Annotated in this window: 40 protein-coding genes (1 of these 40 running past the window's edge); 16 read left to right on the forward strand and 24 right to left on the reverse strand. The window is 47.7% G+C overall.

The genetic code is table 11. From position 1 onward, the window contains the following. Positions 1 to 15 precede the first annotated feature (15 nt). Positions 16 to 1,503 carry a lipopolysaccharide biosynthesis protein gene (locus KE626_RS15800; RefSeq protein ID WP_211973890.1) on the reverse strand — a complete coding sequence of 496 codons (1,488 nt, stop codon included), beginning with the start codon at positions 1,501 to 1,503 and terminating at the stop codon, positions 16 to 18. An 89-nt stretch (positions 1,504 to 1,592) separates the two neighbouring features. On the opposite strand from KE626_RS15800, the gene KE626_RS15805 reads away from it, so the two are divergent. Continuing rightward, the gene (locus KE626_RS15805; RefSeq protein ID WP_211973891.1) at positions 1,593 to 2,531 is read left to right on the forward strand and encodes a magnesium transporter CorA family protein; all 939 of its coding nucleotides are present in this window, start codon (positions 1,593 to 1,595) and stop codon (positions 2,529 to 2,531) included. Positions 2,532 to 2,549: 18 nt separating this feature from the next. Continuing rightward, positions 2,550 to 3,002: an NUDIX domain-containing protein gene (locus tag KE626_RS15810; RefSeq protein WP_211973892.1), complete on the forward strand. Its 453-nt coding sequence runs from the start codon at positions 2,550 to 2,552 to the stop codon at positions 3,000 to 3,002. A gap of 214 nt (positions 3,003 to 3,216) precedes the next feature. Here the strand turns inward: KE626_RS15810 and KE626_RS15815 are convergent, their stop codons facing one another. Next, positions 3,217 to 4,023, reverse strand: a complete 807-nt coding sequence (locus tag KE626_RS15815; protein WP_211973893.1) for a queuosine precursor transporter — start codon at positions 4,021 to 4,023, stop codon at positions 3,217 to 3,219. A gap of 37 nt (positions 4,024 to 4,060) precedes the next feature. Between KE626_RS15815 and KE626_RS34880 the strand changes: the two genes are divergently transcribed. Both KE626_RS34880 and KE626_RS15820 read left to right on the forward strand, forming a co-directional pair. After that, on the forward strand, positions 4,061 to 4,192 hold the full coding sequence (locus KE626_RS34880; RefSeq protein ID WP_283093158.1) for a hypothetical protein: 132 nt from the start codon (positions 4,061 to 4,063) through the stop codon (positions 4,190 to 4,192). A 175-nt stretch (positions 4,193 to 4,367) separates the two neighbouring features. Further along, positions 4,368 to 6,857: a YfhO family protein gene (locus KE626_RS15820; RefSeq protein WP_211973894.1), complete on the forward strand. Its 2,490-nt coding sequence runs from the start codon at positions 4,368 to 4,370 to the stop codon at positions 6,855 to 6,857. A 237-nt stretch (positions 6,858 to 7,094) separates the two neighbouring features. On the opposite strand, the gene KE626_RS15825 is transcribed toward KE626_RS15820, so the two are convergent. The 6 genes from KE626_RS15825 to KE626_RS15850 all read right to left on the reverse strand — a co-directional run bounded on the left by KE626_RS15825 (position 7,095) and on the right by KE626_RS15850 (position 12,510). Continuing rightward, positions 7,095 to 7,850: a glycosyltransferase family 2 protein gene (locus KE626_RS15825; protein WP_211973895.1), complete on the reverse strand. Its 756-nt coding sequence runs from the start codon at positions 7,848 to 7,850 to the stop codon at positions 7,095 to 7,097. 8 nt (positions 7,851 to 7,858) lie between these two features. After that, a complete protein-coding gene (locus tag KE626_RS35070) occupies positions 7,859 to 9,100 on the reverse strand; it encodes a glycosyltransferase (protein ID WP_211973896.1) in 1,242 nt (413 codons plus the stop codon). 3 nt (positions 9,101 to 9,103) lie between these two features. Then, on the reverse strand, positions 9,104 to 10,102 hold the full coding sequence (locus tag KE626_RS15835) for a polysaccharide deacetylase family protein (protein WP_211973897.1): 999 nt from the start codon (positions 10,100 to 10,102) through the stop codon (positions 9,104 to 9,106). Positions 10,103 to 10,126: 24 nt separating this feature from the next. Next, positions 10,127 to 10,819 carry a methyltransferase domain-containing protein gene (locus tag KE626_RS15840; protein ID WP_211973898.1) on the reverse strand — a complete coding sequence of 231 codons (693 nt, stop codon included), beginning with the start codon at positions 10,817 to 10,819 and terminating at the stop codon, positions 10,127 to 10,129. Then, on the reverse strand, positions 10,812 to 11,771 hold the full coding sequence (locus KE626_RS15845) for a hypothetical protein (protein ID WP_211973899.1): 960 nt from the start codon (positions 11,769 to 11,771) through the stop codon (positions 10,812 to 10,814). The genes KE626_RS15840 and KE626_RS15845 overlap by 8 nt, the downstream gene beginning before the upstream one ends. 67 nt (positions 11,772 to 11,838) lie before the next feature. Beyond that, on the reverse strand, positions 11,839 to 12,510 hold the full coding sequence (locus KE626_RS15850; protein WP_211973900.1) for a C40 family peptidase: 672 nt from the start codon (positions 12,508 to 12,510) through the stop codon (positions 11,839 to 11,841). A gap of 356 nt (positions 12,511 to 12,866) precedes the next feature. Here KE626_RS15850 and dnaE point away from each other — a divergent pair, with 356 nt between their 5' ends. From dnaE to KE626_RS15875, 5 genes are all read left to right on the forward strand, one after another. Continuing rightward, positions 12,867 to 16,511 carry a DNA polymerase III subunit alpha gene (dnaE, locus tag KE626_RS15855; RefSeq protein WP_211973901.1) on the forward strand — a complete coding sequence of 1,215 codons (3,645 nt, stop codon included), beginning with the start codon at positions 12,867 to 12,869 and terminating at the stop codon, positions 16,509 to 16,511. A gap of 107 nt (positions 16,512 to 16,618) precedes the next feature. After that, entirely contained in the window at positions 16,619 to 16,936 is a 318-nt protein-coding gene (trxA, locus tag KE626_RS15860; RefSeq protein WP_211973902.1) for a thioredoxin, read from the forward strand. Between the two features lie 292 nt (positions 16,937 to 17,228). Then, positions 17,229 to 19,373, forward strand: coding sequence for a M43 family zinc metalloprotease (locus tag KE626_RS15865; protein ID WP_211973903.1), 2,145 nt, complete (start codon positions 17,229 to 17,231; stop codon positions 19,371 to 19,373). Beyond that, on the forward strand, positions 19,370 to 20,551 hold the full coding sequence (mqnE, locus tag KE626_RS15870; protein ID WP_211973904.1) for an aminofutalosine synthase MqnE: 1,182 nt from the start codon (positions 19,370 to 19,372) through the stop codon (positions 20,549 to 20,551). Before KE626_RS15865 ends, mqnE begins: the two co-directional genes overlap by 4 nt. Before the next feature lie 12 nt (positions 20,552 to 20,563). Further along, complete coding sequence (locus tag KE626_RS15875) at positions 20,564 to 21,091, forward strand: DUF192 domain-containing protein (RefSeq protein ID WP_211973905.1); 528 nt, start codon at positions 20,564 to 20,566, stop codon at positions 21,089 to 21,091. Positions 21,092 to 21,188: 97 nt separating this feature from the next. On the opposite strand, the gene KE626_RS15880 is transcribed toward KE626_RS15875, so the two are convergent. The 3 genes from KE626_RS15880 to KE626_RS15890 form a co-directional block, all read right to left on the reverse strand. Beyond that, positions 21,189 to 21,572: a GreA/GreB family elongation factor gene (locus tag KE626_RS15880; protein WP_211973906.1), complete on the reverse strand. Its 384-nt coding sequence runs from the start codon at positions 21,570 to 21,572 to the stop codon at positions 21,189 to 21,191. A gap of 64 nt (positions 21,573 to 21,636) precedes the next feature. Further along, the gene (locus tag KE626_RS15885; protein ID WP_211973907.1) at positions 21,637 to 23,202 is read right to left on the reverse strand and encodes an FMN-binding glutamate synthase family protein; all 1,566 of its coding nucleotides are present in this window, start codon (positions 23,200 to 23,202) and stop codon (positions 21,637 to 21,639) included. A 271-nt stretch (positions 23,203 to 23,473) separates the two neighbouring features. Further along, the gene (locus tag KE626_RS15890) at positions 23,474 to 25,768 is read right to left on the reverse strand and encodes a PVC-type heme-binding CxxCH protein (RefSeq protein WP_211973908.1); all 2,295 of its coding nucleotides are present in this window, start codon (positions 25,766 to 25,768) and stop codon (positions 23,474 to 23,476) included. A 150-nt stretch (positions 25,769 to 25,918) separates the two neighbouring features. Between KE626_RS15890 and KE626_RS15895 the strand changes: the two genes are divergently transcribed. Continuing rightward, on the forward strand, positions 25,919 to 27,181 hold the full coding sequence (locus KE626_RS15895) for a NupC/NupG family nucleoside CNT transporter (RefSeq protein ID WP_211973909.1): 1,263 nt from the start codon (positions 25,919 to 25,921) through the stop codon (positions 27,179 to 27,181). Between the two features lie 256 nt (positions 27,182 to 27,437). Here the strand turns inward: KE626_RS15895 and KE626_RS15900 are convergent, their stop codons facing one another. Both KE626_RS15900 and smc read right to left on the reverse strand, forming a co-directional pair. Then, a complete protein-coding gene (locus KE626_RS15900; protein WP_211973910.1) occupies positions 27,438 to 27,833 on the reverse strand; it encodes a DUF4259 domain-containing protein in 396 nt (131 codons plus the stop codon). A 77-nt stretch (positions 27,834 to 27,910) separates the two neighbouring features. Then, the gene (smc, locus tag KE626_RS15905) at positions 27,911 to 31,441 is read right to left on the reverse strand and encodes a chromosome segregation protein SMC (protein WP_211973911.1); all 3,531 of its coding nucleotides are present in this window, start codon (positions 31,439 to 31,441) and stop codon (positions 27,911 to 27,913) included. 407 nt (positions 31,442 to 31,848) lie between these two features. Here smc and KE626_RS15910 point away from each other — a divergent pair, with 407 nt between their 5' ends. After that, entirely contained in the window at positions 31,849 to 34,077 is a 2,229-nt protein-coding gene (locus KE626_RS15910; RefSeq protein ID WP_211973912.1) for an FUSC family protein, read from the forward strand. A gap of 81 nt (positions 34,078 to 34,158) precedes the next feature. On the opposite strand, the gene KE626_RS15915 is transcribed toward KE626_RS15910, so the two are convergent. Together KE626_RS15915 and bshC are read right to left on the reverse strand one after the other, a co-directional pair. Then, positions 34,159 to 36,528, reverse strand: coding sequence for an ABC transporter permease (locus KE626_RS15915; RefSeq protein WP_211973913.1), 2,370 nt, complete (start codon positions 36,526 to 36,528; stop codon positions 34,159 to 34,161). A 204-nt stretch (positions 36,529 to 36,732) separates the two neighbouring features. Beyond that, positions 36,733 to 38,328 carry a bacillithiol biosynthesis cysteine-adding enzyme BshC gene (bshC, locus tag KE626_RS15920; RefSeq protein ID WP_211973914.1) on the reverse strand — a complete coding sequence of 532 codons (1,596 nt, stop codon included), beginning with the start codon at positions 38,326 to 38,328 and terminating at the stop codon, positions 36,733 to 36,735. A gap of 210 nt (positions 38,329 to 38,538) precedes the next feature. Here bshC and KE626_RS15925 point away from each other — a divergent pair, with 210 nt between their 5' ends. Next, positions 38,539 to 39,540 carry a glycosyltransferase family 4 protein gene (locus tag KE626_RS15925; RefSeq protein ID WP_211973915.1) on the forward strand — a complete coding sequence of 334 codons (1,002 nt, stop codon included), beginning with the start codon at positions 38,539 to 38,541 and terminating at the stop codon, positions 39,538 to 39,540. 276 nt (positions 39,541 to 39,816) lie between these two features. Here the strand turns inward: KE626_RS15925 and KE626_RS15930 are convergent, their stop codons facing one another. The 3 genes from KE626_RS15930 to KE626_RS15940 are packed head-to-tail and all read right to left on the reverse strand — an operon-like array spanning position 39,817 to position 44,029. Further along, entirely contained in the window at positions 39,817 to 41,286 is a 1,470-nt protein-coding gene (locus KE626_RS15930) for a glycoside hydrolase family 130 protein (protein ID WP_211973916.1), read from the reverse strand. A gap of 13 nt (positions 41,287 to 41,299) precedes the next feature. Continuing rightward, positions 41,300 to 42,571, reverse strand: a complete 1,272-nt coding sequence (locus KE626_RS15935; protein WP_211973917.1) for a glucose-1-phosphate adenylyltransferase — start codon at positions 42,569 to 42,571, stop codon at positions 41,300 to 41,302. 42 nt (positions 42,572 to 42,613) lie between these two features. After that, positions 42,614 to 44,029: a glycogen synthase gene (locus tag KE626_RS15940; protein WP_211973918.1), complete on the reverse strand. Its 1,416-nt coding sequence runs from the start codon at positions 44,027 to 44,029 to the stop codon at positions 42,614 to 42,616. A gap of 334 nt (positions 44,030 to 44,363) precedes the next feature. Here KE626_RS15940 and KE626_RS15945 point away from each other — a divergent pair, with 334 nt between their 5' ends. Then, complete coding sequence (locus KE626_RS15945) at positions 44,364 to 45,257, forward strand: DUF72 domain-containing protein (RefSeq protein WP_211973919.1); 894 nt, start codon at positions 44,364 to 44,366, stop codon at positions 45,255 to 45,257. A gap of 86 nt (positions 45,258 to 45,343) precedes the next feature. Next, positions 45,344 to 48,271 carry an FAD-binding and (Fe-S)-binding domain-containing protein gene (locus KE626_RS15950; RefSeq protein WP_211973920.1) on the forward strand — a complete coding sequence of 976 codons (2,928 nt, stop codon included), beginning with the start codon at positions 45,344 to 45,346 and terminating at the stop codon, positions 48,269 to 48,271. Positions 48,272 to 48,500: 229 nt separating this feature from the next. On the opposite strand, the gene KE626_RS15955 is transcribed toward KE626_RS15950, so the two are convergent. From KE626_RS15955 to KE626_RS15975, 5 genes are read right to left on the reverse strand one after another with little or no spacing between them, the layout of a single operon-like run. Next, positions 48,501 to 48,854, reverse strand: coding sequence for a TetR family transcriptional regulator C-terminal domain-containing protein (locus tag KE626_RS15955; RefSeq protein ID WP_211973921.1), 354 nt, complete (start codon positions 48,852 to 48,854; stop codon positions 48,501 to 48,503). A 20-nt stretch (positions 48,855 to 48,874) separates the two neighbouring features. After that, positions 48,875 to 49,252, reverse strand: a complete 378-nt coding sequence (locus KE626_RS15960) for a class I SAM-dependent methyltransferase (RefSeq protein WP_211973922.1) — start codon at positions 49,250 to 49,252, stop codon at positions 48,875 to 48,877. Positions 49,253 to 49,268: 16 nt separating this feature from the next. After that, positions 49,269 to 52,442, reverse strand: coding sequence for an efflux RND transporter permease subunit (locus KE626_RS15965; RefSeq protein WP_211973923.1), 3,174 nt, complete (start codon positions 52,440 to 52,442; stop codon positions 49,269 to 49,271). Positions 52,443 to 52,462: 20 nt separating this feature from the next. Next, a complete protein-coding gene (locus KE626_RS15970; protein WP_211973924.1) occupies positions 52,463 to 53,608 on the reverse strand; it encodes an efflux RND transporter periplasmic adaptor subunit in 1,146 nt (381 codons plus the stop codon). Between the two features lie 44 nt (positions 53,609 to 53,652). Next, a complete protein-coding gene (locus KE626_RS15975; protein WP_211973925.1) occupies positions 53,653 to 54,999 on the reverse strand; it encodes a TolC family protein in 1,347 nt (448 codons plus the stop codon). Positions 55,000 to 55,173: 174 nt separating this feature from the next. Here KE626_RS15975 and KE626_RS15980 point away from each other — a divergent pair, with 174 nt between their 5' ends. Both KE626_RS15980 and KE626_RS15985 read left to right on the forward strand, forming a co-directional pair. Next, complete coding sequence (locus KE626_RS15980) at positions 55,174 to 55,884, forward strand: TMEM175 family protein (RefSeq protein ID WP_211973926.1); 711 nt, start codon at positions 55,174 to 55,176, stop codon at positions 55,882 to 55,884. A gap of 11 nt (positions 55,885 to 55,895) precedes the next feature. After that, positions 55,896 to 56,924: a hypothetical protein gene (locus KE626_RS15985; protein WP_211973927.1), complete on the forward strand. Its 1,029-nt coding sequence runs from the start codon at positions 55,896 to 55,898 to the stop codon at positions 56,922 to 56,924. A 200-nt stretch (positions 56,925 to 57,124) separates the two neighbouring features. Here KE626_RS15985 and KE626_RS15990 read toward each other — a convergent pair whose 3' ends face one another. Further along, on the reverse strand, positions 57,125 to 57,671 hold the 3' portion of the coding sequence (locus KE626_RS15990; protein WP_211973928.1) for a terpene synthase family protein. The gene runs 428 nt beyond the window's last position; 547 of the gene's 975 nt are visible here — the last part of the coding sequence; the start codon falls outside the window, past its right edge; it ends in the stop codon at positions 57,125 to 57,127.

The following is a 57,671-nucleotide window of genomic DNA, read 5'->3' on the forward strand; positions in this document are numbered from 1 at the left end:
TTTATTTATAACAGGCTATTTTCTTCCTCTTAACTTATTAATCGTCGTATATACCGTACTGTTAATATCGTCCGACACCCTGAACACCAGTATCAGCGAAACAAATATCGCAGCGAACAACGCACCTCTGACAGCAATATCAAAGATCGGGTGTATCATAAACGGCAGCCACATAGTGCCGAAATAAGCTACCAGCGCCACTCCTATCGCCTTCACCGTATCCCGTGTAAATGGCTGTAAGCCAAACTTTATCCAGATAAACAGGTACCGGAGTAAATTAAACACGAAGATGGAAATCAACTCCGCATAACCAGACCCTATCATTCCATAGTCATGGATCAGGAAGTAGTTCAACGGGAAAGATAATGCCAGCAACACAACAGAACTATATAAATCATAACGCCAGAAACGCGAAGTAGCCAGCACCTGGCTGTTCAACCCCGTTCCCATATCGATCACCCTCGCTAAACCCAGGTATAATAACACATATTTTCCCTGGCTGTAACCCTCCGGCAACAACCGGAAAAAACTATCAATGTTCAGCCAGATGATCAGAAAAATAAACAACCCGTAAACTAACTGCAGCAACGACGACTTCGTATACACCTCATCTATCTTCTTCATATCCCGTTCCTTCCAGGCCTGTGCCAGTACCGGCAAACCAATGGCGGAAATGCTGCGCTGCGGAATCAATATCAGCATGGACACATAGGTAACAACCACAAGATAGGCTACATCCCCGAGCCCTTTGGTACTGGCCAGGATAAGCGGCGCTATATTCTTCGCCAGCAACGAAAACAAGGTGGCGCCCAGCAGTGACAAGGAGTACGTAGCCATCCTCCCGGACAACCGGCGCGTAACCCGGCTCACTCTAAACGTAAAGTGCAGGTAGTGATGCTTACGCAGGTATACCAGCAACGCCACCAACAGCACCCCATATAAAAGAGAAAACAACCAGAAGAAAGTATCGAGACTGATCCATTTAAAATAATAGATCACCATTAATAGGGTAGTGAGTAAACGCAGTAACACCTCCTTCAGAAAATTAGGGAATACCGACAGATGCCGGGAACCGCTGTAACTCTCCAGAACGCCGAACAACGCAAATAAGAAAACATTAGGATATAAGAGGTAGAAATAATCGATAAACAAGCGTGAGTTCTCAATATAGGCATTGATTATCATACCCTTAAAAAAGAAAGTACCCGTCACAAACAAGGCAAACCCCACTACCGTAGCCAGCAGCGCCCAGGTTAACATATCGTTATCTTTATCCTTCAGGTGGCCGGAATAATAAGGGAAAAACCGGCTGATGGTAGGCACCGAACTCAGGGTACAGATGGGCACCATGATCATGGCAATTTCCGGTAACAGGCGGGTCAGCGCAAACTGCTCATCCCCGAATATATGGGGAAACAGGAAAACAATATTAATACCTCCTACCGCAAACCCCAGGTAAATCAGTATTGTTGAATTAATGCTCTGTTGCTTTATTACGCCCATTTATATATAAATAAAATTATCTATCCCTTGATGTGCAATATTACACCAAATGCAAACAGGATTCAACATTTTAACTACCTTTGCGCCCGATGATCCAGTATTTCACAAATATAGATTCCAAAACTGTAGAAATAAAACAGCCGGATAACGGTGTCTGGGTAAATATTACCCCTCCCCTTAAACAGGCTGAATTTGAACAGTTATCCGAGGAATTGGGCGTTCCCCTCGACTTCCTCACGGATTCCCTGGATATTGACGAAAAGGCAAGGTATGAGCTGGAAGACAATGTAAAACTCATTGTACTGAAAACGCCTACCGAAAACAATTCGATCAACGAAAGTGAAGCCTTCTATATCACGATCCCGATTGTGATAATCCTGACCCACCACCAGATCATTACCGTGAATTCCTTTGATAACACCGCTATCAAAAAGTTCCTGAATACTTTTCATAACCGCTCTCCCGAAAAAAGGAATATGATGGTGCTGAAAATATTCGAGAAGGTAGTCATCAACTTCCTGGATTACCTGAAAGAAATCAACCAGCGCAGAAATATGCTGGAAGCCAAGCTCTACGACTCCAACCGGAACGAAGAGCTGTTGGGTATTATGCGGATCCAGAAAAGCCTGGTATATTTTGTAACCGCCCTGCGCAGTAACGAACTCCTGCTCATGAAGCTGGAACGTACCAATTTCCTCGGACTCAATGAAGATGAAAAGGAATTCCTGCAGGATCTGATCGTAGATACCTCGCAGGCGCTGGAAATGGCCAACGTATATACCAATATCCTCAGCAGTACCATGGATGCCTTTGCCAGCATCATTTCCAATAACCTCAACGTGGTGATGAAGCGGCTTACCTCTATCACCATCATCCTTACCTTTCCCATGCTGGTGGCCAGCATCTATGGCATGAACGTAGATATTCCCTATCAGCATACCATGCACGCTTTTTATATACCGGTCATTCTTTCCATCGCCATTTCTGTGGTGATCAGCTGGTATTTTATGAAGAAGAAATGGTTCTAACCCTATCAACACAATAATATGCAAACTGGATTTAACGTAAGAGTATACGGTATCATGATCAACGACCAGCAACAGGTGCTGGTAAGCGATGAGTATATCCGTGGGGGTTATTATACCAAATTCCCCGGCGGCGGACTTGAATTCGGGGAAGGTACCCTGGAATGTATTGTAAGAGAATGGCAGGAAGAACTGGGACAGGATGTAAAAGTAGTGGAGCATATCTATACCACCGACTTCTTCCAGATCTCCGCTTTTGACAACGAAACACAGATTATTTCCATCTACTACCTCGTTACACCTGCCTCTCCTTTCACTGCCAACGTAGGCGCTACCCCGTTTGATTTTACCATACCCGAAGGCGCAGAAGAAGTAGAGCGGGCCCGCTGGATAGACTGGAACGAATTTTCAGCCGAAGCGGTTACTTTACCGATCGATAAAGTCGTAGCAGATATCATCAAAGATAAATATTAGGAGCGGAGAGGGAGCGCCTTCGGCGCTTGTCTTTGGGCAGGATTTAGATGATTAAGATGATTATTGTGATTTTATTTCTTTTTTTGAAAGATGATTTCTTTCATGTGAAGCATTCAGCAACAGGATAAAGATATAGATCAGAAAAAGGTGAAATCATAATAATCATCTAAATCCTGCCCAAAGACAAGCGCCGAAGGCGCTCAATAGTCGCGCTTTACTCATTCGTCACCGGTTCTTCGAACGGATGCTCTTTCCCCATGGCAGCAGCCTTCATTTTCTTAGCGGTATCATGTCCCAGGTAACGGTCTACCCGGTGTTCCAGTAAATAGATCAACGGCGTGAGCACTACTGCCAATACAAATTTATAGCTGTAGTTCACCATACAGATAGCCAGCACCCGCTGCCAGCTCCAGTTATTACCCAATTTAAACGCAATGTACAATACAATAAAACTGTCGACCAGCTGCGATACCACGGTAGATCCCGTAGCCCTCAGCCATACATGCTTTTCACCGGTGCGTTTCTTAATCCGGTGAAATACGGTCACATCTACAATCTGGCTCACCAGGAAAGCCGTTAAGCTACCCAGGATGATCCACATGCCCTGCCCGAATATGCTGGTGAAAGCCGTTTGCATATCAGGTACGCCATCTGCGGCCTTGCTGCCTATCCACCATCCGTCTGCCGGCACGCTCATGGCTACCAGGAACATAATAAAGGCATAGGAAATCAGCGCCACCGCTATATACGAAATACGACGCACCGCTTTGGGACCGAAGTATTCATTCACAATATCCGTCATCACAAACTCAAGCGGCCATAACAATACCCCTGCCGTAAGCGTGTAAGACAACCCGCTTTCTCCAAACAGGGAAAAGGTATGTACCGGCAGCCCCAGTAATTTTTCGAGGGAAAACAACTTACCGCCTATGCATTCTGCAATCAGCGCGTTGGCCACAAAAAAACTGGTGAAGATCACAAACAGTTTTGTGGGCTTATCGTTTAAAAGATTCCTGATCATTTAATAATTAACTATAAGTTGAAATATAAAAATGGCAATGTTGAGTAAATATAACCAGGGCGGTAAAGATGACCATTGTATTTTTTTTAACAACAGCAACACACCCGTCAGCACACAAACCAACCCATTCAAAGGGAAAGCAATCCCCACACCCAATACCAGCACATGATTGACCACCGTATCCAATGAATGGTCATATACCGTAATACGCAGGATTTCACTGATGAGAAAGCACAGATTGCATATAAATGCAAATTTTAAGAGGAACCGGATCCAGCGCATATTGAAATTTCGGATAAATTACAGTTATTTTTGTTTCTTTAAAACTAAATCCAAAATATCCGATGAAGCAAAACTGGCTAAAAGCCATTCTTCCGCATCTTGCAGCAATAGGTATCTTCCTGCTGCTCGCAGTGATGTATTGTTCTCCCGTCCTGGAAGGCAAAGTTGTTAACCAGGCCGACATGAAGAATGTGGAGGGAATGGCGAAAGAGGCAAAGGACTATTACGAAGCAACCGGTGAACGTCCCCTATGGACCAACAGCATGTTCTCGGGCATGCCCTCCTATGTGATATATACCGGTCCGGGTACCAATAAAATGGGGTATATGAACTGGGTTATCACCCTGAAAACCCCCTTCCCTATTAATATGTTGTTCCTGGCCATGATGAGCATGTACCTGCTCTTATGCATCCTCGACTTTAAATACTGGATCCGCGTAATGGGCGCCATCGCCTTTGCCTTTTGCTCGTACAACGTGATCATCATCGATGTGGGCCACGTCACCAAAATGTTCGACATCGCCCTGATGCCTGCTGTACTGGCCGGTATCATCCTTACCTACCGTGGTAAACTGCTGACCGGCGCCGCCTTAACCGCATTGGCTACCGGGATGCTCATCTACAATAACCACCTGCAAATCATCTATTATACACTGATTATGGTGGCCTGCCTGGCTGTTGGCGCTTTTGTTCATGCCCTTCGGGAGAAACAACTGCCACAGTTCTTTAAAGCCTCCGGTCTGCTGGCCATCGCCGGCGCCCTTGCCGTACTCACGTCTATGGACAGCCTGCTGATGCTCCGCGAGTATACCGACTATACCATGCGCGGCAGCAAATCTGAGCTGACCCTGGATCAGGGCGATGTGGCGCAAAAGAAATCAACAGGTCTCGATATCGAATACGCATACGACTGGAGCTATGGCAAAGCAGAATCAGGCACACTCCTGATCCCAGGCTATGCAGGTAATTCCTCCGGCCAGAAACTAAGCACCACTTCCCACTTTGCAGAGCAAATGCAAAGTCTCGGCGTACCCGCGGCACAGGTAGAACAGTTCCTCGATCAGCAGAAACTTCCATTATACTATGGCGCACAGTCAAAAGGCACTTCGGGCCCGGTATATGTGGGCGCTATTATCTGCTTCCTTTTCGTATTATCATTACTGTTAGTAAAGAGCTGGCACAAATGGTGGCTGATTGCCGTAACCGTTGTTGGATTTATACTGGCATGGGGAAAGAACCTGGCTTTCATCAACGACTTCCTGTTCTATCACCTCCCCTTATATAATAAGTTCCGCGCGCCGGCACAGGCGCTGGTACTGCCTTCCCTCACCTTTGTAGTACTCGGATGCTGGGGCCTGCAGGAAGTAGCCGATGGCAAACATACCAAAGCGGAACTGCTGAAAAAACTGAAACAAGCCCTGCTGATCACCGGAGGCGCCATCATCGGCTTTATCCTGATCACCAACTTCTTTGTAGGCTTCAGCAGCGCCAGCGATGCCAATATGATCTCCTATTTTGCACAGGCCATGGGTGGCGAAGAAAACGCCAAACTCCTGATCCGCGCACTGGAAAAAGACCGCAGCAGCTTATTGCTGAAAGACAGCTTCCGCTCCGCGATATTCATCGCCATCGCCGCCGCCGCCATCTGGGCATTCCTGGAAAACAAAATGAAATGGCAGGTAGCTGCATTGGTGATCACCGCAGCGGTAGCGATCGACTTGCTGCAGGTAGACAGAAACTACCTCAACAGCGAGAGCTTCGTGGATGACATGAGCTATATGCAGGCGATGCAGCCCTCTCCGGCCGATCAACAGATCAAACAGGATCCTGATCCGTATTACCGCGTATTCAATCTTACCACCGCGCCGTTCGACGATGCCTCTCCTTCCTATTTCCACAAAAACATCGGCGGTTACAGCCCTGCCAAATTGTGGATCTACCAGGATCTCATCACCCACCAGATCTCCAAACAAAATATGCACGTGCTGAATATGCTCAACACGAAATATTTTATTGTTCCTGATCAAAAAAGCGGACAACCTATTGCACAACGTAACCCGGATGCTTATGGCAACGCATGGTTTGTAAAAGATATCATCTGGGCGCCCGATGCCAATACGGAAATGAAAACGCTGGACTACCTGAATACCCGCGACTCTGCTGTGATCGACAAACGTTTCACACAACAGCTGGGCAATTTCAAAACACACGCCGATAGCGCTGCCGTGATCAAACTCACCAAATACGGGCCCAATAAACTGGAATACACCACGCACAACACACAGGATGGCTTCGGCGTATTCTCTGAAATATACTACCCTGCCGGCTGGAAAGCATTCATCGACGGGCAGCCAGCAGACATCATCCGTACCGACTATGCGCTGCGCGGATTGAAAATTCCTGCAGGCGACCACAAAGTTGAAATGCGGTTTGAACCGACTACCGTCTTCACCGGTTTGAAGATTGCAGGCATCTCTTCTACCCTGTTATTATTACTGGTGGTAGTGATTTTCGGATGGGCATTTTATAAGGAGTTAGCTGGTAGCCGTTAGCTATTAGCAAAATGCAGCGGAGGGGAGCGCCTTCGGCGCTTGTCTTCGCCCAGGATTAATATGATTGTGATGATTAAACTGATTATATTTCTTTTTTGAAAGATGATTACCTTCTGCTGAAAGCATTAGCCAGCAGGATAAAGATATCAATTTGAAAAAGCTAAAATCAGTATAATCATCACAATCATACTAATCCTGGGCAAAGACAAGCGCCGAAGGCGCTCCCCTCCGCTTTACTCAATATCGTTTCGAAAAAATATACCGCAACCCGATAAACAAATGATGCGCAAAATTGGGAATATGCCCATAGTACCGGCTCAATATCTTATACCGCTCTTTCCACGCCAGCTGCTGATGTTGCTTGGAGGTGCCTCCTACCCTGAACCGGGCCACCACCTGCCGGCTATTACAGATATTACGGGATGCTTTCAGGGTACGGATCATCCAGTCTATATCTGCACAAACCTTATATTGCAAATCGTACAACGGGCTCAGACTGCGACGGATAATATACGCCTGATGCGATACCACCATACCATGTTTTAAGCTCTTCCAGGTAAGCTGATCCGGCACTTTATGCGGAGTTTGTTCGGAACGTAACCCTATGTCCACGCCATTTTCATCCATAAACATAGCTTCGCCGTAATATACATCGGCATCGGCGCATGCCGCCAACATTTTACTGACCACCTCCTTATCTGCCAGTACATCGTCCGCATTCAGGAACAACAGGTATTCGCCTGTTGCCAGTTGCATTCCTTTGTTCATGGCATCATACAAGCCTTTGTCCTTTTCAGAGATCACGGTGGCAATACGCGAACGGTACTTTTCAATCACTTCCATGGTATTGTCCCTGGAAGCGCCATCCACAATAATGTATTCAATATGCGGATATGTTTGCGCCAGCACACTCTGGATAGTGCTTTCAATAAATTTGCCGGCGTTGAAACATACCGTGATAATGCTCAATACCGGAAACGAGGGTTTGTTCATTTAATTATTTATAGTGGTTCCTTTACCACGGATTGAAACAATTCATAGTATTGCCGGGCTACTACCTGCATGCCAAAATGCTGTTCTATATAGGTTCTGGCTGTTTTCCCAAATTGCCGGCAGGCAGCCGGATCGTTTAACAACGATAATGTAAGTGAAGCAAACTGTTGCTGGTTGCCCGGGGAAATCACATACCCCGTTTCTCCATGCTTTACAATTTCCCGGCAGCCACCTACATCAAAAGTAATGCAGGCCGTTTCACAACTGCCTGCTTCTATTAATACATTCGGCAAATTATCTGCCTTAGTAGGATAAAAGAAAATATCGCCGGCGCTGTAACACTGCATCATCTTCATGGTGTCGCTCACATAGCCGGTATACACGCACTGCAGGTGTTTGAAGGTACCCGGCAGCCGGTCCTTTCCTATCATCAGCAAATGCACGGGGCGGTCCAGCTGTTCATCCAGCAAATGCAGGATCTTCAGCAGTTCTGCGCCGCCTTTAAACTCAGAATTAAAGAGGCGTTCAGATACAAAGGTGATCACCTGCGCATCTGCCGGCAAGCCCAATGCCTGCCTCGAGGCCGCTTTATCCTGTGGCCGGAAATAATCCGTGTCAATAGGGTTGGGAATATGAAACAGTGGTTCTTCTCTTGTCAACGGACTTTCCAGGGTCATATTGTACAGCCATTCCGATGGTGATACAATATGCAGATCGCTGGCTGCATACAGCCGCTGCTTTCTTTTCATCAGGTAATTTCCATTGGGCAGGCCCATCGCGGGCGAATGTTTATGCTCCGATTTGCCCGCTCTGCCGGCTTTCCAGCTGTTGTCGCCAAAGGTATGCGCTGCGTTGCCGGTCAACGCCCACATATCATGCAGCGTCCATACAATAGGGGCTACAGCAGACAACCGCGGCAATAACGACGCATCAAAATAACCGCCGTGAATATTATGAAGACTAATCACATCGGGCTGAAACGCACGCGCCGCACGCATAATAGCCGGTGATGAAAATGGAAAATAGAGATATTGTAATCCTACCCGGTTGCTGAGCACATTGAGTCCCCTTTCTATCACATTACGCACCATCCCCGGACGGGTAGGCGTTGCCGCCGCCGATGCTGTATGCGTACCCACCAGGAAATGATTCTCTGTATGGTAATACGCCGCCAGCCCTTCCGCTATCCGTTGCGCAGCAATTGCCGCACCTCCGCTGTTCTCATATTTATTGATAAAAAGTATCTTCACCCGCTAGTATTTAAAGAACTGTTGCATATGGCTGCGAAATTCATCAAGAGGCCAGTCACGCACCAGGATACGGGGCAACGCAAAAGGATTGCTCCAGGAATGCACCTGCCCGTGGTAATTGGCGCATACCAGCTGTAACCCCAGCGCCTTACACACTTTTATACTGTCTGCATTGTAATAGCGTTTAGTACCCAGGAATTTACGACCGCCAAAAGGATAGGAAAAATGTACCTGGGGTGCGCTCAGCACGCCTTCCAGGATTTCTTTCGACATCCCTATTTCAGTATACTGCTCTTCGTACGACAGCATGCCCACTGCGGGATGCCGATGCGTATGACAACCAATCGCCGCATAGTCAGTATTTCCCATGGCCCTTAGCTCCTCCCAGGTCATCAACCGGTGCGAAGGCCGGCCTGTGGCGGTTTTCCCCGACCATTCATACAACTGCGCCATCGCCGATTCAATCACGGCCGGCTTACAGAAACGCAGCACCTGCTGTAACGCGTAGTATGTTTCCCGTATAGCCGTGAGCGTGCCCGTGGCATATTGCCAGGTTTGCCCGTCAATATTGATCGTTAAAGTCGGCGGCAGGTTACCGTCTGTCAGCAGCACACGTTCCAGGTCGTCCCACCACAATTCATACGACGTATTGATCTTTGAAGTAGTAATATAGAATAATGCCGGTACCTCATGCCGGGTCAGCAAAGGCAGGGCTTCGTGATAATTATCTGCATAGCCATCGTCAAATGTTACAAACACGGAACGCTCCGGAAATGCCTTTTTATTTTTTACGTGGTATAAAAAACGATCCGCATCCAATACATTGTAGTCGCTGGCCAGGTGGCCCATTTGTGCATTGAAGTTAGCAGGGGTAACAGACAGCTCTTGCGGATCCTGCTGCAGGGTGGTAACCCGGTGATAGAGTAAAACAACTGCCGGACGCTGCACCTTGTTGGCGACGTAGTGCAACACAGAAAATATTTTTTTACTTGCGTTTCCCATCAGATAATACTACATTTTACCACGTTACGCCTTTCTGGCACGCACGGCAATGATAATCGGATACACCGGATCATGATAATTCAATTCTTCCGGCAACAGTTCTTCCGCCGAAATCCCCTGCAGGATGGCCGTACAGGTGAGCACATTACCGTAAGAAATGATCTCAATATTTTCTTTCCCAAAAATTTCACCAAAAACTTTTTCGGCCGACTGAACAGTAAATCTCCAATAATCGCCCCAGCGCTGCTGATCATAAGCCGATATCTGCGTAGCACCGGCCAGCGTAGCCAGCAGCACGCCACCGGGTTTTAACAGGTGATGGGCGCCTTCAATGGCTGTTTTAAAATCGTAGATAAAGTTAAAGGTCTGTGTACAGATAAAACAATCAATTTTATCAGCAGGCAACGAAGCTTTATTTGTCAGATCTCCTACAATGGTCACATGGGCCCCGGGTTGCACATGCAATACCTCAAAACTGCTTACCTGTGCGCCATATTTTTTCGAATAACTGCTCTCTGCTATTTCCAGCACATGACCCCGTACATCGGCACGATAGGTATCCAGGAAAGCAGCAATATAATGCCGGTCAACCGGCGTGCCCCTGTCCCATCCAAAGGTAGTGGAAACGGGTTGCAGCTTTCTCAGGTTATTCCAGGAAACCGGTGAAATCACTTCCCGCTTCATTTTTCTGAATATATTCCGAACAAGTTTAAGCATGGCCAGTTATTTTTCTCCAGTATTTTTTGAGCCTGTTTTTTATTTTCGCTTGTATGGTCATTCCCGCATTTGCCCGGAGGAATTTCGCAAACACCCTTTCCATCGGCAGATTATTCTCTACCGGGATATCTTCTACCGGAACGGGTTGCTGGTATATTTCTGTATACAACCAATCTTCTTCCTTGAAATGATGGGTAGCCGCGGCCACGTTACCGTCATGTCTTACCAATGATTTCACCGGGTAAAGGGTGAGCATATCGTATAGATAAGCAGTAGCCCGCCAGCGAATAGCCCATGAACTTACTTTTCCGTGCTTATGCTGATGCAGCATCCGGAAAAAAGGATAAGCACCCCAGAAATCAAATGCTGCTTTTAAACCTTTGGCTTTAATCTGTTCGATTACTTTATCAGTATCCCGTTCAAACTTGCTCCAGGCACGGCTCCACGTTCCCCAGCCCAGGCTGCCCGGGTCATGCACCAAAAAGGTTGAGGGCTTGTAATTTGCCGGTATGGTAAACGGATACAGATAACCATGCACCGCCAATACCTTTTCAGCATGCTCATACCGGTGAAGGCCATCGTTCATATATTGCAGAAAGAAAGGAGACACCGTAAGATCATCTTCCAATACAATTACTTTTCCATGTTTACTGATCACTTCCGTAACACCATCAATCACCGATGTGGCCAAACCTTTGTTCTGCTCTGCTTCCAGCACAATCACCCGGCCACACCAGGGCTCCCGGTGTACAATTTCCCGCACCTGTTTCACCAGCTGCAACTGCTCAGTAGAAGCGCCGGCTTTAGGCCCGTCACAATAAACATACAGGGTACTCTCCTTCGCTTCCTTATTCCTGCTCAGATGCTGTAACGTGCTAAGCGTCAGAACCGGCCTGTTGTAAACAAATAGTACGATAGGAGCAAATTCCATGATGTGAAAAGTCCTGCGCAAGGCAGGTATTAAGTTAAAAGGGTAAAAATCGGATAAAATTAACAATAAAACAAATGTGTAGAAGCGGCTATAACCTGCCCCCTCCGGCAAAATACCGCTTCCAGTAAGGCTCTTTAAGATCGCTGATCATTACGCCTGCGCTGGTGGAGGCATGTACAAACTTGTCGTTCTCCAGGTAAATCCCTACGTGAGAAATACGTTTATGATGAATGCGGAAAAATACCAGGTCCCCTTCATGCAGATCTTTCACCGGCAATCTTTTTACCTGTGTATAAAGATCGGTGGAGTTACCGGAAAGTCCCAGCTGGAATACAGCATTCATCAGGGTATTCACGAATCCTGAGCAATCAATTCCATCTCTTGTTTTACCACCCAGGCGATAGGGCGTGCCCCACCACTCATCAATAAAACTATACAGCTTCTGATTCAATACATCTTCCACCGCAACATCGAGCAGTTGCGCGTATTTAAACTGCCAGCTTTGCGCATTCTCCAGGTTGGCACTACCCCTGGTGATATTTTTACTGATACCTATCTCTCTGCTACGATCATTACTATTGTTGCGGGGATGACGGTTGGTGGCAATGCCATCTATAAATTCCACCCGCCTGTTGTTGGCGGCAGCGGGTGCTGCAGTATTTTTTTTATTAGCAGTACCTTTCTTCAACGAAGCGCAGGAACTAAGTGACAATGCACAAATCGATAACTTCACAAATAGGTGTCCCTTTACTCTGATCATAAGCCTGGCTAAATTTTCGCTAAAATACAAATATATAGCGATTTACAAATTTGGAATATGCGAATGGGGAGCGCCTTCGGCGCTTGTCTTTGGGCAGGATTAATTTGATTATGATGATTATACTGATTTTATTTCTTTTTTTGAAAGATGATTATTTTTCTTGTAATGCATTAGACAAGGGGATAAAGACAAGGCCCTGAAAAAGCTAAAATCAGTATAATCATCATAATCAAATTAATCCTGCCCAAAGACAAGCGCCGAAGGCGCTCCCCTCCGCTCTATTATCCGCTTTAATACCTTTTTGCTTTCTGCTGCTTTTTAGTTTACTTTTGCTCCTTGACGAAAACGACTCGCTGATGATTTTTTCCCACTTACACGTACATACCCAATACTCGTTACTGGACGGCGCCGCCGATATTAAATCGCTGTATAAAAAAGCGATGGCCTCTAATCAGCCGGCATTGGCGATTACAGACCACGGTAATATGTTTGGCGCATTTCAGTTTGTGGCGGAAGCATATAACAACAAATTAAATCCGGGTGATCCAAAAGATAAAAGACTGAAGGTAAAACCCATTGTAGGCTGCGAATTCTATGTGGTAGAAAACCGTCATAAACGTGCGTTTACAAGAGAGGAAAAAGATATACGCTACCACCAGGTATTACTCGCCAAAGATGATGAAGGCTATCGCAACCTTATCAAACTCTGTTCCCTCGGGTATATGGAAGGACTGTACGGTAAGTACCCCCGTATCGATAAGGAACTGGTGCTGCAGTACCACAAAGGACTGATCGCTACTACTTGTTGTCTTGGCGCCTCTGTACCCCGCGTCATTTTGCGCAATGGAGAAGAAGAAGGCGAAAAAGAATTTCGCTGGTGGCTCGATATTTTTGGAGAAGATTATTATGTAGAGTTACAACGCCACGGCATCCCGGAGCAGGAAAAGGTAAACGTTGTATTGCTGCGCTTTGCAGAGAAATACAATGTAAAGGTGATCGCCTCCAACGACTCCCACTATGTGGATCAGGCAGATGCCAATGCGCACGATATCCTGCTTTGTATTAATACCGGCGAGAAGAAAAGTACCCCTACCAACAAGGATTTTTCGGACGACGACAGCGCCGGCGGCAAGAAAGGACGCTTCGCGTTTTATAACGACCAGTTCTATTTCAAGACAACGGAAGAAATGAGCCAGCTGTTTCATGATCTTCCGCAGGCCATCGATAACACCAACGAAATTGTAGATAAGGTACAGCTGCTGGACCTCAAAAGGGATATCCTGCTGCCCAACTTCCCTATTCCAAAAGAGTTCATCACCCAGGATCAGTACCTGCGTCATATCACCTACGAAGGGGCGCGCAGCAGGTACCTGGAAATGACCGCCGATATTGAAGAACGCATCAACTTTGAACTGCAGGTAATCGAAAACATGGGGTTTGCCGGTTACTTCCTCATTGTGGCCGACTTCATCAAGGCAGGGCGTGAACTGGGCGTATTTATAGGCCCGGGACGCGGATCGGCAGCCGGTTCGGCGGTAGCCTACTGTATTGGTATCACCAATATAGATCCCATTAAGTATAATCTCCTGTTTGAGCGTTTCCTTAACCCGGAACGTAAGAGCATGCCCGATATTGATACGGACTTCGATGATGAGGGCCGTCAAAAGGTGATCGACTACGTAGTACAGAAATATGGCCGTAACCAGGTGGCGCAGATCATCACCTATGGTACCATGGCCGCTAAAATGAGTATCAAGGACGTGGCGCGTGTAATGGACCTCCCGCTGATCGATTCCAACGGTCTCGCTAAACTGGTGCCGGACAAGCCCGGTATTCAGCTGGACCGGATCTTTAACGCCCCCCTCGATGGTGAAAAAAGTCTCGCCGATAAAGAAGGGCTCGCCGGTGAAGACATTGAAAACGTGAAAAAGCTGCGGGAACTCATTAAAGGCGCCGATCTGCAGGGAGAAGTGCTGCGCGAGGCCTGTGTACTCGAAGGCTCTGTACGTAACACCGGTATCCATGCGGCGGGTATCATCATCGCCCCGCAGGATCTGTACGACCTGATCCCGGTGTCGACCGCGAAAGACTCCGACCTGCTGGTGACCCAGTTTGAAGGCAGCATTATCGAGTCGGCCGGCGTAATCAAGATGGACTTCCTGGGGCTGAAAACCCTCACCATTATCAAAGGCGCACTGGAGCTGATCCGTCAGAACCACGGTATCAGCATCGAAATAGACAATATTCCGCTGGATGATGCCAAAACCTACGACCTGTATCAGAAAGGCGAAACAAACGCTACGTTCCAGTTCGAGTCGCCCGGTATGCAGAAGTACCTGCGGGAGCTGAAGCCCGATAGGTTCGATGACCTCATTGCGATGAACGCCTTGTACCGCCCGGGACCACTGGAGTACATCCCTTCGTTTATCCGCCGTAAACATGGCCTGGAGCCCGTACAATACGACATCGCTGAAATGGAGGAATACCTCAACGATACCTACGGTATCACGGTATACCAGGAACAGGTGATGTTGCTGAGCCAGAAACTGGCAGGCTTCTCCAAAGGTGATGCCGACGTACTCCGTAAGGCAATGGGTAAAAAGCAGATCGCGGTACTGAACAAAATGAAGGCCCAGTTCATGGAAGGCTGCGCCCAAAATGGCCACGATCCTAAAGTCTGCGAAAAAGTATGGACCGACTGGGAAGCCTTCGCCTCCTATGCCTTCAACAAATCGCACTCTACCTGTTATGCGTTCGTAGCCTACCAGACGGCTTACCTGAAAGCCCACTACCCTTCCGAATATATGGCCGCCGTACTGAACTGTGCCAGCAATATTGAGAAGATCACCTTCTTCATGGAAGAGTCCAAACGTATGGGCATCGACGTATTACCGCCCGATGTGAATGAGTCGTTCAAAGGTTTTGCGGTGAATAAACAAGGCCAGGTCCGTTTCGGGCTCGGAGGATTGAAAGGTGTGGGTGAGGCCGCTATTGAAAACCTGCTGGAAGAGCGTAAAAAAGATGGTCCTTTCAAAAACATATTCGACTTTATCAAGCGCGTTAACCAACGCGCTGTCAATAAAAAATCACTGGAAGCCCTGGTGATGTCCGGAGCATTCGATAGTTTCCCCGAACTGCACCGCGCACAGTATTTTCATAAACCGGAGGGCGAACAGCTCAATGGCCTCGATAAGATCGTGAAATTCGGTCAGCAGGTAACCGCCGGCTCCTCCAATATGGGCAGCCTCTTTGGCGCCGACGACCTGCCGGATGTGGAACCACCCAAAATTCCTGCATGCGACGCCTGGCCGCTGATCATGAAGCTGAACAATGAAAGGGATATCACCGGTATCTACATCTCCGGACATCCGCTCGATGACTATCGCTTTGAAATGAAACATTACCACATGAACTCCATACAGGAGCTGCTGGAATACCAAACGGAGATTTCCCAGCCCGGCGGCAATGGCGGCCGCTCCAGGGAACGTAACTTCCGCCTGGCGGTATACATTACCGGCGCACAGGAAAGGATTTCCCGTAATAACCGGCAGTTTGGAGTAATGACCATCGAAGACTATACAGGTAAATTTGAATTTGCCCTTTGGAGTGAAGACTTTATCCGCTTTGCCCCCTACCTCAAAGCCGGTCTTTGCCTCTTTATCAATGGCGGATTCAAATCCAAACGCTTCAATGATAACGAGTACGAGTTTAAGGTAAATGGCATACAACTGCTGCAGGAGGTAAAGAAAACACATACCAAGCAGGTGTATCTCAACACCATGCCCAAGTGCATCAACAAACAAACGGTAGACTTCCTGGTAGACAATGTAAACCGCTTCCCGGGTAACAGCGTGCTCCACGTACATCTGACCGACCGCGATGACCAAACACAGGCAAAGCTGCACACTTTTAACCGGAATATTGAGATGAATGACGAGTTGGCGGGTTTCCTGCACAAACAACCGGATATCGATGTGTACATAGAGATAATCAATAAGTAGGATGCCAAAAATGCAGTAATTTGCACTCGGATCAAGATTTGACCATAAGATAACACAAATCAGAAAATCAAAACAATCGTTAAATAAAACTTTTAAAATCACAGAATATGGCTTTAGAAATCACTGATGCGAACTTTGAAACGGAAGTTCTGAATTCCGATAAATTAACTGTTATTGACTTCTGGGCAGAATGGTGTGGCCCTTGTCGCGCTATCGGTCCGGTAATCGAAGAACTGTCTAAAGATTACGCAGGTAAAGTAAATATCGGAAAAGTTAACGTGGATCAGAATCCACAACTGTCTATAAATTATGGTATTACCAGCATCCCTGCGATCCTCTTCGTGAAAGGTGGCCAGGTAGTTGACAAACAGGTAGGCGCTGTGCCTAAAGCTGTGCTGGATAAGAAAATACAGGCCAATATGTAATTTTTATAAAAACTGAGTTTAGGAAGCGTTCCGGATTATTCCGGAGCGCTTTTTTTTTGCCCGGGATTTTCTTGCCCAGGATTAAACTGATTTCAATGATTTTGCTGATTTTATATTTTGAATTTAAAATGATTCTAAAAAGATGAATGGAGATCAACAACCTAATATCTTATTGGTCTTTGCTAATCTTTAAATCAAAAAATATAAAATCAGCAAAATCATTGAAATCAGTTTAATCCTGGGCAAGAAAAATTCCGCTCCTTTGCAGTATCTTCATTCAAATTCTACTTTTTTGCGTCAGAACTTTATAATCATTATCCTTACCTTTTTCTACTGCGCCACGGCCACTGCACAACGAAAATGCGGTACCGCGGAAGCATTACAACAGCGGGTAAAAGAAAAACCATCATTACAGGAGCTTCTTCAGAAAAATGAAACCCGTATGCAACTGGGACAGGTGCAACAGCGCCTCCATGCACGGACAGAAGCTACCCCTCAAACCGTTTCCATCCCCGTAGTGGTACACATTGTACTGGACGATACCTCGCTGGTGACAGCCGCGCAGATATTATCCCAGCTGGATGTACTTAACCGTGATTATAATGCCGCTAACCCGGATGTAAGCCAGGTGCCCGCCGTATGGCAGCCGCTGATCGGCAATACACGTATCAGTTTCTGCCTGGCACAGCGAACACCTGATGATGAACCTACCGATGGCGTAGTAAAGGTAAAAACAGCCCCCGGGCAAACCTTTTCCATTGCCAATGGCGGCGCCGACGCCAAATACAGCAGCACCGGTGGCTCCGATGCCTGGGATCATTCCCGGTACCTCAATATCTGGGTTACCCGGATCTCGGGTAACTACCTGGGCGTAGCCGCCCCTCCCGGTACGGGTTACCCTGTAGAACAGGAAGGCGTCATGATACAATATACCGCCTTTGGCACTACCGGCAGCGTTAGCGGCGTATATAACCTGGGCCGCACCGCCACCCATGAAATTGGCCACTATTTTGGACTAAAGCATATTTGGGGAGATGACAACGGCAGCTGCAGCATCGATGATGGAATCACTGACACGCCCCTGCAGGGCGATAACACCTACGGATGCCCCACATTCCCGAAACTGGATAACTGTACCAATACCGCCCCGGGTATAATGTTCATGAATTACATGGATTATACTGATGACGCATGTATGCACCTCTTTACCACCGGCCAGGTAGACCGGATGCGTTACGTACTGGAAAATATCGCTGCCAGCCTGATGACCTCCAACGGCTGCGTTCCCCCGCTGCTGGTAAATAACGATGCCTCCCTGGTAAACGTCACCGATCCTGTTGGCAAAATATGCAACAACCATATTACACCGGTAGTAACCCTGCGTAACCGCGGCGCTAACCCGCTTACGGCCGTTACTATCTGGTACCAGCTCAATAACGGACCGCTTACTTCCTATAAATGGACCGGCAACCTGGCCAGCCTGAAACAAGCAACCGTTACCTTACCCGGCGCCAACGTAGCCATCAACAGCTATAACCTGAAAGCCTACACGCAATTGCCCAACGGCGTTCCGGATGGCAACATCACCAACGATACTGCGATCAGCCATTTCCGTTATGATGCGGAAGCAACGCTTCCGCTGGAGCAGGGTTTTGAAAATGACAGCTTCCCGCCTCCGGGCTGGGATCTGTACAATCCCGACCGCAGCTTTACCTGGGAGCGCTCCCGCGATGTAGGTAAAGGCAGCAGCGCCTCTGCACTGATCCGCAACCTGGGCTATAACACCAACGATCAAACAGACGACCTCATAACCCCTGTGATCGATCCGCAATCGGCCGATTCTGTGTTCCTCTTTTTCGATGTGGCTGCCGCAGTATATTCCGATCCGGCCGACACCGGCAATTCCTGGGATACGCTGCAGGTACTCGTTACTACCGACTGCCGCCAAACCGGCACCATCCTGTATTCCAAATGGGGCCCCAACCTGATCACCCGCCAGCATGCGGTGCAAACTGAGTTCGTACCAACCGCCGGCGAATGGCGCCGCGATTCTGTGGATCTGACAGCTGCAATACATAAAGGTAAATTTCAGATAGCCTTCAGAAATATCTCAAATTCAGAGAATAACATCTATATTGATAATATAAGGATAGTCAAGAAAGAAGTAAACCCTACCCTCCGGGAAAAGGGCGTTTTAGTGAATCCCAACCCTACCGATGGTATCGTTTGGGTAACGTTTTACCAGGTGCCGGAAGACCTGCAACAGGTGTCCATTTATAATGTGCACGGACAGGTCATTGCTACCCGGAAGGCAGCAGATATTGGCGTCGGTAACCGCCTTACCTTTAATTTGGTAAATGAGCCAAATGGTGTTTATTTTGTAAAATTAATTTACAGGAACAGGGCCAACACCATCAAATTAATGAAAGTAAGATGACGACGAGAAAAGATAATCCGGCGGTTCAAATGCTCCTTCAGCAAGCCAATATAGATGCAGATCTGAAGCGCATAGCAGAAAAGATCCTTCAACAGGAAAGAATAACGCCCGATGAGGGGCTGATCTTATTTGAAAAAGGCGATATCGGCCTGTTAGGTGCCTTAGCCAATCATGTACGGGAACGTATGCACGGTGATAAGACTTACTTCAACCGTAACTTTCACATAGAGCCTACCAATGTCTGCGTATTTACCTGTCATTTCTGCTCCTATTCCCGTTTATACAAAAACAGGGAAGACGGATGGGAACTGAGTATAGACCAGATGATGGATATCGTAAAGAAATACGATAATCAACCCGTAACAGAAGTACATATTGTAGGCGGTGTGCATCCTAAAATGCAACTTGACTTTTTTGTGGAACTGATCAAACAGATCAGGGCACATCGTCCGGACCTGCACATCAAAGGTTTTACTGCTGTAGAACTGGATTATATGTTCCGCAAAGCCAAAGTCAGCATCGACGAAGGCATGCGCATCCTCAATGAAGCTGGTCTCCAATCCATGCCTGGTGGCGGTGCTGAAATATTTGCGCCGGAAGTACGCGCCAAAATATGCCACGATAAGGTGGATGCAGAAGGTTGGCTTGCTATTCACAAAGCCGCTCACCTGCGTGGTATGCACACCAACGCCACCATGCTGTATGGTCACCTGGAATCTTTCGCCGACCGCATCGATCATATGGAACGCCTCCGCAGCCTGCAGGACGAAACCGGTGGTTTCAACACGTTCATCCCGCTGAAATTCCGCAATAAAGGCAATGATATGTCGCATATCCCGGAAAGCTCCATCGTGGAAGATCTGAAACTATACGCTGTAGCCCGTTTGTATATGGATAACTTCCCTCACCTGAAAGCCTACTGGCCTATGTTGGGAAGAAATACCGCACAGCTGACCTTATCTTTTGGCGTAAACGACCTGGATGGCACCATAGATGATACCACCAAAATATACTCCATGGCCGGTTCCGAAGAACAAAACCCTTCGATGAATACCGCACAGCTGGCCATGCTGATCAAACAGGCAGGCAGAAGACCAGTTGAACGCGACACTGTTTACAACGAAATAAAGGATTACACGGAAGTAGTTTTTTCTGATGAAGAACTCCTGATCAAATAGTACATCTGTCTTATGCAATTACACCTGAAATGTATACTGATCGCCAGTTTGTATGCAGCTGGCTGTCACCAGAACGCCGGCAGCAATAACAATACTTCCGGCGACACGGGTTCGGTGGTAACAACGGATGCTGTAACGGAAACCTCCAACGGGAGCGCTTTTAAAAAACAGGGTAGCCTGGCTTTCCTGTCAAAATCCGCAGCAGATACCCTGCGGAAAATTGATATTCAACTTGCCCAAACTGATGAACAACGCTCCGATGGCCTTATGTACCGCAAGTCAATGACCGACGGGCAGGGCATGCTCTTCATCTTCCCCGACATGGAGGAACGCGCGTTCTGGATGAAAAACACCTACATCTCCCTGGATATTATTTACATAGCAGATAATATGGAAATTGTGTCCATTCAGAAATACGCTACGCCCCTGTCAGAAGAAAGTTTACCTTCCTACAAAAAAGCAAAGTATGTACTGGAAGTGAATGGAGGATTCTGCGACAAGTACCATGTTGCTTACGGTGATAAAATCCATTACCAGTAGCTCAAAGCATAAAGCATAAAGCTATTGAGGCGAATGAACCAAGCAAATATTATTTTACGCTTAGTTCATTCGCCTCAATAGCTTTTTGCTTTATGCTTTATACCTTGGGCTCACCCTCCAACAAAAGCCCCACACTCAGTATATGCAGCTGTGTTTTTCCTGCGGGAACTTCCCAGTCAATGGTATCACCGGCGCTGTATCCCAGCAGGGCGGTGCCTATGGGAGAAAGGATCGATAATTTTCCCAGCTGCAGGTTGCTCACAGCCGGCAGTACGAGCTGCACACTTCTCACCTTGCCACTGCGCTCATCCCTGAATTGCAGTGTTGAATTTACCTGTACTACATCGTCAGGTACTTTACCCTTCCTGATCACCGCCCGCTCCAGCTCTTCTCTCAGCTTGTCGGTGCCAGGTGCATGATAGCACAGGGTTTTAAGAATTTCGTAATCATGCAGGGACACGATAATCTGTTTCTTTTTCATGATAACCGGGTTTTGAGCCGGCTTTTACAGGCGGCATTTGTTTGCCGCCTGTAAAAGCGCATAGCTAGTTATTAATCGAAGGCCCCGGATCCAGCAAAGCACCCGCCCTACTGTTATAATCCGGCGCGTAAATTTCCTTGTATGATCGTACATCCGTTCTTGTTACTCTTCTGTATAATGCGGCAGGATTTACCTTGTCTGCCGACGCAAAGCCACAGGCGCCCATCAGTTCCGCCAGGGCCGCAATGGTGTTACGGTGATAGTTGGCCACCCGCACCCGTTTGTCGGCTACGTTAACCCCCTGGTAAAGGGTAGGCTCCTGCGTGGCCACACCCACCGGGCAACTGCCACTGTCGCACTGCAGGGCCTGGATACAGCCTAATGCCAGCATCATACCGCGGGCACTGTAACAGGCATCTGCGCCCATTGCCAATACCTTCATGATATCAAAACCTGTGATGATTTTACCACTCGCCATTACGCGGACATGCTGTTTCAGCCGATAATGCTTTAACTGGCCGATCACCAGTGCCAGCGCATCATACAACGGCATCCCTATGGAGTCCGTAAACTCCAGCGGCGCCGCACCGGTACCACCTTCCGCACCATCTACCGTGATAAAATCGGGATAGATACCGGTGTTTACCATAGCCACACAAATACGTTCAAATTCATCGGCACGCCCTACACATAATTTAAACCCTACCGGTTTACCACCGGAAAGCTTACGCAGCTGTTGCAAAAAGCTCAGCATCTCATATTCGTTGGAAAAGGCCGTATGCGCAGCCGGCGATAACACACTGATACCTGCTTTTACTTTACGGATCGCAGCAATTTCAGGTGTATTCTTCGCTGCCGGTAACACCCCACCCTTACCGGGTTTGGCGCCCTGGCTCAGTTTCAGCTCAATCATTTTTACAGCAGGTTCCACTGCCGCCGCGGCAAATACATCAGGCGAGAAATTTCCTTTATCATCACGACAACCAAAGTAACCGGTACCAATCTGCCAGATGAGGTGACCGCCATGTTGCAGGTGATAAGGACTAATCCCTCCTTCTCCCGTATTATGGGCAAAGCCTCCCAGCTGCGCCCCCCCATTCAGGGAAGCTATGGCGGTTTTACTCAACGCACCGTAACTCATGGCGCTCACATTCAGTAAACTGGCATCATACGGTTTATCACATTGTTCATTACCGATATTAACCCTCAGATCTTCCGGCTTTACTTTCATTGGAAACGCAGTATGGGCAGCCCATTCATATCCCGGCTCATACATGTTATCCAGCGCCCCGAAGGCAACGGTTTGCTTTACATCTTTAGCGCGCTGATACACCACCGCACGCTGACGGCGACTAAAAGGCCGGCCATCAGTATCCGACTCAAAAAAGTACTGGCGCATTTCCGGTCTGATCTGCTCGAGCAGGTAACGCAACCGGCCCAGCAACGGGTAATTGCGCAGTAAAGCATGTTTCCCCTGCAACCGGTCGTACAGGGTCAGCAGTGTAATACCCACCGCCACCGGCAGCAGGAACCACCCACTTAAATATCCGCGATAAAGGCTTGCAGCGACGCTCACATCCAGCAACAGGCATAAAAAATAAATTGCCCATCGTGCTATCCGATGATTCATAAAACTGATTTTATAAGATTGTTTTGGAAAAAATACAAATGGAACTAAACTACGCAGGTAGCCATTCCCCCGGGTACAACGCTTTGTAAACTAAAAGTTGCCCGGGATTAATTGTTGAAGTCTTTGGGGCAGGATAAGAACGGCAATTGGGACCCGCCGGTACGTTTGCACGCACGGGGTGTATTTGGAAAGAATAATATGTTATTTGCCGGATTCAATTAATAACTAATTGTAACCCGGCAAATATAGGACTTTTATTTACAACAAAAGATCAATTCGATAATTCAGCAGCAGTGAAGGGCTTTTGACGGCCGTTAAACTGTTTGCGCACCTGCTGTATATCTGCCGCGGATACTTTGTCGGCTTTGTTTTTCCAGGCACTGCGTAAAAACGTAAGTAACTGCGCTATATCAGCATCATTGAATTCATCGCTGCCGCCAATACCCGGCATATCGCCGTTTATTTCGGGTGCTTTGTATAATTTTCCATGCACTTCCACCGGGCCAGTGAGACCATATAATACGATAGAAATAAATGCTTTCTTATTTCCATTCACCCAGTTGCTTTCGTTCAGCGGCGGCGCCATCGAGGCAATGCCCTCTCCGTGTTTGCCATGACAGGTTTGGCAAACGGTATTAAAGATTTTATACCCCCTCGGCAATGTTTTTCTCAACTCCTCCATCTTTTTTGCAAAAGCTTTGTTCTCCGCATTTTTCAGCACGGCCTCGAGTTGACGGCGCAATACCAGCGTAGTATCCGGATTCCAGGCGATCACCTGTTTCAGTAACGCAGCTTCCCTGTTCGTTGCATTATTGACCAATGCCGCTGCTACATAACGGTTAGGGGCATACGCTTTTATCATTTTATTTTCCAGTTTGCTGCCATTTGCTTTATCCAGCTTCGTTACCACCGGCAGCAGGTAGGCTACAACCGGCGCCAGGTAAGGATTGTCCGACAAGCTATCCAGTGCTACTGTGGCCGCATTGATATTACTGCCGTTTAATACAGCAGGCAGTGCAGCCAACGCCTGTATCTTCAATGCGGCATCCGAAGCTTTCCATACGCCGTTGATATCTTCGATCGTTAGTTGTTGTAATCCTTCCAGGGTCCACAGCGCATGTGTTTGAATAACAGGATCATGGCCGTTCACCAGGAGATCTCTCAACGCAGGCGCCAGTGCTACCAGTTGCTGGTCGATGATCAGCTGTTGTGCCTTATCGCGTTGCGCGCCATTGGGCGATTTTAACTGTTCCGTCAATGCTGCCGGACTATTGGGCACCGCCGGCTTAGCCGCTTGTTTGCCGGCAGGCACAACACGGTAAATACGTCCGCAGTTCAGCGGCTGCGTAAGGCTACGCATTTTCACTTCGTTCTTCAGGTACCCGGTAATGTAGGTTTTATGTTGCAGGATGCCACGGTACATATCTGCGATGTAAAGCGCACCATCAGGACCTGTTTTTAAATCCACCGGCCGGAAACGTTCATCTGTGCTGGCGAGGAACTCCTTACCCTGGTAAGCCTGTACGCCTTTCACCACATAGCTGCTGTCGGACAGGATGTTTCTTTTGATCAGGTTAGCGGAAGGTTCTGCCACAAATGCGTTGCCCTGGTAGGTGGCCGGCAGCAGGTTACCGCGATAGATCAACGGTCCGCAGGCGGCAGTAAAGTTCACCAGCCGCAGGCTATCGTCCAGGGTGCCTTTCATATATCCCCTGTTCACGCCCGGTGTAGGATGTATAGGATAAGTGCGGTTATCGGGTACAATTCTCTCATCAAAGCCGGCTGCATTCTGTTGCTGCGGATTAGCGCCGCCTAATCCGGGTGGAAAGTAGTCGCCCAGCAGGTTTTCCGAGTTGTTGTTATAATAAACACGTCCCTGGTTATCTTGTGTAATACCCCACTGACCACGGAAATGGGTGGTTTCTTTCAGCCACTTGTTCCCCGCCTTACGGTAACGCCTATCCGATTTTGCATTATATATCCAGTTATCCATGGCACGGAGCAACCCATTGGGTTGATGCTCTACGTTACCGCCGGCAGCGTATTGATCATCCACGAGGGTTCTTTTGCCTGGTTTGTCGTTGTTATTTTCTATGAACCAGAGCTGTGGCGGTGTGGCCACCAGCACCCCATTTTCTATTAAACATACCGCCCGGGGCAATACGAGGGAATCGAGGAATACAGTCCGTTTATCCATAACCCCATCGCCGGTGGTATCTTCCAGGATTACAATTTTGCCATCGGGTTTATCTTCTCCCGTACCAACGGTATCAGGCATAAAGCCGGTCATTTCCACTACCCACATTCTGCCGCGTTCATCAAAGGTCATGGCCACCGGGGCCACTACCATTGGTTCGGCAGCTACCAACTGTACTTCCAGTCCCTGGTCATATTTCATGTGACTGATCGCAGTGTTGGCATCGAGTGTTGGAGAGGTGGCAAACTGTTCCCGCATAGCCAAAGAATCCTGTTGACGGCTGTTCCTGTTTTTGTGCTGCTCCCCCTGTCCGCAGGCAAATAGAGCAATAGATAACGTGGTGGTAATAAAATAATGAATACGCTGCATTGTTAGTTTTCAATTGGGAAAAGATAAAAATACATTTCAGAAAATATTTTTTCTGAAAAATTATATGAGATAACAGATTAGCATCTTCAGACGGCAAAAAAACCTATCTTCGTCGCTTCATTGCATACATTTTACGATTTATTTGCATTTATGGAACGCTTTCAGGGCATCATAGGCATTCTACTTATTTTGGGTATCGCCTTTTTGTTTTCTAATAACAAACGCAAGATCAATTACCGGCTGGTACTGAGCGGTATTAGCTTACAGGTGTTAATTGGTATCCTGGTATTTAAGGTCCCCCCGATTACCTGGTTTTTCCAACGGGTAGGCGATGCCATGGGAAAGCTGGAAGGCTTTGCCCGTAAGGGCGCCGCCTTTGTATATGGCGGTATTGGCATTACACAGCACGATGGAAGCGTAAAAGACTATGCAGGTGGTGGTTTTGTTTTTGCATTCAACGTTACCGCCACCATCATCCTGGTGTGTGTGCTGGTAGCTGTTTTATATCATTATGGTATTATGCAGCGCGTGGTAGCAGTTATTGCCCGCGCCATGAACTTTGTAATGCGTGTAAGCGGCGCCGAGGCACTGAGCAATGTGGCCAGCGCTTTTGTTGGACAGGTAGAGGCGCAGGTAATGATCCGTCCCTACTTATCCAGTATGACCAGAAGTGAAATACTGGCTTCCATGAGCGGCAGCCTTGCCTGTATTGCCGGAGGTATCCTGGTAGTGTATGTAAACATGGGCCTGCAGGCGGGATTACATATTGCGCCCTTCCTGATTACTGCCAGTCTGATGGCAGCTCCCGGCGCACTTGTGATTTCCAAGATCGTGTTTCCGGAAACAGAGGAAAGCGTAACCATGGGTCGTGTGAAAATGGAAGTAAAAAGCAACTATACTAACGTGATCGACGCTATTTCGCATGGTGCCGGCGATGGTTTTAAGATAGCCATGAACGTGATTGCTATGCTGATCGGGTTTATTGCTTTTATTGCATTGGTCGATTGGATCCTGATTCATATCGGGCATCTTTTCAACCCGGCCTTTAACCTGAGCCTGGACTGGATCTTTGGCAAAGTATTTATGCCGATGGCCTGGGCGATGGGAGTACCGGAGTCTGATGTGCAGAATGTGGCCACCCTGCTGGGGCAGAAGCTGACCATCAACGAGTTTGTGGCATTCAAAAGCATGACAGATAAAACAGTGCCGATATTAACTTCCAAGGGCATCGCCATTGTAACCATCGCCATAGCCGGTTTTGCCAATTTCAGCAGCGTGGGTATGCAGATCGGTGGTATTGGTGAGCTGGCGCCCGACAGGAGGTCCGACCTGGCCAAGCTGGGGCTGAAAGCCTTGTTATGTGGTACGCTGGCGTCTTATATGTCTGCTGCAATAGCAGGCATATTAATTTAGGCGGATTTTGTCTTTGTGCAGGATTAAACTGATTTTGACGATTTACAGGATTTTTCCTGTGATAATTATAAAAGATTAGGGGAGATAAAAGCATATTCGCTTTCATCTCCCCTAATCTTTTATAATCATGAAATGATCAAATCATTAGAATCATCAAAATCAGTTTAATCCTGCACAAAGACAAAAATCCGAGCAAGACAAAGGCCGTGGTAAGGCATCTGTGCCTACCTTCCGGCTGGTATAAACGTGTTGAAAATTAGTCCAAACGCTTAATCAGGCCTGCCTGCACTGCTGCCCAGGCTTCGCCCTGACCTGCATCTTCCCAGTAGTTCTTCATTTCAGAAGCGGCGAGAATTTTGTTCACCGTAGCGATCGCCTGATTCCTGAGTGCGCGGGTACCGATAAGGTTCAGTACATCCAGCTGATCAAGCGGATCTTCCGGAAAATCTTCGCTGGGACGGCCCACCAGTGCTGAAACCAGTTCTGCAGCTGCCAGTGCCTCTTCGCAATCCGGTATTTCCAGTGTTTCGATGTTGTTGATGATACGGGCTAACGTATCAGCAACCAAGCCACCATCTTTGTTTTCAATCAGGTCAAATATCCAATCCTGTGATCCGTCATTTTCAAAATTCCTGGTGCCCCATGCGCCCATAGTGTTTACGTTTTTTTATTTTTTTAGAATAAAGAATAAAAGTAATCGAATCTTTTTACAACAACCAAACTACTCCCCTAGTTCAAACTTCTGAAATCCACCGGAACCAGCTTACTTACACCCGGCTCCTGCATGGTAACCCCGTAGATAACGTCTACAGCGGCCATTGTTTGCTTGTTATGTGTTACAATAATAAATTGTGAATTATCTGAAAACTTCCGGATCATGTTCGTGAATTTACCCACGTTGGCATCATCCAGTGGTGCATCCACCTCATCCAGGATACAAAATGGGGCCGGCTTAATCAGGTAAATAGCAAACAGCAGCGCCGTAGCGGTCAGTGTTTTTTCTCCACCGGACAACTGCGTAATTGCCGCCGGACGCTTACCTTTTGGCTTGGCAATAATTTCAATACCGGTGTCTGCCAGGTTAGCAGGGTCACTGAGTATCATATCGCACTGATCCTCTTCAGTAAACAAGGCCTTAAATACCCGGATAAAATTCTCTTTTACCTGGTTAAAGGTATCGAGGAACTTCTGGTTAGCGGTTGACTCTACCTCCTGTATAGTGGCCAGCAGCGAATCTTTCGCATTTACCAGGTCTGTTTTCTGTTCGAGGATGAATTCATACCTTTTCTTCATCTCCTGGTAAGCTTCGATGGCAGTAGGGTTAATTTCACCCATGTTCTCCATCCGCTTTTTCAGTCTTTCCGCACTTCCCTGTAATTCATCTACTGATAGTTCAGAGTTGCGTTGTTCATCAATGATTTCATCCAGGTTCACCTTGAACTCTACACTGAGTCTTTCTTTCATCGTGGTAAGCTGTAGTTTCAGCTCATTCACTTTATCCTTGATGGTATTGAGCTGCTGTTCCAGCTGTTCCTTTGCGCGCTGTTTTGTTCTCAGCGTGCTTTCCAACTCCTGCAGATGGTTACGGAAATTATAATATTCCTGGTCTTTTTCATTGAGTGCTTTTTCTTCTTCTTCACGCTGACGGAACAGTTCTACCAGTCCATCGTCGGCGTGACTAAGTTTTTCCACGGCGGCGGCAATATGGCCTACGGCATCTTCCAGTTGTGTTTTATTACTGGTGATCTGTTGGTGTAAATCGGCCAGCTGTTTACGTTTAAATTCCAGTTCCTGTTTCAGCGCCTGCACCTTGCTTTGTTGCCGGGTATGTTGCAGGTTCTGGTTGTTGAACTGCACGGTAGCCATATTAAATTGCTGCTCCGATTCCTGGGCTGTTCTGTCAGCGTCCGCGATGCTGTCCTGCAGCTCGTTGACTCTTTCGTTGAGGCCTTCCAGTTCGTCTTTTACGCCGGAAATACTTTCCTGGTTGGTTTCCAGCGATTGCTGCATTTCCTCGAGACGTTTGTCGCCCGCTTCAATGAGGTGATGGAAGTTTTCAATCCTGTTCTGCAAACCGAACAGCTGATTACTCAGCTGGTTCACTCTTTCCCTGGCAGCATTGATGTTATTTTCGTTCAGCTGGCTGTTGTAGCCCAGTACTTCGTCGTGTTTGTTTTGCAACGCTACTTTCAGCCGGCTTACCACTGCTTCCAGGTCTTTGATCTCCGCTTCGAGCTTCTCCAGGTTTTTAGCCCTTCCGAGCTTTTTGCCTTCGAACAATCCCACAGAACCACCGCTGATATTGTATTTGCCACGATGCATGCGGCCGGACTTCTCCACCAGCAGCATCCTTTCGTCGGCCAGCTGGCTAAATTCCAGGCGGGTAAGATCTTCGCCTATAAATACTTTGCCCAGCAGATGCTGTCCGAGTCCTTTATATTTCTCTTCAATCTCCACTACTTCCAGCGCAGGAATGGTGCCCGGAGGCGCTAATAACGGGGTACTGTCGGTCCGGAACTGATCCAGTATAAAGAAGTTAGCTTTCCCTTTTTTGTTGCTGTCGAGTAACTGTATGGCCTGCACCGCTTCGTGTACATTGTTGACCACGTAGTAGCTCAGGTAAGGCTCTAACAGATTTTCCACGCAGGTGCGGTATTCTTCCTTACAGAAAAATACATCACTCAGGATGGGGGCATTATTATTCCAATCGGGGTTTTTCTTGAGGAATTTGATACTTTCCGGGTAGCCTTCCAAACTGTCTACCAGTGATTTGAGGAGATCGTACTCGTTCTTTTTGGAATCAAGGGTACGGTTTTCATCCACCAGTTTATCACGCAGTCCTTCAATATCGGACTGGGTAGCGAGGATCTTGCCTTTTGTTTCTTCCTGGAAGCGGACCATGTTGTCCAGTTCCGTTTTGCTGCCGGTGAGGGTTTGCTGTAATGCTTCCTTTTCTGTTTCCAGCTGGGCGATCTGCTGTTGCCGGTTTGTTTTTTCTTCCTGCAGCTGTTGTATGCTGCGTTGCAGGTTGAGTACGGAGGTATCGGCAACGGCTACCTTCTTTTCGGCCTCAAACTGTTGACGTTGCCAGCGTTGCTGGTCGTTTCGCAGGGTTTCGAGGGCTTGTTTCTTTTGCTGGAAACGTTCTTTCTTATCCTCCACCATGTCGCGGAGGGTGTCCAGTTCGTCGGCCATAGTTTCGAATACCTCTCCTTCTTCTTCCACCTGTTTCTCGGTAAACTCAATGGAAGTAGTCAATCCCTGCAACTGTCCTTCCGCGTTGCCGAGGAAGTCATTAATATTTTTTTCCCGCTCACGCAGATAGGTCAGTTGCTGCGTGGCGAGATTTTTATCATTTTCTTTGGTACGGATCGTGGAAACCAGTTCGTTAAAAGACTTCTGCATGGTTTGCAGTTCTCTTTCTTTGGCTACGAAATGGAGCTTATCCTGTTCTACTGCGGCTTCTGCGGTAAGGATCTCGGTTTCCAGGGCCAGTTTGCGGTCACTTTCCGCCTGCTGGGTATCCGACAGTTCCTTAAAGGTAATATTGAAGCCTTCGAGGGCCGCCTTTGCCAGTTCTATACTGATGTCGCGGTATTCCTTTTTTACTTCGTAGAAGCGCTCGGCTTTACGGGCCTGGCTTTCCAGGGTTTTGAGGTTGTTATTGATCTCAAACAGGAGATCTTCAATGCGGTTAAGGTCGCCTTCGGTGGCGTCCAGTTTCGATTTAGCTTCCTTTTTACGGGTTTTGTATATAGAGATGCCCGCAGCCTGTTCCAGCATACGGCGACGGCTGTTTTCCTTGTCCTTGATGATATCGTCCACCATTCCCAGCTCGATAATGGCATAGGAATCGGTGCTCACCCCTGTATCCATGAACAGGTTATGAATATCTTTCAGGCGGCAGGCCACGTCGTTGAGACGGTATTCGCTATCCCCGTTCTTATAAAATTTACGTGTAATCGTCACCGTAGTAAACTCGGTGGGTAGTACGTTTTTGGTATTTTCGAAAGTGAGACTAACCTCAGCCATACCGCTGGCGGAGCGGCTTTTGGAGCCATTGAACACAAGGCCGGCCTGGTTGTCGGACCGGAGGTTGCTGATCTTGTGCTCGCCGATAACCCAGCGAATGGAGTCGATGATATTACTTTTGCCGCAACCGTTTGGCCCAATCACACCGGTGATTCCCTCATCAAACTGCAAAACGGTTTTATCCGCAAAACTTTTAAAGCCTTTAATTTCTAGTGTTTTTAAGCGCACGTCGTACTCCGAGGTTTTTTAAGGCGTCAAAGATATAATTTTACCCGAATCAAAAAGTAATTTAAGTGAGATGCAATAATATACAGTAATTATTTATACACAATTACCGCCGGTTTGCGCTTGTTCGCAACATGCCTCAAAAGCCTAATAGATTGGTTATAAATATAGTAAAAAGAACAATTGCAATTAAATTTGCTGTGAGAAAAAATCGATTTTTGTCTTGCCCGGGATTAGACTGAGTTAGATGATTTGCCGGATTTTTTTATCTGACTATAGCGCATATGTTTAATATTATAAATATAATATATACAACTATCATGACAGAAATCAGTTCAATCCCTAAATCAGTTTAATCCCGGGTAAGACAAATTCCGCTTATCTTTGCGCCATCAAAAACCTATTTACGCTTGCGTACAGAACAGCAGATCAATAACGTCAAAAACTTCCTTTATAGTTATCATTTCAGCAACGGTATGCGTACCACCATCAGCGTGGTAGTGCCTTCCCTTGTATTTGCCTGGGCCGGGCTACTGGACCTCGGCATTGCCATGTCGATGGGGGCATTGTGTACGGCGCTCAGCGATGTGCCGGGCACCATCATCCATAAACGAAATGGGTTGATCATCAGTACCATCCTCATCTTCTTCACGGCGCTGGGCACCGGTTTGCTGATACCTTATGCGATCCCCATGGCGTTATGGATTGCAGCCTGCTGTTTTATGTTTGCCATGCTCCTGGTATATGGCAACCGGGGCGGTAATATCGGCACAGGCGCACTGCTGGTAATGGTGTCGATACTGGGCGAAACGCAACTCACCCCGCAACTCACGTTCCTGCATGCTTCCATGGTACTGCTGGGCAGCATCTGGTATGCCGTACTGGCCTTAACCCTGTGGCAGATACGCCCCTATCTCAATGTACAACAGGCATTGGGCGACTGCATCATACAAACCGCCCGCTACCTCGAAGTAAGGGCCAATTTTTATACGCCCGGCGTAAATGTTACGGATAACTACAAAGCAGTACTGGAACAACAGGTGATCGTTAACGAAAAACAGGAAAACGTAAGGGAGCTGCTGCTGAAAAGACGCTCCGCCCAACAAGGTACCACCAGCATCAACAAAAGCATGGTACTGATATTCCTGGATATGGTGGATCTGCAGGAACAGATCATGGCATCCCAGACAGATTACAACGCGCTGCAGGCCGACTTCAAAGACGAGGACATACTGGAGCAGTTTCATGCCCTGATCCTTGAGTTCACGCAGGAGCTCCGGACCATAGGAATGGCCGTGGCAGCAGGACAACGCTCACTCCCCAAAACGAACCTTAAATTTGAAATGGAGAAGGTAAAACAGGCCATCGCAGGTATTACCATGAAGCTCCCTACCCTCAAAGAAAGAACCCGTACCATAACGCTGACCAACATTTTGCAGAACCTGCAGGATATGGCCCAGCGTATCTATAACCTGCACCGGCTTACACGGCTCGAAAGACTCAAAGACGAATCCATCGATCCTAAACTGGAGCTGTCCAAATTTACCACCCGTCAGAAATACGACGTTGAAACGTTCCGGGACAACCTCACTTTCAAGTCGCATATCTTCCGGCACGCCATCCGTGTGAGCCTGGCCACCGTAGCGGGTTACGGACTGGGTATGGCATTGCAGCTGGATCGCATTTACTGGATCCTGCTCACCATTGTGGTGATTTTGAAGCCAGGCTTCGGTTTAACCAAATCCCGCAGCATACAGCGTTTAATCGGTACCGTTACAGGGGCTTTATTTGCGGCAGGTTTACTCTATATTACCCATAACAACACCGTTATATTCATTGTGATGCTGCTGTGCATCCTGGGCGCCTATAGCTTTATGAGCATACAGTATACGCTCAGCGTATTTTTTGTAACACCGTTCGTTATCTTTTTGCTGCATTTCCTGCATCCGTCTGATTTGTACAACCTCGCACAGCGGGTACTGGATACCTTTATCGGCGGAGGCATCGCCTTCTTTGCCAATATGCTGCTGTGGCCCACCTGGGAACATAACTTCCTGCCGGATTACATGAAAAAAATGACGGAAGCCAACCGCCGCTATTTTGAACTCGTGATGCGCGCCTACTCCAATGAACAGGTGTCGGTGACGGATTTTAAACTGGCCAGGAAAGATACCTATGTCGCTTCGGCCAACATGATGTCGGCTTTCCAGCGTATGCTGTCTGAACCCAAAAGCAAACAAAAAAATGCTTCACAGGTATATCACTTTGTGGTGCTGAATCATACCCTTACATCACATACCGCTACCCTCGCCGCATACAACCTGCATCACGGCGTACAGTTTCCCCGGCCTGAATACCGGGAAATTACCGATTACCTGCTGAACTATATGGATCAAATCCTGCTGCTGATAGACCCTGCTACCAGCGAAAATGCAACGATCTCTCCACAGGTGCATGCCTTTGACCGGCTCGATGATCACCTGGAAAGCCTCGTACATAAAAGGCAACTGGAAATCAACGAAGGTCAGGGCCCAACCCCCACCAGGGATGAAATGCTCGAAACCAAACAAGTACACGACCAACTGATGGCCATCCTCTCCCTGGTGAGAGACATGAGCAAGGGGCTGCGGCTCCCGTAATGTGACGGTGATCCGGGTGATCACTGTGATTAACCTGATCAGCGGAGAGAAATGATTATCCTGGTATCTGGAGATAAACGATTACTCTGATCTCAAACTCTTTACCGGGTTAGCCAGCGCCGCTTTAACGGATTGAAAACTGATGGTGATAAAGGTGAGCAACACAATGGCAATACCCGCGGCTACAAATACGCCGGGGCCAATATGGATACTGTAGGCAAAACCATTTAACCATTGACTCGTACTCCACCATGCCAGCGGAAAAGCAATCACTATCGCAATACACACCAGTTTCAGGAAGTCTTTCGACAACAGGATCACAATGGTACTCACAGTAGCGCCCAATACTTTGCGTATGCCGATTTCCTTGTTCCTGCGCTGTGCCGTAAAGGCGGCCAGGCCAAATAAACCGAGACAGGAAATCAGGATAGCAAGACCTGCGAAGTACCTTGAAAGCATAGATACCTGTTGTTCGGCCTTGTATATAGACTGGTAGTTTCTATCGAGGAATTTATAGTCAAAAGAAAATCCCGGGTTAAACCGCTGATACAGTTGCTCCAGGCCGGCAATGGCGTTTTTCTCCTTACCGGTTTGGATCTTAATCATAAACCGGTAAGCCGACGAAGGCTGCAAGAAAAAGAATAACGGCTTCACCTTTTCATGCAACGACTGGAAATGAAAATCCTTCACCACCCCGCCGATCTGCATTTTCGTCCCCCATAGCTCTACCTGCTTACCAAGCGGATCTTTCATGCCCATGAACCGGATAGCCGCTTCATTAAAAATGATCATGGTACTGTCCGCCCCAAAATCACGGGAGAAATCGCGGCCTTCCTTTATTTTTATGTCGAGGGTTTTCAGCATATCATAATCTGCCGGCACCGCTTCAAATTCGGTTTTATCTTTCAGGTCTTTTCCCTGCCAGATAACGCCCGAAGTACCGCTGCTATGCCCCATTAAACTATGGCCCATAGAAGAAGCGCTTACCACGCCCGGTATATTCTTTACCTCTGCGAGGAAGGCGTCCTGCACTTTGTCAACCCCCAGTTTTCCTTCCCTGCTAAATGTAATGATATGATCCCTGTCGTATCCCAGGTTTTTGGTTTGTATAAAACTTATCTGCCGGTAAATTACCAGCACCGCCACAATCAATACGATGGAAAGGGTAAACTGGAAAACCACCAGTCCTTTCCTGACCAGCAGCTCGCCCACCGATCCTTTGAGTTTTCCTTTCAATACCGCCACGGGCTTGAAACCAGAGAGGTAAAGCGCGGGATAACTTCCTGCCACCAGGCCGGTTAACAAGGTGATAATGAGTACCGATAAAATCAGGTTCGCGTTAAGATACCCCAATGAAAGCTGTTTACCGGTAATATTATTAAATGCCGGAAGAATAAACATCACCAATACAATCGCCAGCAGCAGCGACATGAATGCCATCAACATTGATTCGCTGAGGTATTGCATGACGAGTGAACCCCGACTCGCCCCCATTGCTTTTTTCACGCCTACTTCTTTTGCCCTGCCATGTGCTTTTGCCGTAGAGAGGTTCATAAAATTGATACAGGCAATCACCAGTATAAAAATGGCGATCAGCGAAAACAGTCGTACATAGTCTATCCTGCCTCCCACCTGTACGCCGTTCTCGTAGCGGCCATACAGGTATTGATCAGCGTAACGTTTGATGAAGGGGGTGCGATAGGTGATGTCTCCGTTTGATTTACGTTTCAGCAGGTCCGCAATTTTAGCGTTGAACTGATCCGGATTGGCGCCGGGCTTCAGGGTTAAAAAAGCATACAGTCCGGTGTTATTCCAGTTGTCGACGTTGGCCTTCACCCATTTTAGCCGCAGAAGCGGCAATACAAATTCAAACTGATCGGAAGAGTGTTCTCCCGGTGTTTTAAAAACACCGGACACCAGGTATACATCCTCATGCTCCAGTTGCACACTTTTTCCAATCACGTTTTCAGTGGAACCGAACAACCGTTTGGCCAGTACATCAGACACTACTATCGCGTTCTCCTCTGCCAACACCTGGGAGGCATTGCCCTGGAGCAGGTCGTAGGAAAACATCTTAAAAAAATCTTTTCCTGCATATTTACCTTCTGTTCTTATATTCTTGTCGCCGTTAACAGTGAGCGTTCGCTCCGAAGGAGTGGAAGTCATCACCGCATACTCCACCTCCGGCATATCTTTGGCCAGGGCCTCGGCCATAGGCACGGGGGAAGACTTTGCCGTCCACATACCGCTGGCCTGCACGCGGTTTTCCATTACCTGGTAAAGTGTGGCGCCTTTCCGGTGAAATTTATCCATGCTTAGCTCATCGGTAACCCAGATATAGATCAATAAAGCACAGGCAAGACCGGTTGATAAACCGATTAAGTTCAGGAAGCCGAAACGGCGGTCTTTTATCAGGTTGCGCCAGGCAATTTTGAAATAGTTTCCAAACATAGCATATGAGTTGTGCCTTCCGGAAAACAAAGGCAATGCCATGGCCAATTGATACTACATACAAAAAGAATACGTATATATATTATATATAACTTGTTCAGTTTTGATACAATCCCTGTTCGCATGCGAACTACGAAAACGATCAGCAGCCGCCCCATCTATCCGGGTCATCTATATTCCTCTTCGCGCATCAGGCGAATCACATTAATCACACGAATCACAGTCCAGGACTGTGAACTGATCGGTTACCGGGTTAATGGCCGCCAGTACCCTATCAAGGAAAGCTGGTCCCTCTGCGGCATACCAGGGCATAAAGTTCTCTTTCCGCTCCTGTAAAGAGCCTGCTGGGAAGAGTTTATTTTTGAGCTGACGGATCTGGTCCGTTTGCCAGGCAAATTTTTTCTTTTCGGCGCGAAGGAATTTATGTTCCAGTTTACCGACAGATTTCAATGCTTTTTTTCTTTCAGAAGCGGTGGTCGCCATGAGGGTCACATCAATACTCTTTGCCTTTGCTTCCAGTACATCAAACAGTTGGTCTATGGCTGCATATTCATCTTTCAGCACCAGCGAAGCGTTGGTATGTTGTTTCACATAGTCATTAACGATGTCTTCGGTGGTTTTGAAAAGCTCGGTGGTTGTAATCCCGAGTTTTGTCATCCGCTGCCTCGATTGTTCATCTACAAGCAACAATGAATTGCGCAGCAGTAACACCGGGAAAGGCACCTGGTAGTGTGCAAACAGCTGCTGTAACTCCAGCCAGTAGGCGATTTCGCCACCACCGCCAATGAATGCGATATTAGGCAGAATGGTTTCCTGGAACATACCACGCAGGATCACGTTGGGACTGAATTTCTCGGGATGTGCTTCCAGCTCTGCCTCCAACGATGCCGCGGTGAAAGTCAACGGGGTGTGTAATACTTTCCACTGATCGCCCTCCTGTACAATGCGTTCCCGCATACCGTCCTGCAAATAGAACAGGTTTATTTCCCTTGGATTGGCCTGTACTTTATAGTGTACGGACAATTGCTCCAGGGTATTATTCACGATGCCGAAAGATGTTTGGTGAAACAATTCATCCTTTATAACGGGCAAGTATAAACGTTTCAGGGCAGCATTATCCGGTACCAGTACCACGAGGCCATAGCGGCCAAACAGGGCATGTACCAGGTACAATGTTGCGGTTTGTATATTCTGGTGTTCGAGGTAAGTTTTTTGCAGTAATGTCATCAGCTCATCTGCATGTGGCGCGTACCCCAGCGCTTTTTTCACATCGGCCAGCAAAGTTTCCAGTCCTTCGGGCTGCATACGCCCTACAGCGCCCTGCTGGGCGGTATTCCAGGTAAGGGTTTTGCCATCCAGGTAAATACTGCCCAGCTCTTCAATGTCGGCGTCTTCACTGCCCATATAGTATACCGGCACAAAATTATGCTGCGGATACTGCGCTTTCAGGTTAGCACAAAGCTTTATGGTTTGCAATATTTTGTAAGCGAAATAAAGATAGCCTGTGAAGATATTGGGTTGGTGCGCGGTACATACGGTAAATGTGGTGGGTTGCAACAGTGCTGAAATATTATCCTGTACCGCTTTTGTTGGTTCAAGCGCCTCATATTGCTGTTCCAGTGCAGCTACCAGCGCCGCTCTCGGCGTGTCGAACTTCTGCCGTGCCTGCATAGCCGCCGCAAAGTCCGGATGCACAGGAGAATAGGTATAAAATGGTCTTATCTGCGGTTGCTCTGCTAAAAAATCTGTCACCAGCTGGTTAAAATAACCAGTTTTCCCATAAGGAATATACTCCAGCATATTAAGTTGCGAATTACAATTACCAATTATAAAAGGATGCAGTGCCAATACATCGAAATTTTTGAATGTACGAAGTTAGGTAAATAGTTAATTGGTTGATCAGAATATTGGTTAACGGTATCGGATACCGGGAGAAGCTGTTCTTTGGCGCTTGTTTTGACAACACTAAACGGATAAATGGCCGGCAGGTCATCCTAAAAAACGAACTTTATGAAGATAGCGATACTGGCGCCTGTGGCCTGGCGCACCCCTCCCCGGCATTATGGTCCCTGGGAACAGATGGCAGGTAACCTGGCGGAAGGGTTATTGGCGAAGGGTGCTGACGTCACCCTTTTTGCTACCACCGATTCCCTTAGCACCGGGAAGCTGGCTTCCATCTGCGCCAGAGGCTATGCAGAAGACCCCGCTGCCGATGCCAAGGTAAATGAGTGTATGCATATCAGTTATCTTATGGAGCAATCCGGCGACTTCGATATTATCCATAATCATTTCGATTTCCTCCCGCTTACGTATTCGAGGTTGATCAAACCGCCCATGGTAACAACTATCCACGGTTTTTCTTCTCCCAAAATATTACCGGTATACCAGCGGTATAATGATATTGGCAGATACGTATCTATCAGCAACTCCGACCGCCATCCAACGCTGCAATACGCAGCTACCATCTACAATGGGATCCGGACGGCCGACTTTGCCTTTGAGCCTGAGCCGGGCAACTATCTCCTCTATTACGGTCGTATACACCCCGACAAAGGCACGCATGAGGCGATACAAATAGCCCTGCACACCGGCCGGCAACTGGTGATAGCGGGTATTATACAGGATGAAGAATACTATCGTGAAAAGGTAAAACCATTTATAGATGAAGAGCAGATCCGGTATATCGGCGCAGTAGGCGGTCATAAGCGCAGCGATCTGCTGGGTGGCGCCCTGGCGCTTTTACATCCCATCAGCTTTAATGAACCCTTTGGGCTGAGCGTAGCAGAAGCGATGCTCTGCGGCACACCGGTGATTGCCTTCAACCGCGGGGCCATGCCGGAGCTTATAAACGACCGTAAAACCGGTTTCCTGGTAAATGATATTCATGAAGCAGCAGCAGCAGTAGAAGATATTTCCCTGATCGCGCGGCTGGACTGTCATTTACACGCAAAAGAAAAATTCAGCCAGGAAAGAATGGCGGCGCAATATATGGCGTTGTATGAAACGCTTTGAGGGTGTCGGCATTTGATTTTTTTTTCTTGCCCAGGATTTTCGATGATTTTGATGATTTACAGGATTTTTTTTCTTGCCCAGGATTTCCGATGATTTTGATGATTTACAAGATTGTATTTCATAGATTTTATTTTGATTTAAAAAGATTAGCGAAGACATAAGTGGATACTCGCTTATGTCTTCGCTAATCTTTTTAAATCATCAAGAAAAAATCCTGTAAATCATCAAAATCACCGGAAATCCTGGGCAAGAAAAAATCCTGGGCAAGAAAAAAAATCAAATGCCGTCGGCTTTTATCTGTGTAAGCAGCTTCTCAAGGTTTACAGAGGCGAATCCCGACGCATAGTCGGACAGCCCGTAGGGAATAATGAGTTCATCGTTGTGGATCATAGAGCCGCAGGAGTACAGTACGTTGGGAACGTATCCTTCCCGCTCATCCTTGTTGGGCATCAGCAGCGGTTCCCGCAGGCGGCCAATTTCCCGGCCCGGATTTTCCAGGTCGAGCAGGCTGGCCCCGATGCAGTAGGTACGCATGGGTCCTACACCGTGAGTAATGACCAGCCAGCCATCGGGTGTTTCGATAGGCGATCCGCAGTTCCCTACCTGTACAAATTCCCAGGCATATTTTGGTGTATGAAGTATTTGCGGGTTTTCCCAGATATTGATCTTATCGGAGTACATGATGTATCCGTTAATTCCATCTATCCGGGAGATCATTACATATTTACCTTTTATTTTACGGGGAAACAGCGCCAGGTTCTTATTCTGCGCGCCTTCACCGTACAGGGGCATGATCTTGAAATTATAAAAATCTTTTGTTTGCAGCAGCTTAGGCTGAATAGTGATACCGTCGTAGGCCGTATAGGTAGCGTAGTAGGTAACACTGCCGTTTTCACTGGTATACTTTACAAAGCGGGCATCTTCTATCCCCCTGCTTTCAGCATCAGAATAAGGAAAAATCACGCGGTCAGAGAGATCGGTATCCAGCGAGAAGTTCATCTCATAGTAGGAATCTGCCAGCCAGAGCATTCGTTCCAGTCCTTTTTTAAGCAGATGATCTACCTGGAAGCGCTGTTGCATTTCGCGGATCACTTTCTTGAGGGCGAGGTATTCAAACTGGTCGGGTAAACTGCTTTGTATTTCCTGCATCACCGAATCCGGCAGCCTGATAGATACGGCGTTCTGGAAAAAAGTATGTTTCTGGTAGATGGAGTTGCGGATGATCTCGGCCTCGTCGACATAGTTACCGGGAGCGATCAGCGATATTTCATTGTTTTTGTCAATGATACCGGACCTGAAAGCAATGGAGGACACGTGTCCTTCCCCTACCGCGCGAAAGCTCATGATCACCCGCTTCTGCCCTTCTTCCAAACCGCTCTGGTCCACATCTTCAATCAAAGAGGGATTAAAAAAAGCGGCGGATTCAATAGAATATTCGTTGGTGAAATAAGAGCCGGTCAACAATTTTCGTTTAAGCGACAATCCTTCATAGTCGATCTGCAAACCGGGAAACAGGTGACGAAGCCGGTCAGCATGTCTTTCAAAAATCCGCGTGATATTCCTGTGGCGTCGGGAAAATTCTCTGAGTATAGGCATAATCGTTATGTCTACCTCCGGATCGCTCATACCAACAACCTGTTGAATGATAGATTTTGCCCTGGCCTCTCCGTTAAAAAAAAACCTCGCTACTACGCGCTTCAGATCAGGATAAATCTTTGTGGATTTCCGCTCTATTGACAATCGCATGTCTTTCGTTTTGTTAAATACTGAATCCGTCTTCCAGGACAACTCCTTTTTTAACAACAACAATGCCGTCTTTCACCGTATATTTTTCAAAATCGCCGTCAGCCAGGTGTTTGCCGCCATTAATATGTACGCCGTTACCGATGCGGCAGTTTTTATCGATGATGGCGTTATTGATGATACAGTTCTCTCCTATCCCCATGGTGGGCTTACCCTCAGCCTTTGCGTTTCCGATTTCGTCGAGTGTCTGGTAGTAGTCGCTACCCATGATATAGGCGTTGCTGATTTCCGAGCCTTTGCCTATGCGGGTTCGTATACCGACCACTACCCTTTCGAGGCGGTTTGCCATTATAATACAACCGTCGGCAATCATTGTTTTCTCCATGGTACCGGAAATTTTTGCCGGTGGCAGCATCCGGGCCCTGGAGTAGATGGTTTGCGACTCATCAAAGAGGTTAAATAAAGGGATATCATCGGTGAGGCCTATATTGGCTTCAAAGAAGGACTCGATGTTACCAATATCTGTCCAGTAGCCTTCATATTGATAACTATAGATCTTGCGGTGTGCTTCAATAGCCTGTGGGATCAGCTGTTTGCCGAAATCGGCTGCTTCCGGTTGTTCGTTGAGCATATCAAAAAGCACCTGCCTGTTAAAGATGTAGATCCCCATACTGGCCAGGTAAATGCGGCCTTCTTTCTTCATCTCCTCGCTTACTTCTGAGGCCCATGGCGGTAAAACGGCCTGGGAGGGCTTCTCGGTAAAAGATACGATGGCGCCTTTCTCATCTTCCTTTAATATGCCAAAATCGGAGGCATCCTTACCGCTAACGGGGATGGTGGCAATAGATATTTCCGCACCGGTATCAATATGGTGGCGGATCATCTTTTTAAAATCCATCTGGTACAGCTGGTCACCGGATAAAATGAGTACATATTCAAACTCAAAATTCTCCATGTGATGAATACATTGTCGTACCGCATCTGCCGTACCCTGGTACCAGGTGGGGTTGTCGGGGGTTTGTTCTGCCGCCAGGATATCCACGAATCCCTTATCAAAATTGCTGAAGTGATACGTGTTCTTGATATGTTTGTTCAGGGAGGCCGAGTTGAACTGTGTCAGCACAAAGATGCGGTTCAGCTCAGCATTCAAACAATTGGAGATGGGAATATCCACCAGTCTGTATTTACCGGCCAAAGGCACCGCTGGTTTCGAACGGCGACGGGTAAGCGGATACAGGCGGGTGCCGGCCCCTCCTCCGAGAATAATGGATATTACATCGTTTGTCATAATGGGAATTGGTTTTAGAAGTTCATCATGCAATATTCTAATCTATTTCATACTGCTGTACATGTCGACATAGTGTTGCGCAGAGCTGCCCCAGGAATGATCAATGTTCATGCCTTTTAAACGGACTTCTTCCAGGTGTGCGGTATCCTGGAATAGTTCAACAGCACGTTTTACGGAGTAACAAACATCCCATACGCTGGCCTGGTCGAAGCGGATACCTACGCCATCCTTATCTCCAAAGTCGATAACGGTATCTTTCAGTCCGCCGGTACTGCGTACCATCGGAACGGTTCCATAACGAAGGGCATACATCTGGTTAAGCCCGCAGGGCTCTACCCTGGATGGCATCAGCAAAAAATCGCTGCCGGCATAAATAAGGTGGGATAACGATTCATCATACCCGATATGCACATTGAAACCATAGCTCACTACCTGGCGGGTTTGCTGCAATGCCCACTCAATATGTGGTTCCCCACTCCCCAGAACGAGGAAGTTTACTTCTCCCGGCAGTTCATGCAGGGAGCGCCCTATGATTTCGGGTAACAAGTCGGCGCCCTTATCCCCCACCAGCCTGCCTATAAAAGAAATAAGCGGCAAAGAAGCATCCAGGCCGAAACGCTCACAAAGCGCCAGCTTATTGGCTTTTTTGCCTGCATCAGCGGTATCTGTATCGTAGTTCTGAGGCAGCATATGATCCGACTCAGGGTCCCATACCAGTGTATCAATACCATTGAGGATACCCACCATTTTTGATTTTTCCTGGCTGATCAGGCTTTCCAGGCCGTTCGCATTAACAAACAGTTCTTCCAGGTAGCCCGGCGACACGGTAGTAACCCGCCAGGCGCATTTTATAGCGGATGCCAGCGGGTTGATAGCCCCGCCCCAGTCCAGCAAACCGGATTTCCACAGGTCAAATGAAGGGATCAGGTAAAGCTTATCCCATCCAAACTGGCCCTGGTATTGTGCATTGTGGATAGTCAGCACGGAAGTAATATCTTTTAAACGGGCATATTTATATCCAAAATTCATCAGGAATGGCACCAACCCCGTGTGGTGGTCGTGGCAATGGATCACATCCGGCTGATGCGCCCATTCGTTGACCCAGTCCAGCACGGCTACCTGGAAAGCCAGGAAACGTTCTGTATCATTATAATAGCCATATACGCCCGGGGTATCCAGCAAACCGGGAATATCTACGAGGTAGAGGTCAAAACCCAGTTCATTACTGCGTTCCTTTAATACATTGAAATGATACCAGTCGTGCCCCAGCCACATACCAGCCTGGTGTACCACATCAAATTCATGGGTGTGGTAGTATTTGGTCCGGTAGGCCGGAATCACCACTTTGGCAAAATTGCCCAGCTGATGCTGGTATTTGGGCAATGCCCCCACCACGTCACCTAGTCCGCCTACCTTGGCTACCGGATAACATTCCGCGCTAATGTGTAAAATCTCCATGCTGAATAATTGATTAATCTTTATTAAGTTAACTTGGAAAAATAAGAAAACAAAGGGGGAGCCGGAATTTATTTTAGCGCGGATTTTGTCTGGCCCAGGATTAAACTGATTTTGATGATTTAAAGGATTTTTACAGGATGATTTTAAAAGATTTTAAGAGATATAAGCGGATAAAAAATCATTTATATCTCCCGAAATCTTTTAAAATCATCCTTAATCACTATAAAAAAATCCTCTAAATCATCAAAATCAGTTTAATCCTGGGCCAGACAAAATCCGCGGGGTATATTTGTACCGGTTATCGTCATGTGTTCATCCTCTAAAAGTACATGCTATGGATTTCGGTCGCGTTCCAACTCCTGAACTATCGGACATTGATTTTAAACTACCCGCAGAGCCCCTGTTTAATAAAAAGATCCTCAAGGGTAAACCCGTAAAGAAGCCACTGGCCTATCTTGGCTGTGCAAAATGGGGACGCAAGGAATGGATCGGGAAAATTTATCCCAAAGGCACTAAAGAGGCCAATTTCCTGGGCGAATATGTGAAACACTTTAACAGCATTGAATTAAATGCTACCCACTACCAGATCTACGGTCCGTCTACCATCTCCAAATGGGATGAAAAGGCAGCAGGAATGGATTTCAAATTTTGCCCGAAAGTACCGCAAAGCATCAGTCATTTCAGTAACCTGATCAGCGCGGGCGATAAAACCACCTCCTTCCTGGAAGGCGTACTGGCATTCGGTTCCCACCTGGGACCCATTTTTTTACAAATGAGTGATAAATACAGTCCGGCCAAACGGGAATACCTATACGAATACCTGGCCTCGCTGCCGAAAGACCTGCAGTTTTTTGTGGAACTGCGGCATAAAGACTGGTATGAAGATGAAGCCATCCGCATGGAGCTGTTTAACAAGCTCCGGGAACTCAATGTGGGCATCATCATCACCGATACCGCCGGCAGAAGGGACATGGCCCATATGTACCTCACCATCCCGAAAATATTTATACGCTTTGTGGGCAACAGCCTGCATCCCACCGACTATACCCGGATCGACGATTGGGCCAACCGCATCAAATACTGGCTGGATAACGGTTTGAAAGAAGTTTACTTCTTTATGCATATGCACGATGAGGCCAAATCCCCGGAGCTGGCGGTATACCTGGTTGATAAGATGGAAGCCGTTTGCGGAATACAGGTAAAAAAGCCCCAATTTGTAAAAGAATAGTGCTTTTTTTTACGATTACATTACAAGGCATGAAAAAGCCGGACTGAAATATTAATTTCGCCCCTTCAAAACCGGTATATACCATGATGCGCGACAAGCTAGAGCAATTGGCCCAGAAAATGGAAGGCAAGCTTTATACAGACGATACCATGCGGACACTTTATGCCACCGATGCCTCGGCATACCGTGAAATGCCGCTGGCAGTAGCTATCCCGCAGCATATCGACGATCTGAAGACACTGATCAGCTTTGCGCGTGAAAATAAAACCTCCCTGATCCCCCGGACCGCCGGCACCTCCCTCGCAGGGCAGGTAGTGGGCAACGGGATCATTACCGACGTATCCCGCACCTTCACCAATATCCTGGAATTAAATAAAGAAGAAGGCTGGGTACGCGTACAGCCGGGCGTAATCCGCGATGAACTCAATATGTTCCTGAAACCACACGGATTATACTTCGGCCCGGAAACCTCCACCGCCAACCGCGCCATGATAGGCGGTATGGTGGGCAACAACTCCTGCGGCTCCAATTCCGTGGTATACGGCAGCACCCGCGAACACCTGCTGGAAGTAAAAGCGCTGCTGAGCAACGGCGAAGAAGTGACCTTTGGCAGTATAGACGCAGAAACCTTCCACCAGAAATGCGAAGGCCCCGATACCCTGGAAACAAAACTGTACCGCCAGATCCGCAGCAGTCTGAGTAACCACAGCTACCAGGAAGAAATCAGGAAAGAGTTTCCCAAAAAAAGCATTCCCCGCCGCAATACCGGCTACGCCGTAGATATGCTGCTGGATACCAGCCCCTTCACCGCCGGTACGGAAGACTTCAACTTCTGTAAGCTCATTGCCGGTTCTGAAGGCACCCTGGCCTTTCTTACAGAAATAAAACTGCATGTAGATCCCCTTCCTCCAAAAGAAACAGGTCTGCTCTGCATTCACTTTAATAATATAGATGAGTCACTCCGCGCCAACATCCTGGTTATGGAATATAAACCCAGCGCCAGCGAACTGATAGACCACTATATCCTCGAGTGCACCAAAGACAATATAGAACAAAGTAAAAACCGTTTCTTCGTACAGGGCGACCCCGGCGCCATCCTGGTAGTGGAATTTTGCCGCAATACCCGCGAGGAAGTAAAGGAAATAGCAGGCAGGCTGGAAGCCACGCTCCGCGCCGCCGGACTGGGTTACCACTTCCCGCTTCTTTTCGGGGAAGACAGCAAAAAGATCTGGGCGCTCCGTAAAGCAGGTCTGGGCCTGCTCAGCAACCTGCCCGGCGACGAAAAAGCCGTACCGGTGATCGAGGATACCGCCGTGGCAGTAGAAGACCTGCCCGATTTTATCCGGGACTTCAACGATATTCTGAAACAATACAATCTCTACGCAGTACACTATGCGCACGCCGGCAGCGGAGAAATCCACCTGCGTCCTATCATCAACCTGAAAACGGAAGAAGGCAATTTGCTGTTCCGCAAAATTGCAGAAGAAATTGCCACCCTCGTTAAAAAATACCACGGCTCCCTCAGCGGGGAACATGGCGACGGCAGGTTGCGCGGAGAATTTATCAAACAGATGGTGGGCGATAAAAACTACGAACTGCTGCGCCAGATTAAATATACCTGGGATCCGGAAAATATTTTTAATCCCAACAAAATCGTCGACACACCATCGATGAACAGCATGTTGCGCTACGAGCCCGGACAAAAGGCGCCCAACATACAAACCATTTTTCATTTCCCGGAACAAACCATGTTGCAACATGCCGAACAATGCAACGGCTCGGGCGACTGCCGCAAAACACAACTCAGCGGCGGCACCATGTGTCCCAGCTATATGGCTACACGCAACGAAAAAGATACCACCCGTGCCAGGGCCAATATTCTTCGTGAATTCCTGACACACAGCAACAAGGAAAACCGCTTTGACCATAAAGAAATTTACGAGGTACTGGACCTCTGCCTGGCCTGCAAAGGCTGCAAATCAGAATGTCCTTCCAACGTGGATATGGCCAAACTGAAAATGGAATTCCTGCAGCACTACTACGACGCCAACGGCGTTCCGCTGAGGGCAAAAATGATCGGGAACTACTCCAAATTGTCGGCCCTGGCAGCCATTGCACCAGGTGTATACAATGCCATGATCAACAACTCCTTTACCGGTGGTATTATCCGTCAGTTCTCCGGCTTTGCCGCCAAACGCTCCTTGCCGGGACTGCACAACATCACCCTGAAAAAATGGTTCAGCCAAAAATGGCCCGGAGAAAAACAGGGGGCTGCCGGCGATAAAAAAGTATATCTTTTCTGCGACGAATTCACCAACTATAACGACACCAGCATTGGCATCAAAGCGGTAAAACTATTGCACCGCCTGGGTTACGACGTTCAAATGATCGAACATCCGGAAAGCGCCCGCGCTTATATGTCGAAAGGATTATTGCGTAAAGCACGCGAATTCGCGGAAAAGAATGTTCGTATATTCAGCAACGTTATTAATGAAAATGTTCCTTTACTCGGCATAGAACCGTCTGCTATCCTGAGTTTCCGCGATGAATATCCCGACCTGGTGCGGGAAGGTTTGCGTGCCCAGGCTAAAACGCTGGCCAAACATGTGTACCTGATAGATGAGTTCCTCGCCATGGAAGCAGACAAAGGTCATATCACCGCAGCACAGTTTACCAGCGACAAACAACATATTAAACTGCACGGACATTGCCAGCAAAAAGCCCTGTCATCAGCCCTGCATAGCAAAAAGATGCTGTCGCTCCCGCAGAACTACACCGTAGAGGTAATCCCTTCCGGCTGTTGCGGAATGGCGGGTTCGTTTGGCTATGAGAAGGAACACTACGACCTGAGCATGCAGATTGGCGAAATGGTGTTATTCCCGGCGGTACGCAATGCAGCTGAAGGCACTATCATAGCAGCTCCCGGCACCAGCTGCCGCCACCAGGTGAAAGACGGAACAGGCGTGAAAGCGCTGCATCCGGTGGAGGTACTGTACTTAGCTATTAGCCACTAGCTTTTAGCTTTTAGTAAATGCAGCGTATGTTGTCTTGCCCAGGATTTTTTCTTGCCCAGGATTAGACTGATTTTGATGATTAATAGGATTATATTTTACAGGATTTAAAAAGATTAGCGAAGATAAAAGCGGGTATTTGCTTTTGTCTTCGCTAATCTTTTTAAAATCATCAAAGAAAAAATCCTATTAATCATCAAAATCAGTCTAATCCTGGGCAAGAAAAAATCCGTTATACGCGTCCTGAGTAAACCTTCGTTTCATAATGAAACTTCACCATTCCCTGTTCCTGGTTTTTCTCAAACAGGTCCTCCAGTGCTTTCATCATGGAATCATACGAGGGGTGGCCTTTTTCGGGTACATAAGAAGAAGAGAGCAGTCGTCCCTTAAGGGCGGAAAAATCGAAGATCTGCGCATTTTGAAATGATTTTTCCTTCATGGTACCAGGCTGAAAAAATCCGGCTAACTGTGACGGCCCTACGTTTCTGTGCTGCATATCTTTATAGTCGATGGCATACTGATGCAGTAGCCTTTCGTAGCCTTTTTCGAAGGGAAGTTCTGCCTGCCGCACGTTCCACATCAACACCACATCCGTGTTTTTACGGCCTATGCGCCTGATTCTGCTGCGGTGGCAGCCTGATCAAACCAGTGGAAGGCGGTTCCTGCTACAATGAGGTCCACAGCTGCTGCGGGCAAAGTGGTATGTTCTGCGGATCCGGCCACGGCGGTAAAATTGGGATAGCGCTGCAGCAGTTGCTGCGCCATTTCCCTCATTTCCCTGTTAGGTTCCACGGCGTATACTTTGTTGCCGTTATCAAGAAAAGGTTGGGCAGAAATACCTGTACCGGCGCCGATATCGGCTACTACCCCATCGCGGGTTAAGCCTGTTTCGGCCGCCAGATAAGGAATAATGGCCACAGGATAATGTGGCCGGTATTTTACATAGTTATCTACCCTTGAGCTAAAGCGTTCCGTATTTTTCATCGTAATGAAGTTAGGGTTATTCTCCCAAACCTTTTGGTCTTTTATCTTCACTACCATGTGCCTCCAGGTCGGCCAGTTTCTTCTTACCATAAGCCATTTTGGTGATGAGCACATACAATACGGGAACGGTGAAGATACCCAGCAATGTGGCCGCCAGCATACCTCCAACTACGGTAAAGCCTATATTAACACGGGAAGCGGCGCCCGCCCCCTGCGCAAGGCATAAAGGCAATACGCCCAATATGAAGGCAAAGGAAGTCATGAGGATTGGACGCAAACGCAGCTTTACGGCTTCGAGGGTGGCATCGAGCAACGGCATGCCCCTGTCTACACGTTCTTTACAGAACTCAACGATCAGGATGGCATTTTTCGCGGCCAAACCGATCAGGGTGATCAACCCGATCTGTGAGTATACGCTGTTGGCCTGTTTAGTGAGCGACAAGGCCAATATGGACCCGAATAATGCAATGGGTACCGCCAGCAATACAGAGAACGGCACCGACCAGCTTTCGTATAAAGCAGTGAGCAACAGGAATACAAACAGGATAGACAAACCAAATATCAGCACACTACTGTTACCCGCTTCTATTTCCTGCAAGGATACATTGGCCCACTCGTAACCAAAGTTTTCAGGAAGCACTTTCGCGGCTACGTCTTTCAGCGCATTGATGGCATCACCACTGCTGTAACCTGTTTTACTGTCGCCATCAATTTCAACAGAGCGATACAGGTTAAAGTGGTTGATTACCGGCGCTCCCGCTGATTTCTTTGTGGTGATGAGCGCGCTGAGCGGCACCATCTGACCGGTATTATTCCTGACGTAATAGGTATTCAGGTTGTTGATGCTGGTGCGATACAGGGAATCGGCCTGTAATACCACGCGGAAGCTGCGGCTGAACTTTGTAAAGTCGTTGACATACAATCCGCCGAGAAAAGTCTGCAACGCACTGAACACATCGCTAACGGCTACACCGAGTTGTTTACATTTATCGCGGTCTACATCCACATTAAACTGCGGGGTATTGGCGCTGAAGAAAGCATATGCCCTGGCTATTTCCGGGCGTTGGTTGGCAGCCATCAGGAACTGTCCCATTACCTGCAGGAACTGGTTAATATCGGGATTACTGCGTTGCTCCAATATAAAGGAGAAACCACCCGAAGTACCCAACCCGCGCAGGGTGGGAGCAGGAATACAAATGATATTGGCGCCGATAATGTGGCTGGTGGCCATTTGTATGCGGCCCAGCACAGCGTTTATGTTGTCGCCGTGCTTATAGCGCTCATCCCAGGGTTTAAGACTCACGAAAAAGGTACCGGAGTTAGGTTTGGTGGCGTTGGCCACGAAGTTGATACCGGTAATACCGAAGAAGTGGATCACCGCGCTGTCTTTCGTGAGAATTTCACTGATCTGGGCCACCACTTCCTTTGTTCTTTCTGTGGAAGATGCTTCAGGCAATTCCAATGCGATAAAGAGGGCGCCCATGTCTTCCTGGGGTACAAAAGTAGTAGGGGTTTTCTTAAAGAGATAAAATGCTGCAACAAAGAGCACCCCCATGATAATCAATACTGCAGGCGTTTTTCGGATACAGAACATTACGCCTTTTCCATACCTGTTGGTAAAGCGGGTAAACCATTCATTGAATTTGAAAAATATTTTGTTGAGGCCATGGGATTTTTTTGTGAGATGCGCAGGCCTCAATAAGATAGCTGTTAATGCGGGCGTAAAAGTCAACGCGAGGAAAGCGGACAACAACACCGAAAATGCGATCGTTAACGCAAACTGCTGATAGAGGCGGCCGCTCACACCGGGAATAAACGCTACCGGCACAAACACCGCCGCGAGGATGAGGGCAATGGCAATTACCGGTCCCTGTACCTCCGACATGGCCTTGAAAGTAGCATCCCTGGGCGACATGAGGTCCGCATCGATATGGTGCTGCACCGCTTCCACCACCACAATAGCATCATCCACCACTATACCGATGGCCAGTACAAAGCCGAACAGGGTGAGCGTGTTGATAGAGAATCCCAGCAGCTGGAAGAATATAAACGTTCCGATAAGGGAAATGGGAATTACCAATATTGGAATCAGGGTAGCACGCCAGTTCTGCAGGAATACGAATACCACGATTACCACCAGGATCAATGCCTCCACGAATGTTTGTACCACTTCTTCGATGGAGATCTTCACAAAGGATGTAGTTTCAAATGGCACCAGCCAGTTCACATCTTCCGGAAAATTCTTTGCCATTTCCTTCATCTTGGCCATTACCCGGTCATTTACATTGAGAGCGTTGGCGCCGGGCGACAGGTAAATGGCCATACCGCTACCGGTTTTACCATCGGCTTTTGCTTCGATAGCGTAGGTAAAAGAGCCAAGGTTAATACGGGCTACATCTCTCAGGCGAACCAGGCTGCCATTTTTACTGGTAGCTATCACCACATTACCGAATTCTTCCGAAGTAGCCAACCTGCCTCTCACGCTCACGGTATATTCAAAAGCCTGTGAATGACTCATAGGAGGTGCGCCAACGCTACCGGCAGGCACCTGTTTATTTTGTTCCGTAATCGCTGCGGCGATATCACCGGCGGTCAAACCGAGAGCCGCCATCTTATCAGGGTTAAGCCATATACGCATACTATAATCCTGGGAGAAGGCGTTCACATCGCCCACGCCGACGATACGGGCTAATTCCGGTTTCAGGTAGATGTTGAGATAGTTATCAAGAAACTCCCGCGAGTGTTTTCCTTTGGGAGAATTCAGGGCTATTACCATCAACATATCATTGGACCTTTTTTTCACGGTAACGCCTACACGCCTTACCTCATCGGGCGTGCTGGGCAGCGCCAGGCTCACCCTGTTTTGCACGTCGAGCGTGGAGATATCCGGATTGGTGCCGAGGTTAAAGGTTACCGTAATACTCATGGAGCCGTCGTTGGCGCTAACGGACTGTATGTACATGGCTCCGGGTGTACCGTTTACCTGGTTTTCTATCGGCGTGGTAACGGTTTCTTCCACGGTAGTGGAGTTGGCGCCTACATAGCTGGCCCTTACATCGGTTACCGGTGGTGCAATATCCGGCAGCTGTGCGATGGGCAGGTTAAACATACAGATGAGCCCTACAATCACAATGATGATAGCAATTACGATGGTAGTATTCTTGCGCTCGATAAATGTTTTTGAGATCATACTGTGATGGTGATTTATTATTAGTGTTTTCCTGGCGCTGCTCCTGCTCCTGTTCCTGGTCCCGCAATGTTCACGGTGTCTCCAGGTTTTACGCGTTGTATACCTTCCACCACTATCCGGTCGCCGGCTTTCAGACCGTCATTCACGAGCTGCATGGTATCTGTAACGGCGCCCGGCACAATATCCCGGGATCCGATCACATTATCTTTACTGATGGTATATACGCTGGTTTCCGACAGGTTCTGGATAATTGCCTTGGCAGGAATGGCGAGCTGTGTGGCAGGCGTGCCGTACTGCATCACTACTACCACGCTCATACCTGATTTCAGCATGCCGTCCTTGTTCTGGAACACGAGCCGCACACGCACCGTACCTGTTTGGGCATCGACCATGTTATTGATGGTCAGCACCTTTCCTGCTTCTCCGTAGCGGGTGCCGTCTCCAAACTGTATCAGGAATTTTTCGTCACCCTGTCCTTTCTGGATACGCAGAAATTCCGGCAGGCGTGCCTGTGGAATATCCATGTCGGCGAACATGGGATGTTCGTTCACGATGGTATTGATGAGCGTTTGACCTGCATTAACGATATCTCCGACTTTGATTTGTACGATACCTATTTTACCGGTTACCGGGGCTTTCACCACGGCGTGGTTTACATCTGTCCCCGCCCTTGCTACAGAAGCTTTGGCGGCTGCCAGGTTAGCCTGGGAAGTCATCATGGCGGTGTAGGCCTGGTCTACCGTTTGTTTGGAGATGGCATCATGTTCCAGCAGCGACTTATATCTTTCATAATCACGTTGTTTCTGGGCAAGGTCGGCTTCCGCCTGTTGCTGGGAGGCGGCCACCTGTCCGTATGCGGCTGCAGCGCGGCTCCGGTCTATATCATACAGTGGCTGTCCTTTGGTTACATTGCTGCCATCGGGTACCCTGATAGCTTCCAGGTAGCCTGAAACATCCGGGCGGAGTTCCACTATATCATGGGCTTGTAAGGTAGCCGGAAATTTTTCTGACACGGTATAAACGGCGGGAACTACCTCTGCCGCTACCACCGTAGCTTTCATCTTCCCCATCATACCGGCCTGTTGCTGTTTTTTACTATTGCCACAGGCTACACAGAGTATCATTCCTGCCACGTAAAAGGTCCGCTTGTAATTTATTAGATACATATGAGAAATTAATTGCGAATTACGAATACAAAAAAGCTAACTGTTTACTTAATTTTGCCCATGGCTTTATCCAGGTCTGTTTTACTGATCAGGGTATTGAGCAGGGCCTGTACATAATTAACCTGCGCCTGTTGCAGATCATTTTCGGCAGAGGTTACATCCAGGCTGGAAGCCACTCCCTGTCCAAATTTGAGTACAATACGATCATATATTCCCTGGGTAAGTCCCATATTGGTTTTCTGTGTAACGAATTTTGATTTGTTATTAAGATAGTCGGTACTTGATTTAGCTACCTCTACTTTGATTTGCTGGGTCAGGTAGTCGAGGTCATTTTTTGACTTCTCCAGGGTGATCTGGTTTTCCCGGATCTGGTGCAGTCGCTCGGTGCCGGTAAAAATGGGCCAGCTAAGACTTAGTCCCAGTGCGGAGGCGCCGTAACCGGTTTTATAAAGGTCCCCGAATGTAGAAGCGAAATAGTTGAACCCATAATTCACATAGGCGTTGAGTGTAGGAAGATATCCCAGTTTCTTGCTTTTCAGGCTCAGCTCATTGAGGGCAATCTGGGTAGTCTGGATGCTGTATTCAATCCTGTCCTGCACCTGGTAATCGACCGTATCCGCAATAAACGCATCCAGGTTCAGGTCCTGTACGGTTTCGGTGAGGGTAAGCTTTGTTTCCTGGGGCATACCCATCTGGAATTTCAATAACTGCATCGTATATACGAGAACCCGGATCTGGGTTTCTATATCTGTGACGATATTATTATAGGACACCTGTATCCTGTCTACATCCACTCTTTCGGCCACTCCTACGTCATAGCGGGCTTTTGTATCGGACAGGGTTTTGCTGAGCTGGGTCATATTGGCTTTTGCCAGCCGGATATTTTCTTCGCTGGCCAGCACGGCGTAGTAGGCTTTGGTAATGGCTACTTTAGTGTCTATTTCTGTGCGTTTGTACGCCTTTTCCGACAACCCGCCATACACTTTCGACGCTTTTAATCCGAGGAAGTAGTCGCTGTTGAAGATGGCCTGGTCTACCTGGCCGGTAACGGAAGAATTCCATTTGGTACCAAACTGCACGGGGATTTTTACTCCGGAGGATGGGTTCGTGAGATCCGGAATAAGAGAAGTTTGCAGTTTAAGGTTATCTACCAGGCTGCCATTAACATTTACATGGGGCAGAAATTTGCCGGTGGCTTCCTTTATCTGTTCCTGCGAGAATTTTACATCCAGCCGGGCATTTACCACATCGTTCTGATGAGTGAGGCCGTATTGTATGCAATTGACCAGGTTATAGGCGTATTCGCCAGGCTTCGTTGTATCTGCCTGCCCGTAAGCTGCTGTTATTCCTGACAATAAAAGAAGGGTGATAAGGAAAAAACGACAATGCATACTTATTACTTTGAAAGTATATGATGATTGATAGATACTTAACAACAAACAGGTAAAAAGGTTGTGTTGATATACCGCGCTGTTTAACCGGCGGCCCCTGCACCACATGGCGAATAGTGATAACTGACAGCTAATCGCTATTTTCGTATCTTTCGGTAAAAGTTATTGTTAACTATGTCTATGTCCTTTATAAAAGAACCCAAACCTGTTCATCGTGAGTTTGAGCTGGAGCGACTGATACTTTTCAGTGATGCGGTTTTTGCCATTGCCATTACCTTGCTGATTATCGAAATCAAATTGCCGGTTCTTCCTGGAAAAATGCCTGCCAACGGATACTGGGAGTTACTACAACCTACTTTAATAGAGTTCCTGGCGTTTACAGCCAGTTTTATATTTATTGGAAATTTCTGGGTCCGGCATCTTCAGTTATGCCGCTTCCTTCAAAATTACGACGAAGGATTGATTCATCGTAATCTTTTCTTTTTATTTTTTATTGTGTCGTTCCCATTTTCCACGTCGGCGATTTTGCACACCAGCGCTCACTTTATGCTGCCTTTCTTCATTTATCTGTGTAACCTGACGGGTTGCCTGGCCGCTTTGTTCTGGATCAGCTACTATGTTTTTCAGAAAAAACCGAACCTGGCTGCTCCGGGGCATCATATGGAAAAGGAGTTGCTGTACCAGCGTTTCAAATATGGCTTCCTGACAGCTGCTACGGGCTTTACCTGCATTGCCATGACCTATTTCCTGTACCCGGAAAATACTGCGTACCAGCGTATCAGTTATATGATTATTCCGGCACTGGGCATATTTAATTACGTTCGTTTAAAGATAAAGAAGCGCAATACGCTCCGGCTGGTACATAAAGTGGAACCAAACAGCTGAAACTACAGCCTATGTTACAATTAGACAAAAGAGAGGCCCAGTTGCTGCATCGCGCCATTGCTACGTGGCAACAGGAGAAGCTTATCTCTGATGAGCAGGTTGAAAAGCTGCAGCAGAGCTATAAGGTGGTCAACACCGACTGGCAAACCATTACGCTGTATATATTTATTGCGGCCATTTCATGTGCATTGATGGCCTTTGGGTCGCTGGTGCTGGATGAGAAATGGATAGAAATTATCCGGAAGAAATTTTCACTGACCGACGGGGTGATTACGTTGTTATTTGCCGGCCTGACCATATTTCTCTGTTACGAGGGCTGGCGTCGCAATAAGCACCAGCCGGTATTTTCGTTTAACCGGGAGCTTTTCTGGCTGTTGCCCGTACTTAGTATAGGCGTCAGCGTAGTATATCTTGGTAAAAGTGTGGGCTACCTGGGAGGAAACTATGGCGCATTCTGGCTGCTGGCTACCGTCTGCTACGGCGTACTGGGCATTATGCTGCATTCGCGGCTGTTGTGGGTGGCCACCCTGCTGTGCCTGATACCGGCTTATGTAAAGCTCAGCTATTACCTGGCCGGCGACGCTTCTTTTTTCCTGGGCATGAACCTTCCCTGCCGTATGGCGCTGCTGGGCGCCTTGCTGGTATTGGCAGCCTGGGTATTGCGGCGGCTCCGGGTATATGCTCCCATCAAGGATATCACCTGGACCGGGGGCTGGCTGTTGTTTCTTCTTTCCGGCTGGTTGATCTCTATCTTCGGCAACTGTGGAACCTGGGATGAATGGCAGCAGCTAAGGCAGGTACATTTACTGCAATGGGTAGTCATTTACACCCTGCAATGCGCAGGGGTATTAGTACTGGGACTCCGGATAAAAGATAATTTTCTCCGCGACCTCGGCGTAATTTTTATTTTACTGGACCTGTATACCCGCTACTTCGAATATTTGTGGGACCATACCAACAAAGGATTATTCTTCGGCATACTGGCCATTTCCTTCTGGTGGGTGGGTCGTTTGATAGAGCGGCGGGTGAAGCGGGGGTGAACGCCTTCGGCGTTTGTCTTAGGGCAGGATTTAAATGATTAAAATGATTGTACTGATTTTAGCTTTTTCTTATCTATGCCTTTCTCCTGCTGGCGAATGGTTTGAGAGGAGCAGCAGGCTTCTCTCAAAAAAAGAAACAAAATCAGTACAATCATTTTAATCATTTAAATCCTGCCCTAAGACAGGCGCCGAAGGCGCCCTCACGCCGGTACCACTTCCTTCACTTCCATGCCGTATCTACCGGTATCGCGTACACTCCAATCGTAGTTGCCCGTAATCCAGGAACGCAATACGGATACATACCGCAGCAGTTCATAGTCTGTTTCGTTGCCGGTGAGCGGCAGTAATTTTTCCAGTGTGGCAAAAATGGCCACTTCTTCGTTATGCATGCGGGTAGCTTCCTGAATGGCTTCCTGCAGCGTGAGTTGCTGGTGATGTTTGAGCACCAGTACCAGGTTGTGTACATCTCCCTGCCGGGCTTCCTTGGTACAGGAAAAGAGGTCGTTGGCCCAGCATACAATATTATTACAGGCCTCTATCATGCGTTGCAGCAGCGCATGCTCCGCCACGGAACGGGAAAGGTAGATCTTTTCGATGATCTCAATGGCTTCTATATCAGCCAGCAGAGCGCCTGTAAAGGGGCGCATACGTACATAATCGGCCACGGTTGGCACAATACCTGCTTCCCTGTTTTCTGCCTCCCAGATACAGGAAGTAAAATAATCATCCATACTGCGGATGAAGCGC

This window comes from Chitinophaga hostae, from assembly GCF_018224885.1.
Lineage (GTDB): Bacteria > Bacteroidota > Bacteroidia > Chitinophagales > Chitinophagaceae > Chitinophaga > Chitinophaga hostae.

What these genes read in the sequence shown, in the direction of transcription:
- KE626_RS15800 (WP_211973890.1), bottom strand. Translation starts at nt 1,503, where the DNA reads ATGGGCGTAATAAAGCAACAGAGCATTAATTCAACAATACTGATTTAC.
- KE626_RS15805 (WP_211973891.1), top strand. Translation starts at nt 1,593, where the DNA reads ATGATCCAGTATTTCACAAATATAGATTCCAAAACTGTAGAAATAAAA.
- KE626_RS15810 (WP_211973892.1), top strand. Translation starts at nt 2,550, where the DNA reads ATGCAAACTGGATTTAACGTAAGAGTATACGGTATCATGATCAACGAC.
- KE626_RS15815 (WP_211973893.1), bottom strand. Translation starts at nt 4,023, where the DNA reads ATGATCAGGAATCTTTTAAACGATAAGCCCACAAAACTGTTTGTGATC.
- KE626_RS34880 (WP_283093158.1), top strand. Translation starts at nt 4,061, where the DNA reads ATGTTGAGTAAATATAACCAGGGCGGTAAAGATGACCATTGTATTTTT.
- KE626_RS15820 (WP_211973894.1), top strand. Translation starts at nt 4,368, where the DNA reads ATGAAGCAAAACTGGCTAAAAGCCATTCTTCCGCATCTTGCAGCAATA.
- KE626_RS15825 (WP_211973895.1), bottom strand. Translation starts at nt 7,850, where the DNA reads ATGAACAAACCCTCGTTTCCGGTATTGAGCATTATCACGGTATGTTTC.
- KE626_RS15835 (WP_211973897.1), bottom strand. Translation starts at nt 10,102, where the DNA reads ATGGGAAACGCAAGTAAAAAAATATTTTCTGTGTTGCACTACGTCGCC.
- KE626_RS15840 (WP_211973898.1), bottom strand. Translation starts at nt 10,819, where the DNA reads ATGCTTAAACTTGTTCGGAATATATTCAGAAAAATGAAGCGGGAAGTG.
- KE626_RS15850 (WP_211973900.1), bottom strand. Translation starts at nt 12,510, where the DNA reads ATGATCAGAGTAAAGGGACACCTATTTGTGAAGTTATCGATTTGTGCA.
- dnaE (WP_211973901.1), top strand. Translation starts at nt 12,867, where the DNA reads ATGATTTTTTCCCACTTACACGTACATACCCAATACTCGTTACTGGAC.
- trxA (WP_211973902.1), top strand. Translation starts at nt 16,619, where the DNA reads ATGGCTTTAGAAATCACTGATGCGAACTTTGAAACGGAAGTTCTGAAT.
- mqnE (WP_211973904.1), top strand. Translation starts at nt 19,370, where the DNA reads ATGACGACGAGAAAAGATAATCCGGCGGTTCAAATGCTCCTTCAGCAA.
- KE626_RS15875 (WP_211973905.1), top strand. Translation starts at nt 20,564, where the DNA reads ATGCAATTACACCTGAAATGTATACTGATCGCCAGTTTGTATGCAGCT.
- KE626_RS15880 (WP_211973906.1), bottom strand. Translation starts at nt 21,572, where the DNA reads ATGAAAAAGAAACAGATTATCGTGTCCCTGCATGATTACGAAATTCTT.
- KE626_RS15885 (WP_211973907.1), bottom strand. Translation starts at nt 23,202, where the DNA reads ATGAATCATCGGATAGCACGATGGGCAATTTATTTTTTATGCCTGTTG.
- KE626_RS15890 (WP_211973908.1), bottom strand. Translation starts at nt 25,768, where the DNA reads ATGCAGCGTATTCATTATTTTATTACCACCACGTTATCTATTGCTCTA.
- KE626_RS15895 (WP_211973909.1), top strand. Translation starts at nt 25,919, where the DNA reads ATGGAACGCTTTCAGGGCATCATAGGCATTCTACTTATTTTGGGTATC.
- KE626_RS15900 (WP_211973910.1), bottom strand. Translation starts at nt 27,833, where the DNA reads ATGGGCGCATGGGGCACCAGGAATTTTGAAAATGACGGATCACAGGAT.
- KE626_RS15915 (WP_211973913.1), bottom strand. Translation starts at nt 36,528, where the DNA reads ATGTTTGGAAACTATTTCAAAATTGCCTGGCGCAACCTGATAAAAGAC.
- bshC (WP_211973914.1), bottom strand. Translation starts at nt 38,328, where the DNA reads ATGCTGGAGTATATTCCTTATGGGAAAACTGGTTATTTTAACCAGCTG.
- KE626_RS15925 (WP_211973915.1), top strand. Translation starts at nt 38,539, where the DNA reads ATGAAGATAGCGATACTGGCGCCTGTGGCCTGGCGCACCCCTCCCCGG.
- KE626_RS15930 (WP_211973916.1), bottom strand. Translation starts at nt 41,286, where the DNA reads ATGCGATTGTCAATAGAGCGGAAATCCACAAAGATTTATCCTGATCTG.
- KE626_RS15935 (WP_211973917.1), bottom strand. Translation starts at nt 42,571, where the DNA reads ATGACAAACGATGTAATATCCATTATTCTCGGAGGAGGGGCCGGCACC.
- KE626_RS15940 (WP_211973918.1), bottom strand. Translation starts at nt 44,029, where the DNA reads ATGGAGATTTTACACATTAGCGCGGAATGTTATCCGGTAGCCAAGGTA.
- KE626_RS15945 (WP_211973919.1), top strand. Translation starts at nt 44,364, where the DNA reads ATGGATTTCGGTCGCGTTCCAACTCCTGAACTATCGGACATTGATTTT.
- KE626_RS15950 (WP_211973920.1), top strand. Translation starts at nt 45,344, where the DNA reads ATGCGCGACAAGCTAGAGCAATTGGCCCAGAAAATGGAAGGCAAGCTT.
- KE626_RS15960 (WP_211973922.1), bottom strand. Translation starts at nt 49,252, where the DNA reads ATGAAAAATACGGAACGCTTTAGCTCAAGGGTAGATAACTATGTAAAA.
- KE626_RS15965 (WP_211973923.1), bottom strand. Translation starts at nt 52,442, where the DNA reads ATGATCTCAAAAACATTTATCGAGCGCAAGAATACTACCATCGTAATT.
- KE626_RS15970 (WP_211973924.1), bottom strand. Translation starts at nt 53,608, where the DNA reads ATGTATCTAATAAATTACAAGCGGACCTTTTACGTGGCAGGAATGATA.
- KE626_RS15975 (WP_211973925.1), bottom strand. Translation starts at nt 54,999, where the DNA reads ATGCATTGTCGTTTTTTCCTTATCACCCTTCTTTTATTGTCAGGAATA.
- KE626_RS15980 (WP_211973926.1), top strand. Translation starts at nt 55,174, where the DNA reads ATGTCTATGTCCTTTATAAAAGAACCCAAACCTGTTCATCGTGAGTTT.
- KE626_RS15985 (WP_211973927.1), top strand. Translation starts at nt 55,896, where the DNA reads ATGTTACAATTAGACAAAAGAGAGGCCCAGTTGCTGCATCGCGCCATT.